The organism is Myxococcus sp. RHSTA-1-4 (assembly GCF_020037125.1).
In the GTDB taxonomy this organism is placed as follows: Bacteria; Myxococcota; Myxococcia; order Myxococcales; family Myxococcaceae; genus Myxococcus.
The window spans coordinates 57,141-114,811 of record NZ_JAIQDG010000020.1 but is presented as its reverse complement, the minus strand read 5'-3'; the positions used below and the strand labels follow the sequence as shown (position 1 = coordinate 114,811).

23 protein-coding genes and 1 pseudogene (2 of these 24 cut by a window edge) are annotated in these 57,671 nt (G+C 71.9%); 11 read left to right on the top strand and 13 right to left on the bottom strand.

The annotated features are described in order from the left end of the window. Positions 1 to 10,551, top strand: partial view of a non-ribosomal peptide synthetase/type I polyketide synthase gene (locus K8638_RS25975; protein ID WP_223757313.1) — the 3' portion only. The gene continues 945 nt to the left of window position 1, outside the view; the window shows 10,551 of its 11,496 coding nt (coding positions 946-11,496); its start codon lies off the left edge, out of view; its stop codon occupies positions 10,549 to 10,551. Then, positions 10,548 to 28,655, top strand: coding sequence for a non-ribosomal peptide synthase/polyketide synthase (locus K8638_RS25970; RefSeq protein ID WP_223757312.1), 18,108 nt, complete (start codon positions 10,548 to 10,550; stop codon positions 28,653 to 28,655). Before K8638_RS25975 ends, K8638_RS25970 begins: the two co-directional genes overlap by 4 nt. 102 nt (positions 28,656 to 28,757) lie before the next feature. On the opposite strand, the gene K8638_RS25965 is transcribed toward K8638_RS25970, so the two are convergent. Next, positions 28,758 to 29,597, bottom strand: a complete 840-nt coding sequence (locus K8638_RS25965; RefSeq protein WP_223757390.1) for an N-acetylmuramoyl-L-alanine amidase — start codon at positions 29,595 to 29,597, stop codon at positions 28,758 to 28,760. Positions 29,598 to 29,835: 238 nt separating this feature from the next. Next, positions 29,836 to 32,319, bottom strand: coding sequence for an endopeptidase La (gene lon, locus K8638_RS25960; protein WP_223757311.1), 2,484 nt, complete (start codon positions 32,317 to 32,319; stop codon positions 29,836 to 29,838). Positions 32,320 to 32,575: 256 nt separating this feature from the next. On the opposite strand from lon, the gene K8638_RS25955 reads away from it, so the two are divergent. The 3 genes from K8638_RS25955 (at position 32,576) to K8638_RS25945 (ending at position 36,415) form a co-directional block, all read left to right on the top strand. Next, entirely contained in the window at positions 32,576 to 33,790 is a 1,215-nt protein-coding gene (locus K8638_RS25955) for a vWA domain-containing protein (RefSeq protein WP_223757310.1), read from the top strand. 188 nt (positions 33,791 to 33,978) lie between these two features. Further along, on the top strand, positions 33,979 to 34,842 hold the full coding sequence (locus tag K8638_RS25950) for an ImuA family protein (RefSeq protein WP_223757309.1): 864 nt from the start codon (positions 33,979 to 33,981) through the stop codon (positions 34,840 to 34,842). A 7-nt stretch (positions 34,843 to 34,849) separates the two neighbouring features. After that, positions 34,850 to 36,415 carry a DNA polymerase Y family protein gene (locus K8638_RS25945; protein ID WP_223757308.1) on the top strand — a complete coding sequence of 522 codons (1,566 nt, stop codon included), beginning with the start codon at positions 34,850 to 34,852 and terminating at the stop codon, positions 36,413 to 36,415. Positions 36,416 to 36,423: 8 nt separating this feature from the next. Here K8638_RS25945 and K8638_RS25940 read toward each other — a convergent pair whose 3' ends face one another. Continuing rightward, positions 36,424 to 36,963 (bottom strand): FHA domain-containing protein, encoded by a 540-nt coding sequence (locus tag K8638_RS25940; RefSeq protein ID WP_223757307.1) that lies wholly within the window; start codon positions 36,961 to 36,963, stop codon positions 36,424 to 36,426. Positions 36,964 to 37,147: 184 nt separating this feature from the next. On the opposite strand from K8638_RS25940, the gene K8638_RS25935 reads away from it, so the two are divergent. Beyond that, on the top strand, positions 37,148 to 38,116 hold the full coding sequence (locus K8638_RS25935) for an NAD-dependent epimerase/dehydratase family protein (protein ID WP_223757306.1): 969 nt from the start codon (positions 37,148 to 37,150) through the stop codon (positions 38,114 to 38,116). Between the two features lie 115 nt (positions 38,117 to 38,231). Next, the gene (locus K8638_RS25930) at positions 38,232 to 39,668 is read left to right on the top strand and encodes a hypothetical protein (protein ID WP_223757305.1); all 1,437 of its coding nucleotides are present in this window, start codon (positions 38,232 to 38,234) and stop codon (positions 39,666 to 39,668) included. A gap of 86 nt (positions 39,669 to 39,754) precedes the next feature. Here the strand turns inward: K8638_RS25930 and K8638_RS25925 are convergent, their stop codons facing one another. From K8638_RS25925 to K8638_RS25900, 6 genes are all read right to left on the bottom strand, one after another. Continuing rightward, entirely contained in the window at positions 39,755 to 40,816 is a 1,062-nt protein-coding gene (locus K8638_RS25925) for a hypothetical protein (protein ID WP_223757304.1), read from the bottom strand. A gap of 26 nt (positions 40,817 to 40,842) precedes the next feature. After that, positions 40,843 to 41,181 carry a hypothetical protein gene (locus K8638_RS25920; RefSeq protein WP_223757303.1) on the bottom strand — a complete coding sequence of 113 codons (339 nt, stop codon included), beginning with the start codon at positions 41,179 to 41,181 and terminating at the stop codon, positions 40,843 to 40,845. A gap of 112 nt (positions 41,182 to 41,293) precedes the next feature. Further along, entirely contained in the window at positions 41,294 to 42,796 is a 1,503-nt protein-coding gene (locus K8638_RS25915; RefSeq protein WP_223757302.1) for an ATP-binding cassette domain-containing protein, read from the bottom strand. Between the two features lie 265 nt (positions 42,797 to 43,061). Further along, positions 43,062 to 43,439 (bottom strand): hypothetical protein, encoded by a 378-nt coding sequence (locus K8638_RS25910; RefSeq protein WP_223757301.1) that lies wholly within the window; start codon positions 43,437 to 43,439, stop codon positions 43,062 to 43,064. Between the two features lie 87 nt (positions 43,440 to 43,526). Next, complete coding sequence (locus K8638_RS25905) at positions 43,527 to 44,651, bottom strand: SPFH domain-containing protein (protein ID WP_223757300.1); 1,125 nt, start codon at positions 44,649 to 44,651, stop codon at positions 43,527 to 43,529. Next, positions 44,651 to 45,139, bottom strand: coding sequence for an NfeD family protein (locus K8638_RS25900; RefSeq protein ID WP_223757299.1), 489 nt, complete (start codon positions 45,137 to 45,139; stop codon positions 44,651 to 44,653). The genes K8638_RS25905 and K8638_RS25900 overlap by 1 nt, the downstream gene beginning before the upstream one ends. Positions 45,140 to 45,266: 127 nt before the next feature. Here K8638_RS25900 and K8638_RS25895 point away from each other — a divergent pair, with 127 nt between their 5' ends. Continuing rightward, on the top strand, positions 45,267 to 46,094 hold the full coding sequence (locus K8638_RS25895) for an alpha/beta fold hydrolase (RefSeq protein ID WP_223757298.1): 828 nt from the start codon (positions 45,267 to 45,269) through the stop codon (positions 46,092 to 46,094). A gap of 15 nt (positions 46,095 to 46,109) precedes the next feature. Here K8638_RS25895 and K8638_RS25890 read toward each other — a convergent pair whose 3' ends face one another. After that, positions 46,110 to 46,487 carry a DUF2019 domain-containing protein gene (locus K8638_RS25890; RefSeq protein ID WP_223757297.1) on the bottom strand — a complete coding sequence of 126 codons (378 nt, stop codon included), beginning with the start codon at positions 46,485 to 46,487 and terminating at the stop codon, positions 46,110 to 46,112. A 152-nt stretch (positions 46,488 to 46,639) separates the two neighbouring features. Here K8638_RS25890 and K8638_RS25885 point away from each other — a divergent pair. Next, positions 46,640 to 47,181: pseudogene (locus K8638_RS25885) on the top strand (error-prone DNA polymerase); the annotation flags it as partial. 18 nt (positions 47,182 to 47,199) lie between these two features. Here K8638_RS25885 and K8638_RS25880 read toward each other — a convergent pair. Then, the gene (locus K8638_RS25880; protein WP_223757296.1) at positions 47,200 to 48,399 is read right to left on the bottom strand and encodes an acyltransferase; all 1,200 of its coding nucleotides are present in this window, start codon (positions 48,397 to 48,399) and stop codon (positions 47,200 to 47,202) included. A gap of 179 nt (positions 48,400 to 48,578) precedes the next feature. On the opposite strand from K8638_RS25880, the gene K8638_RS25875 reads away from it, so the two are divergent. Further along, a complete protein-coding gene (locus K8638_RS25875; RefSeq protein ID WP_223757295.1) occupies positions 48,579 to 51,602 on the top strand; it encodes an error-prone DNA polymerase in 3,024 nt (1,007 codons plus the stop codon). 8 nt (positions 51,603 to 51,610) lie between these two features. Here the strand turns inward: K8638_RS25875 and K8638_RS25870 are convergent, their stop codons facing one another. Further along, complete coding sequence (locus tag K8638_RS25870) at positions 51,611 to 55,153, bottom strand: hypothetical protein (RefSeq protein ID WP_223757294.1); 3,543 nt, start codon at positions 55,151 to 55,153, stop codon at positions 51,611 to 51,613. A 45-nt stretch (positions 55,154 to 55,198) separates the two neighbouring features. Next, positions 55,199 to 57,085: a hypothetical protein gene (locus K8638_RS25865; RefSeq protein WP_223757293.1), complete on the bottom strand. Its 1,887-nt coding sequence runs from the start codon at positions 57,083 to 57,085 to the stop codon at positions 55,199 to 55,201. 277 nt (positions 57,086 to 57,362) lie between these two features. Between K8638_RS25865 and K8638_RS25860 the strand changes: the two genes are divergently transcribed. Continuing rightward, positions 57,363 to 57,671, top strand: partial view of a DUF6348 family protein gene (locus tag K8638_RS25860; protein WP_223757292.1) — the beginning only. Its footprint extends 519 nt past the window's final position; 309 of the gene's 828 nt are visible here — the first part of the coding sequence; the start codon lies at positions 57,363 to 57,365; the stop codon falls past the right edge of the window.

The window sequence follows — 57,671 nt, the reverse complement described above, 5'->3', positions numbered from 1 at the left end:
TACGTGGAGGCGCACGGCACGGGCACCGCGCTGGGTGACCCCATCGAGGTGGCGGCACTCACGCGCGCGTACCGGAAGCAGACGGACCGGAAGGGCTACTGCGGCCTGGGCTCGGTGAAGACGAACATCGGCCACCTGGACACGGCGGCGGGCCTGGCGGGGCTGATGAAGGCCGCCCTGGCGCTGCACCATGAAGAGCTGCCGCCCAGCCTGAACTTCGAGCGTCCCAACCCGGCCATCGACTTCGCGAACAGCCCGTTCTTCGTCGTGAGCGAGCGGCGGCCGTGGCCTCGGGGCGAGGTGCCCCGGCGCGCGGGCGTCAGCTCGTTCGGCATCGGTGGCACCAACGCGCACGCGGTGCTGGAGGAGGCGCCGCTGTCTCCGCCCCCCGCTCCGAGCGCCCGGCCCACGCAGGTGGTGACGCTGTCGGCCCGCACGGCGGGCGCGCTGGAGGCGACGGCGCGGCGGCTCGCGGACTGGCTGGAGCGCGCGCCCGCGGACGTGGCGCTGGCGGACGTGGCCTTCACGCGCAACGTGGGGCGCCGTGCCTTCGAGCACCGGCGCGCGGTGGTGGCGAAGGACCGGGCGGAGTTGCTGGCGCGGCTGCGGGCTCCCGGCAAGGCGCGGGTGCTGGAGGACGTCGCGGCGGCGAGGGAGCGGCGCGTGGCCTTCCTCCTGCCGGGGCAGGGCGCGCAGTCCGTGGGGATGGGGCGCGAGCTGTACGCCGCGGAGCCCGCCTTCCGTGAGGCGCTGGACGCGTGCCTGATGGGGTTGGGGCCGCAACTGGAGACGGCGCTGCGTGGGGTGCTGCTGCCGGCACCGGGCGCGGAGGAGGCGGCTCGCGAGACGCTGGCGGACCCGCGCTTCGCGCTGCCGGCGCTGTTCTGCGTGGAGTACGCGTTGGCCCGGCTGTGGGAGGCGTATGGCGTGAAGCCGTATGCCCTGCTGGGGCACAGCTTCGGTGAGTACGCGGCGGCGTGCCTCGCGGGGGTGATGCCGCTGGAGGACGCGCTGGCGCTGGTGGCGGCGCGCGGGCGGCTGATGGCGCGGATGCCTCCGGGAAGCATGACGGCGGTGGGCGGCGCGGAGGAGGTGGTGCGCCCGCTGCTTTCGGGCGGGCTGTCGCTGGCGGCGGTGAACGGGCCGGAGCGGTGCGTGGTGTCCGGGCCCACATCGGAGGTGGAGGCGCTGGAGCGCGAGCTGGAGTCGCGCGGCCTGGGCGTGTTGCGGCTGCCGGCGGGGCACGCGTTCCACTCGGCGGCGGTGGAGCCGCTGATGGAGGAGCTGAAGCGGGTGGTGTCGGGCCTGCGGCTGTCGGCGCCCCAGGTGCCCTACGTATCGAGCGTCACCGGCACGTGGATTCGAGCGGAGGAGGCGACCGACCCGGCGTACTGGGCGCGGCAGATGCGCGCGCCGGTGCGTTTCGGAGATGGGCTGGACGCGCTGAAGGCGGACGGGTGCACGGTGTTCCTGGAGGTGGGGCCGGACCAGGCGCTCACGGCGCTGGCCCGGCTGGGGCTGCGTGGGCATCCGGGACGGGCGGTGCCCTCGCTGCCGCGCGCGGGCGCGAAGCCGGGGGAGCATGCCGCGCTCAACGAAGCGCTGGGCGCGCTGTGGGAGCAGGGCCTGGAGGTGCGCTGGCGGGACGTCTACGCACACGAGCAGCGCCGCCGGCTGTCGCTGCCCACGTACCCCTTCGAGCGCCAGCCCTTCGGCCTCGACGTGCCCACGCGCATCCCGGTTCCAACAGCGGCCACCGCGGCCGCCGTGCTCCAGAGCGCGACGGTCCACCACGGAGAGCAGGCCCCCGTCGCCGCGCCCCAGGTGGAGACGCCGCCGGACAAGGCCGCGCCGCGTACGGACGTGGAGCGCAAGGTGCTGGAGATCTGGCGCGAGCGGCTGGGCCGCGCGGACTTCGGCATCCACGACGACTTCCTGGAGCTGGGGGGCAACTCGCTGATGGCCGCGCAGATGCTGACGCGGCTGCGAGAAGCCTTCCCGGTCCAGCTCCCGCTGAGTGACTTGTTCGAGGCGCCCACCGTGGCCGGCGTGGCGGCGCGCATCCAGGCGCGGCTGGGCACGGCGGGAGCGGAGGGCACGGAGGCCGCGCTGCCGCCCCTGGTGCGCATCCCGCGTGACGGGGTGCTGCCGCTGTCCGTGGTGCAGGAGCGCGTCATCGCCCTGGAGCAGGCGCTGCCGGGCAACCCCGCGCTGAACATGTCCATGGTGCTGCGGATGCGCGGCACGCTGGACATCGCGCTGCTGGAGCGGAGCCTGGAGGCCGTGACGCGCCGCCACGAGTCGCTGCGCACGTCGTACCCGCGCGTGGATGGGCGGACGGTGCTGCGCATTGCTCCCGAGCTGAAGCTGCCGCTGACGGCGGAGCCGGTGACGGGTGCCACCCCCGAGGAGTGTGAGGCGGAGTGGCGCAGGCGGGTGCACGAGGAGACGGCGCGGCCGTTCGACCTCGAACGTGGGCCGGTGGTGCGCGCGCGGCTGCTGCGGGTGGCGGCGGACGAGCACCTGCTCGTCGTCACGGTGCACCACGTGGTGAGTGACACGTGGTCCATGGTGGTGCTCGGGCGGGAGTTGGGGACGCTCTATGGTGCGCTCCAGCAGGGCCAGTCGTCGCCCCTGCCCGAGCTGGCGGTGCAGTACGCGGACTACGCGGCCTGGCAGCGGAAGGCGCTGGAGCTGGGCGCGTTCTCCTCGCAGGTGGCCGCCTGGCGCGAGCGCTTGGTGTCGCTGCCCGGAGCGCTGGACCTGCCGGTGGACCGTCCGCGCGGAGACGGGCCCGCGCTGAGTGCCCTCCGGCGGAACGTGGGCTTCTCCCGAGCGATGACGGACGCGGTCCACGCGCTGGCACAGCGCGAGGGCGTCACCGCGTTCATGGTGATGCTGGCCTCGTGGAAGGCGCTGCTGGCGCGCTGGGCGGGGCGCGACGACCTGGTGGTGGGGACTCCCATCGGGAACCGGAGCCGTCCGGAGCTGGAGCCGGTCATCGGCTACGTGGCACACGCGGTGCCGCTGCGCACGGACCTGTCCGGGGACCCGACGTTCCGCGAGCTGCTCGGGCGTGTGCGGGACGTGGTGCTGGAGGCATATGCGCATCCGGACGTGCCCTATGAGCACCTCGTGCGGGAAATCGAGCCCGCGAAGGACCCAGGCCGCGAGCGTGTATTCGACACGCTGTTCGTGCTGCACAGCCGCTTCGCGCCGCACCTGGAGCTGCCGGGGCTGAGCATGAGCCTGGTGGACGTCCAGGACGGGCCGGCGCAGTTCGGTGCCGTGCTGTCGTCCCTGTCCGTGTCCATGGGCGAGGACGAGGGGGGCTTCTCCGGCACGCTGGACTACGCGGAGGAGCGCTTCGCGCCGGAGACGATGGAGCGGCTGGTGGCGCACTGGAACGCGCTGCTCGCGGCGGCGGTGGCGGACCCGGAACAGCGCCTCTCCGCGTTGCCGCTGGAGTCCGGTTCGGAGCGCGTCGCCGCCCCGGCTGAGCGAAGCGCGGAGCCCGCGCCGGTGCCGGTGGCGTCATTGTTGGAGACGCAGGCCACGAGGGATGCCGGGGCCGTGGCCCTCACGGCGGGCGGCAGAGGTGTCGCCTGGGGCGAGCTGCACGGGAAGGCACGTCGGCTCGCTGCGGAGCTGGTGGACCGGGGCGTGGGCCCCGAGGTGCTGGTGGCCGTGTGCCTGGAGCCGTCCGTGGAACGCGTGGCGGCGCTGTGGGCGGTGCTGGAGGCGGGCGGTGCGTACGTGCTGCTGTCCGTGCCTCAGCTCCGCGAGTTGGCCACGCTGGCTCACGAGGGCGGACCACCGCCGCTGCTGCTGACCCATTCGCGTGTGCGGACGAGCGTGGCGCTCGACGCGTCGCGCGTCCTGCATGTGGACACGTTGCTCGCGGAGGATGGGAAGGGCGCTGACGCGCTCGGGCCGGCTCAGCCGGGCAATGCCGCTGTGGGGGGACTGTCGTCAGTGGGAGCCCTCGCGGAGCCGTTACGCCGTGTCGCGCGGAGCGTGGAGCCCCGCGAGCGGAACCGCCCGGTGAACGTGTCGGCGGAGACGATGGTGTGCCTGGAGCCGATGGCCGGCCCCTCGGGAGACCGGCTCCGCGCGGTGCACACGCACCGTACGGTGGCGGACCTGTTCCGCCGCCTGGATGCGAGTGGAGACCCGGCGGGCGGCGTGTGGCTCGCGGCGGAGGAGACGCACACGCCGGGCTCCGGCCTGGAGTTGCTGTGGGCCCTGACTCGCGGCCAGCGCGTGGTGCTGCCTGCCGAGCGGGCCCGCTTCCACCTGCTCTCGACGGGCGGCGGCGCCTCGCGTCGCGGCCCTGACTTCAGCCTGTCGTTCTTCGCCAACGACGAGGACTCGCTCGGTGGGCGCAAGTACCGCCTGCTGCTGGAGGCGGCGAAGTTCGCGGACGCGAATGGCTTCTCCGCGGTGTGGACGCCGGAGCGGCACTTCCATGCCTTCGGCGGCCTGTACCCGAGGCCGGCGGTGGTGGGTGCGGGCGTGGCCTCGGTGACGGAGCGAGTGGGCATCCGCGCGGGCAGCGTGGTGCTTCCGCTGCACGACCCCATCCTCGTGGCGGAGGAGTGGTCCGTGCTGGACAACCTCTCCGACGGCCGTGTGGGTGTGTCGTTCGCCTCGGGCTGGCACGCCAACGACTTCGTCTTCGCGCCGGACCGGTACGCGCGCCGCAAGGAGGTCATGCTCCGCGGCCTGGAGGAGGTGCGGTCGCTGTGGCGCGGAGGTTCGGTGCGCCGGCGCAACGGCGCGGGGGATGAGGTGGAGCTGTCCCTGCGGCCTCGCCCCGTGCAGAAGGTGCTGCCCATCTGGCTCACCGCGGCGGGCAATCCGGAGACCTTCCGTCTCGCGGGCGAGCTGGGCGCGTACGTGCTCACCAACCTGATGGGCCAGCACCTGGGAGAGCTGGCGGGGAAGGTGGCGCTGTACCGCGAGGCGTGGCGGCAGCACGGGCACGCGGGGCGGGGCCACGTGAGCCTCATGATGCACACGTACCTCGGCGCGGACCCCGCCGAGGTGCGCCAGCGCGTGCGCCAGCCGCTGCTCAACTACTTCCGCAGCTCGGTGGACATCCTCGCGGGCTTCGTGGCGAGCCAGGGCCTGAAGATGGACCCGCGCTCGCTGACGCCCGCCGATGTGGACGCACTGCTGGAGCATGGGATTGAGCGCTACCTGGAGGACGGCGGCCTCTTCGGCACGCCGGACTCCTGTGGCCCCGTGGTGGAGCGGGTGCGCGGGCTCGACGTGGACGAGGTCGCCTGCCTCGTGGACTTCGGCGTGGAGGTGGAGGCGACGCTGGAAGGCCTGAGCCACCTGGACGCGCTGCGCGGCCGGTATTCGCCGGAGCCCGCGGCACCCGTGCCCGTGACAACGCTCGAGGAAGGCCCCGGCGCGGCGGAGTCGTTGCTGGCGCTGGTCCGGGACTCGGGCGCCACGCAACTGCACTGCACCGCGACGCTTGCCCGTGCGCTGGCGGAGTTGCCCGGCGCGGCCGAGGCCCTGCGCTCCGTACGGCGCGTGCTGCTGGAGGGCGCGACGGCGGAGGCCGCGGCCTCGCTGGCTCGCTCGCTGCCGGCCGAGGTCGTGCATCGCGACGCGGGGCTCGGGGCGTGGATGCCTTCCGATGCAACCGCGTGGCCGCGGGAGGTCTCCTGGGATGTGGTGGATGCTCGGGGCCGGCCGGTGCCTCCGGGGGTGGTCGGCGAGCTGGCCGTGGCGGGCGCGGGTGTCCCGCGTGGCTTCTGGAACTCGACGGGCTCCACTTCGCTCCGGGTGCTGCAGGCCGCGGAGGAGGGGGAGCGCAGGCTCGTGACGGGACGCCGTGCCCGGCGTCGCCTGGACGGCTCATTGGAGTTGTTGGCTCCGCTGCCCGTGCCGGCGCGCCGCCCCCGGCCGCCGAAGGCCGCGGCGACTCCAGGGGCCTCGGCGAAGAAGGCCGAGGGCCCGCCGCCCATTCCCCGAGTACCGCGCGACAAGCCGCTGCCGCTGTCCTTCGCGCAGCAGCGGCTCTGGTACCTGGACCACCTGGAGCCGGGGAACGTCGCCTACAACAACGCGGTCACGCTCATCCTCACCGGCGCGCTCGACGCGGCCGCGCTGGAGCGGGCCCTCAACGAGGTGGTGCGCCGGCACGAGATTCTCCGGACCACCTTCGCCATGTCCGACTCGGGCGCGGTGCAGCTCATCGCGCCGTCGCTGGAGGTGCCCATCGTCCTGGCCGTGTCGGAGGGCGCCAGTGAGGACGACGTCGCCCGCTGGGCCCGTGAAGAGGCTCGCCGTCCCTTTGATTTGAAGGCGGGCCCGCTGCTGCGCGCGGCGCTGCTGCGTGTCAGCGGCACCGAACACGTCCTGCTGCTCGCGCTGCACCACATCATCTCCGACGGCTGGTCCGCCGGAGTGATGATGCACGAGCTGGCGCGGCTGTACGGCGCCTTCATGGAAGGCCAGCCGTCGCCGTTGCCCGCGCTGCCCGTGCAGTACGCGGACTATTCGGTCTGGCAGCAGGAGTGGATGCGCGGCCCCGAGCTGAAGGCCGAGCAGGGCTGGTGGCGCGACGTGCTGGCGGACGTGCCCGTGCTGCGGCTGCCCACGGACCGGCCCCGGCCTCCGGTGCAGACGTACCCGGGAGCGCGGCTGCCCTTCGTCGTCCCGAGGGAGCTGGCGGAGGCCCTGGCCACGGTGGGACGGCGCGAGGGCGCCACGCCCTTCATGGTGCTGATGGCGGCGTGGCAGTCGCTGCTGCACGTGTACTCCGGGCAGGAGGACTTCGCGGTGGGCACGCCGGTGGCGGGCCGCAACCGGCCGGAGATCGAACCGCTCATCGGCTGCTTCATCAACTCCATCGCCCTGCGCGCGGACCTGTCGGGTGACCCGACCTTCACGGAGTTGCTCGGCCGCGTGCGCCGCTCGGCGCTGGGGGGCTTCGCGCACCAGGAGGTGCCGTTCGAGAAGCTGGTGGACGCGCTGCACGTGGCCCGTGACCTGAGCCACACGCCCATCTTTCAGACGATGCTGGTGCTGCACAACACGCCCGCGCCCGAGCTGGCCCTGGCCGGTGTGCACATCCGCAGCCGGCTGGTGCACACGGGCGCCACCAAGCTGGACCTCACGCTGGACCTCGTTGAAACGCGCGAGGGCCTGACGGGCGGCATCGAGTACAACACCGACCTCTTCGACGCGGACACCATCTCCCGCTTGTCGGGGCACCTGCTGCGCCTGCTGGAGGAGGTGGCCGCGGCTCCAGAGCGCCGGCTGTCGCGGCTCTCCCTGCTGTCCGACGACGAGCGCCAGCGGCTCCTGCTGGAATGGAATCCGCCCCCCGCGCCCGAGTTGCTCGCCGTCGACACGGTGCCCATGCGCTTCGCGGCGCAGGTGGCACGGACTCCGGATGCGGTGGCGGTGGAGGACGGCACCCGGAAGCTCACCTATCGCGAGGTGGACGCGCTGTCGGCGCGGCTGGCCCGGCACCTGGCGGGCCTGGGTGTGGGACGGGACACGGTGGTGGCGCTCGCGCTGGTGCAGCCCGCGGACGTGGTGGCGGGAATGCTCGGCGTCATGCGCGCGGGAGCGGCGGCGGTGGTGCTGGACGTGGAGCACCCGGCGGAGCGGCTCTCCGGCATCCTGGAGGACACGCGGGCGCTCGCGGTCGTCACGTCGGAAGCGTGGCGTGCGCGCGTGCCTTCGCGCCAGGGCACGGCGGTGGTGCCGCTGGAGTCGCTGTCCGGCGTGGAGGGCGAAGCTCCACGAGGACCCGAGGCACACCACGCGGCGTGCATCGTCTACACCTCCGGGTCCACCGGCCGGCCCCGGGGTGTGGTGCTGGAACACCGGCAGCTCGTCTCCGCGACGCGGGCCCGGCGTGAGGTGTACGGCGCGCCCGGCGTCGTGCTCTCGCTGGCGCCGTTCACCTTCGACGCCTCGCTGGCGGGCCTGCTCTGGTCGCTCTTCGAGGGCGGCACGCTGCGCTACCCGGACGTGGAGGAGCGCGAGGACCCGCGGAAGCTCGCGGAGTTGATGGCGAGGGCGGGCGTCACGCACGTCATCTCCGTGCCGGCGCTCTACGGGCAGGTGCTCGCGGCGGCGCCGGTGGGCGGCCTGTCCGGTCTGCGCGCCGTGAGCGTGGGCGGCGAGGCGTGCCCGCTGGAGCTGGCCCGAGCGCACCACGAGGCGCTGCCCTCGGTGCCGCTGTTCAACGAGTACGGCCCCACGGAGGCCACCATCTGGAGCACGGTGCACCGCGTGCGGCCGGACGAGCAGGGCAGTGTGCCCATCGGCCGCGCGGTGCCCGGGGCCCGGGTGTACCTGCTGGACGCACGACGGAGGCTGGCGCCCCCCGGTGCTCCGGGCGAGGCGTACGTGGGTGGCGCGGGCGTGGCGCGCGGCTACCTGGGACAGCCGGTGCTCACCGCCGAGCGCTTCGTGGCGGACCCGTTCGACGGCCGGCTCGGCGCGAGGATGTACCGCACGGGAGACCTGGCCCGCTGGCGCGCGGATGGGACGCTGGAGTTCCTGGGCCGCGCGGACGCGCAGGTGAAGGTGCGCGGCTTCCGCATCGAGCCGGGAGAGGTGGAGGTGGCGCTGCTCGCGAACCCCGCGGTGAAGGAGGCCGCGGTGGTGGCGAGGGAGGACGGAAAGGGTCCGAAGCGGCTCGTCGCCTACGTGGTGCAGGCGCGGGAAGGTGCCCTGGCCGCCACGGAGCTGAAGGCGTGGCTGCTGTCCCGCCTCCCGCCGTACATGGTGCCCGCGGCGTTCGTGACGCTGGACGCGCTGCCTCGCACCCGGCACGGCAAGGTGGACACTCGCGCGCTCCCCGCGCCGGAGCGGCAGGCGGCGGAAGCCCAGGGCGCTCCGGCCGTGGCTCCGCGCACGGAGGTGGAGGAGACGCTCGCCGCCATCTGGCGCGAGGTGCTCAACGTGGAGCGCGTGGGCGTCCACGATGACTTCTTCGAGCTGGGCGGCGACTCCATCCTGGGCCTGCAGATCATCACCCGGGCCCGGGCGGCGGGCATCGAGCTGTCACCGAAGCAGCTCTTCCAGAACCCCACGGTTGCCCGGCTGGCGACGGTGGCGGGGACGCGGCTCGCCGTGCAGGCCGAGCAGGGCCCCGTGGTGGGGCCGGTGGCGCTCACGCCCATCCAGCGCTGGTTCTTCGAGCTGGGGCTGGAGGAGCCGCACCACTGGAACATGTCGCTGCTGCTCGAGGCCCGGGCCGCGTTGGAACCGGCGCTGCTGGAGCGGGCGCTGGCGCACGTGGTGGAGCACCATGACGCGCTCCGCCTGCGCTTCGCCCGGGCGGAGGACGGTTGGCATCAGGCGTCCGAGGCACCTGGCGCGCCGGTGATGCTGGAGCGCGTGGACCTGTCCACCGTGTCCGGGGATGCGAAGGGGGAGGAACTGGAGCGGCGGGCCGCGGCCATGCAGCAGTCGCTGCGGCTGGAGGGCCCGCTCGTCCGGGCGGCGCTGCTGGAGCTGGGGGCGGGGCAGCCGGCGCGGCTGATGCTGGCGGTGCACCACCTCGCGGTGGACGCGGTGTCGTGGCGCATCCTGCTGGAGGACCTGGCGGCGGCGTACGCGCGGCTCGCGGCGGGTGAGGCCGTGCGGCTGCCGCCCAAGACGACGTCCTTCCAGGCGTGGGCGCGCGGACTGGAGTCGCTGGCGCGCTCGGAGAAGCTGGCCACGGAGCGGGCGTGGTGGCTGGAGCGGCCGTGGACCGAGGCCTCGCGGCTGCCGGTGGACTTCTCCGGCGGCGTCAACACCGAGGCCACCGCGCGCACGCTGCGCGTGGCGCTGGACGCGGAGGAGACGAAGGCCCTGCTGCACGACGTGCCGAAGGCGTGGCACACGCAGCCGCAGGACCCGCTGCTCACCGCGCTGGCGCAGGCGCTGGCGGCCTGGACGGGCCGGAGCGCGGCCCTGGTGGACGTGGAGGGTCATGGCCGCGAGGAGGTGCTCCCGGGCGTGGACGTCTCCCGCACGGTGGGCTGGTTCACGCGCTTCTTCCCGGCGCTGCTGGACCTTCGAGGCACGCACGGCCCCGGCGAGGCGCTGCGCGCGGTGAAGGAAGGACTGCGCGCGGTGCCGTCGCAGGGCATGGGCTGGGGCCTGCTGCGGTACGTGGCGCGAGACACGGCGCTGGCGGCGCTGCCCGCCGCGGAGGTCGGCTTCAACCACCTGGGGCAGGTGGACGGGGCCGTGGGGGCGGGGGCGCCCTTCGTGCTCGCGCCGGAAGGCGAGGGGCTGCGGCAGCGGGCCGCCAGCTCGCGCCGGCCGTACCTCCTGGACGTGACGAGCGCCGTGCGTGACGGGCGGCTGGAGGTGACGTGGACCTTCAGCGAGGCCGTGCACCGGCGCGAGACGGTGGCGCGCGTGGCGGAGGACTTCCTCGCGCGGCTCAAGGCACTGGTGGAGGCGTCGCGGTCGCCGGAGGCGGGCGGGCACTCTCCGTCCGACTTCCCGCTCGCGAAGGTGAAGCAGGCGCAGCTCGACAAGCTGGCCGCCCGGTTCGGAAAGAAGACGCGATGAGCGACAACATCGAGGATCTGTACCCGCTGTCGCCCTTGCAGGGCGGCATGCTCTTCCACGCCATTGCCGAGCCGGGACAGGGGCTGTACTTCAACCAGCTTGTCTGCGAGCTGCGCGGGCGGCTGGACCTGGGCGCCTTCACGCGCGCGTGGCAGGGCACGGTGGCGGCGCACCCCGTGCTGCGGACGGCGCTCGTCTGGGACGACGTGGACGAGCCCGTGCAGGTCGTGCTGCACGAGGTGGACCTGCCCCTGCGCACCGAGGACTGGCGCGACCTGTCCCCCGAGGCGCGCGACGCGCGGCTGGCCGCGTTCCTGGAGCAGGACCGGCGCGATGGCTTCGACCTGTCCCGCGCGCCGCTGGTGCGGCTGACGCTGCTGCGCACCGCGGATGAGGCGCACCGCCTCGTCTTCAGTCACTCGCACCTGGTGCTGGACGGCTGGTCCGTGCCGCTGGTGCTGCGCGACGTCTTCGCGCTGTACGAGGGCACGCTCGCGGGCCGCCCTCCGAGGCTCGCCTCGCCGCGTCCGTTCCGGGACTACATCGGCTGGTTGGCGGAGCGCGACCTCGCGGTGACGGAGGCCTTCTGGCGCCGCGAGCTGGCGGGCTTCCACGAGCCCACCCCGACCGGAGCAGGGCAGGGAGAGGGGCAGGGCCGAGCCACGCGCGTGCTGCACCTGCCCTCGGACACCACCGCGGCGCTCAACGCCTTCGCGCGGCGGCACGGGCTCACCGCGAGCACGCTGGTGCAGGGCGCGTGGGCCATGGTGCTCGGCCACGTGTCGGGCTCCGAGGACGTCGTCTTCGGCACCACCGTCTCCGGACGTCCGCCGGACCTGGCGGGCGTGGAGGACATGGTGGGCCTGTTCATCAATACCCAGCCCGTGCGTGTGCGCCTGTCTCCGGACGAGCCCTGGCTGGAGTGGCTGCGCCGCATCCAGGAGGTGCAGGTGGAGGCGCGGCAGCACGAGCACGCGCCGCTGGTGAAGGTGCAGCGCTGGAGCGGCGTGCCCGCGGGCACACCACTCTTCGACACGCTGGTCGTCTTCGAGAACTACCCGCTGGACGCCGCGCTCACCTCCGCCTCGCGGGCGCTGGAGGTGCGCGACGTCAGCGCGGTGGAGACGGACCACTTCGCCCTCACGCTCATCGCCTCCAACGGCACGCGGCTCCCGCTGCACCTGCGCTACGACCGCACGCGCTTCACCGAGGCCTTCGCGGACGCTCAGCTGGAGCGCCTGCGCCGCGTGCTGGAGGCCCTGGTGGCGCGGCCGGAGGGCCGCCTGGGCGAGCTGCCCCTGCTGTCCGAGGCCGAGCGCCACCAGTTGCTCGTGGCGTGGAACGACACGCGCACGGACTTCCCGGACAGGGCCACCGTGCACGGGCTCTTCCAGGAGCAGGTGGCGCGCACTCCGGACGCGGTGGCCGTGTCGATGGGGGATACGCGGCTCACGTTCCGTGAGCTGGACGCGCGCTCCAACCAGCTCGCGCATTACCTTCGCGGCCGGGACGTGCGGCCGGGGACGCTGGTGGGCCTGTGCTTCCGCCGCTCTCCGGACATGGTGGTGGCGCTGTGGGCCGTGCTGAAGGCGGGGGGCGCGTACGTGCCCATCGATCCGGCGTGGCCCGCGTCGCGGCTGTCCTTCCTGATGGAGGACACGGGCGTGCCGGTGCTGCTCACGGAGAAGGCCCTGGCGAGCACGCTGCCCGTGTCTTCACGGGTCCTCCTGTGTGTGGACTCCGAGTGGGAGCGCACCGCGGAGCGCGAGCCCGTGACGCCGCCCGAGCCCCTCGCTACCGCCGGCGACCTCGCGTACCTCATCTACACGTCCGGCAGCACCGGCCGCCCCAAGGGCGTCATGGTGGAGCACCGGGGCGTGGTGAACTACCTGTGCTGGGCGCTGCGCGCTTATGGCATCACCGAGGGCAGTGGCTCTCCGGTGCACTCGCCGCTGTCGTTCGACCTGACCGTCACCAGCCTCATTGCCCCTCTGGTGGCGGGCCGGCCCGTGGTGCTGGTGCCGGAGGAGGCGGGCGTGGAGGGCCTGGGCGAGGCCCTGCGCGCGGGCAGCCACTTCAGCCTGGTGAAGCTGACGCCCACGCACCTGCGCATGCTGGCGCAGCAGCTCCGTCCCGACGAGGCCGCCGGCCGCGCGAGGGCCTTCGTCATCGGCGGCGAGGCGCTGACGGCCGAGGGTGTGGCCTTCTGGCGCGAGCATGCGCCGGACACACGGCTCATCAACGAGTACGGCCCCACGGAGACGGTGGTGGGCTGCTGCGTGTACACGGTGAGCGCGGCGGACCCGGCGAGCGGCCCGGTGGCCATCGGCCGCCCCATCGCCAACACGCGCCTGTACGTGCTGGACGCGCACCTGCGGCCGGTGCCAGTGGGGGTGCCCGGCGAGCTGTTCATCGGCGGCACGGGCGTGGCGCGCGGCTACTGGCGGCGGCCGGAGCTGACGGCGGAGCGCTTCATCCCGGATGCCTTCGGCACGGAGCCCGGAGCCCGCCTGTACCGCACGGGAGACCGCGTGCGCTGGCGCGCGGATGGCCGGCTCGAATACCTGGGCCGCACGGACTTCCAGGTGAAGGTGCGCGGCTATCGCATCGAGCTGGGCGAAATCGAGTCCGCGCTGCGGACGCACCCCTCGGTGGGGGATGCGGTGGCGGTGGTGCGCGACGACAGCCCTTCGGGGGCGCGGCTCGTGGCGTACGTGGTGCCTCCCGGCGCGGAGGGCTCCACCGCGAAGCCGGACGCCGCGGTGCTGCGCGCGTTCCTGGGCGAGCGGCTGCCCGAGTACATGGTGCCCTCGGCCATCGTCGCGCTGGAAGCGTTCCCGCTGTCGGCCAATGGCAAGGTGGAGCGGCGCGCGCTGCCGGCACCGGGGTACGCGATGGAGGTGACGGAGGCGTACGTGGGGCCGCGCGACGCGAAGGAGGACGCGCTCGCGGCCGTCTGGGCGCAGGTGCTGGGCCGGCCGCGCGTGGGCATCCACGAGGACTTCTTTGAGCTGGGCGGCGACTCCATCCTCGGCATCCAGGTCATCTCCCGCGCCGCGCAGGCCGGACTGCACCTCACCGCGAAACAGCTCTTCGAACACCGCACGGTGGCGCGGCTCGCGGCGGTGGCCGCGGAGGCGTCGAGCGTCAAGGTGGAGCAGGGGCCGGTGACGGGGCCGGTGGAGCTGACGCCCATCCAGCGCTGGTTCTTCGAGCGTGAGCTGCCGGAGCCGCACCACTTCAACCAGGCCCTGCGCTTCATCCTGCGCGAGCGCGTGAGGGTGGAGCACCTGGAGCGAGCCCTCCAGCACCTGCGCGAGCACCACGACACCCTGCGCCTGCGCTTCAGGCGGGACGGGCAGGGCGGCTGGTACCAGGAGCTCGGCGGGCTGGAGGGGACGCTGCCCCTCGAGACGGTGGACCTCTCCGGTCTGACTCCGGACGCGCGCCGTGCCGCCGTGGTGTCCCACGCTACCAGCGCACAGGCGGGGCTGGACCTGACGACGGGAGACCTCGCGCGGGCCGTGCTGTTCGACTCCGGGCCCGAAGCACCGCAGGAGTTGCTGCTCGTCGTCCACCACCTCGCGGTGGATGCGGTCTCGTGGCGCGTGCTGCTGGAGGACCTCCTGACCGCGTACCGGCAGCTCCGCGCGGACGAGCCCGTGCGGTTGCCCCCGAAGACGCTGTCCTTCCAGGCGTGGGCTTCGCGACTGGTGGAGCACGCCCGCTCGCACGCCGCGCGCGAGGAGGCGGACTTCTGGCTCGGGCTCCCGTGGGAGCGCGTGGCCCGGCTGCCCGTGGACGTGGAGGCTGGCGCCGCCAACACGGAAGGCGCGTCCCGCATGGTGGAGGTGGCCCTGGAGGCCGCGGAGACGCAGGCGCTGCTCCATGACGTGGCGAAGGCCTGTCGCGCGAGGCCGGATGAGCTGCTGCTGGGCGCTCTTGCCCACGTGCTGCGCCGGTGGACGGGAGCGCCGTGCGTGCGCGTGGAGATGGAGGGGCACGGGCGGGAGGACCTGTTCGAGGGCGTGGACCTGTCGCGCACCGTGGGCTGGTTCACCAGCATCTACCCGGTGCTGGTGGATCCGGACGGGGTGGGGCCGGGCGCGTGGCTGCGCTCGGCGAAGGAGGCGCTGCGGCGCATTCCGGGCAGGGGCGTGGGCTACGGCGTGCTGCGCTACCTGTCGCCGGACCCCGTGCTGCGTGAGCGGCTGAGCGCGCTGCCTCCCCCGGAGGTGGGCTTCAACTACCTGGGGCAGCTCGACCACGTGCTCCCCGCGACGGCGCCGCTGGCCCTGTCGGACGGCTCGGTGGGGCCCACGCGTGCACCGGGAGGAAAGCGGGCGCACCTGCTCGACGTGGACTGCGCCGTCACCGGCGGCCGGATGCGGCTGATGCTCACCTATGGCACGGGCGTCCACCGGGCCGAGACGGTGGAGCGGTTGGCCCATGAGCTGTTGGGCGCGCTGCGCGAGCTCATCGCTCAGGGTACCTCGGAGGATCCGCGCGGGCTGGCGCCTTCCGATTTCCCCCTGGCGAAGCTGGGGCAGGGGGAACTGGACGCGCTCGCGGACAGGCTGGCCGCGAAGGGCGGACGCCTGCGCGACGTGGAGGACCTCTACCCGCTGGCGCCCTTGCAGCAGGGCATCCTGTTCCACCACCTCCAGGAGGATGAGACCCAGCCGTACTTCAACCAGCTCGCCTTCGAGGTGGACGGCGGACTGGACGTGAAGGCCTTCACGGAGGCGTGGCGGCAGACGGCCATGCAGTTCTCCATCCTCCGGACGGCGTTCTTCTGGGAGGGACTGGACGCGCCGCTCCAGGCGGTGATGCGCGAGGTGGAGCCCTCCGTCACGGTGGAGGACTGGCGCTCCGTGGCTCCCGCGGACCTGGAGGCCCGGGTGGCCGCGTTCTTCGCGGAGGACCGCCGGCGAGGCGTGGTGCTCACCCGCGCGCCGCTGTTCCGGCTGACGCTGCTGCGCACCGGCGAGCGGGTGTGGCGCGTGGTGTTCAGCGTCACGCACCTGCTGCTGGATGGGTGGTCGACGCAACTGGTGACCCGGGACGTCTTCACCCGCTACGAGGCGCTCCGGCGTGGGCTGACACCGCCTCGGCGGGACGTGCGCCCGTACCGGGACTACATCGCCTGGCTGGGGCGGCAGGACCTGGGCGCCGCGCGCAAGTTCTGGCGGAAGGCCCTGGCGGACTTCACGGAGCCCACGCGGGTGGACGTCGGCGGCGCGTCTCGCGCTCCCGCCGGAAGAGGTGAGCAGGAACTCCGTCTGGCCACCGAGGAGACGGCGGCGCTGGTGGCCTTCGCCCGGCAGCAGGGCGTCACGCCCGGCACGCTCTTGCAGGCCGCGTGGGCGCTGCTGCTGGGACGCTACAGCGGCAGGGATGACGTGCTCTTCGGCCTGACGGTCTCCGGAAGGCCCCCGGAGCTGCCCGGCATCGAGGGCATGGTGGGCATGTTCATCAACGCCATCCCCGTGCGGGTGCGGCTGCCCCCCTCGCAAGCCGTGGGGCCCTGGCTGAAGGCACTGCAAGGGTGGTTGCAGGAGGCTCGCCAGTACGAGGTGGCGCCGCTGGTGGAGGTGCGCCGCTGGAGCGAAGTGCCTCCGGGCCCGCCACTGTTCGAGAGCCTCTTCATCTACGAGAACTACCCGATGGAGGCCGCGCTCTCCACGCCCTCGGACGAGCTGGTGGTGCGCAATCCCTCCTCGGTGGAGGTGGACCACCACCCGCTGACGCTGATGGCGGTGCCGGGCCGCGAGCTGCTGCTCAAGCTCACCTACGACTCCGCGCGGTTCGACGCGGCGGCGGTGCGGGGAATGCTGGGGCACGTGCGCCAGCTCCTGGGCGAGCTGCGTGGCAAGGCCGGCCAGCCGCTGTCGGAGCTCTCGCTGCTGGGCGCGGAAGAGCGGCGCCGGGTGCTGGTGGAGTGGAACGACACCGCGCGCGAGCCTCCTCCGCGCGTGCCGGTGCACCGCCCGGTGGAGGCACAGGCCACGCGCACGCCGGACGCGGTGGCTGTCACCGACGGGACGCACTCACTCACCTACGCGGAGCTGGACTCGCGCGCGAACCGGCTGGCGCATCACCTGGTGTCCCTGGGCGTGCCCGGGGGCGGCACCGTGGGCCTGTGCCTGGACAAGAGCCTGGACATGGCCGTCGCCGTGCTGGCGGCGCTCAAGGCCGGTGCCGCGTGCCTGCCGCTGGATCCGAACTACCCCTCCGAGCGGCTGGCGTTCATGCTGGAGGACTCGGGCGCGCCGGTCGTCCTCACGCAGTCGCACCTCGCCTCCTCGCTGTACGTGGACCTGGGCGCCCATCGCGTCTGCGTGGACACCGAGGCGAGCGCCATCGCTCGTCACCCCGCCCACGCCGTTGCACGGGAGCTGCCGCCGGAGGCCACCTGCTATCTCATCTACACCTCCGGCAGCACGGGGCAGCCCAAGGGTGTCGCGCTGCCGCACCGTGCGCTGTCCAACCTGCTGGCGTGGCAGTTGAGGCAATCCGTCAATCCGGCGGCCACCACGCTGCAGTTCGCCGCGCTCAGCTTCGACGTGTCCTTCCAGGAGATGTTCTCCACCTGGTGGGCGGGCGGCACGCTGGTGCTCCCCACCGGGGGCCTGCGGCAGGACATGCCCGCGCTGCTGGACTTCATGGACCGCACCGGCGTGGAACGAATGTTCCTTCCGTTCGTCGCCTTGCAGGCCATGGCGGACGCCGCGACCCATGGCGCCACGGTGCCGCGCGCGCTGCGGGAGGTGGTGACGGCGGGTGAGCAGCTCCAGGTGACTTCGGCGCTGGTGGCCTTCTTCGAGAAGCTGCCCGGGTGCGTGCTGGAGAACCAGTACGGCCCGTCCGAGACGCACGTCGTCTCCGCGCACCGGCTGCAAGGCGCTCCGTCCACGTGGCCGCGCCTGCCATCCATTGGCGGACCGCTGCCGCACTGCCAGCTCCATGTGCTGGACCCGTACGGTCAGCCGTGCCCGGTGGGCGTGCCCGGAGAGCTGTTCCTCGGTGGAACGCACCTGGCGCACGGGTACGCCGGACGTCCGGGGCTGACGGCGGAGAAGTTCGTCCCGCATCCGTTCAGCGGCGTGCCCGGTGCGCGGCTGTACCGCACGGGAGACCTGGCGCGGTGGAAGTCCGATGGCACGGTGGAGTTCCTCGGCCGCCTGGACGGGCAGGTGAAGCTGCGCGGCTTCCGCGTGGAGACGGGCGAGGTGGAGGCCGCCCTGCGCGCGTACGAGGACGTGCGGGACGCGGCCGCCGTGGTGCGAGAGGACGTGCCCGGTGACAGGCGCCTCGTGGGCTACCTCGTCCTGGCGGTGCCGCCTGACGCCCTCGACCTCGAGTCCCTGCGCGCCTTCCTCCAGCAGCGGCTGCCCGAGTACATGGTGCCCTCCGCGTTCGTCACGCTGGAGGCCCTGCCGCTGACGCCCAGCGGCAAGGTGAACCGCAAGGCCCTGCCCAGGCCGGACCTCGGGGCCGGGGGACGCGAGGACTTCGAGCCCCCGCGGACCGCCACCGAGGAGGTCCTCGCGGGCCTCTTCGCCGAGGTGCTGGGCCTGGAGAAGGTGGGCCGGAACGGCCACTTCTTCGAGCTGGGCGGGCACTCGCTGATGGCCACGCGCGCCGTCTCCCGGCTGCGCGGTGCGTTCGGCATCGAGCTCCCGCTGCGCGAGCTCTTCGAGGCTCCCACGGTGGCGGCGCTCGCCAGCCGCATCGAGCGCCTGACGCATGCGGGGACCTCCCTCACCGCCCCGCCGCTGGTGCCTCGCGCGGACCGGACCTCCGCTCCGCCGCTCTCGTTCGCGCAGCAGCGGCTGTGGTTCCTGGACCAGTTCGAGCCTGGGAGTGCCGCGTACAACATGCCAGCGGCGGTACGGCTGCGTGGACCGCTGGAGACCCAGGCACTGGAGCGGAGCTTCCGGGAGCTGGTCCGGCGCCATGAGTCGTTGCGCACCACGTTCCGCGCCGAGGATGGCGTGGCCGTGCAGGTCATCTCCCCGGAGCCGGTCGTGTCCTTCCGCCCGGTGGAGCCAGGCTCGCGGGAGGAGGCGTGGCGTCAGGTGGAACAGGAGGTGGCACGCCCCTTCGACCTCTCACGAGGCCCGCTGCTGAGGACGACCCTGCTGAAGCTGGCGCCCGAGGACCACATCCTCGTGCTGGTGATGCATCACATCGTCTCGGACGGCTGGTCCACGGGCGTGCTCGTGCGGGAGGTCGCGGCGCTCTACGACGCCTTCTCTCAGGGCCTGCCGTCGCCGTTGCCGGAACTTCCGGTGCAATACGCGGACTACGCGGTGTGGCAGCGTGGCTGGTTGCAGGGCGAGGTGCTGGAGGCGCAGCTCGACTACTGGCGCAAGCAGCTGGAGGGTGCAGCGCGCGCGCTCGAGCTCCCCACGGACCGGCCACGCCCGGCGGCGCAAACGTTCCGGGGAGGATTCCGGAAGCAGACGTGGCCGAAGGCGCTGTGGCGGCAGGTGGAGGCGCTGAGCCGGCGGGAGGGCGCCACGCCCTTCATGGTGCTGCTGGCGGCGTACCAGGCGGTGCTGTCGCGGTACTCGGGCCAGGAGGACCTCTGCGTGGGCTCGCCCATCGCGGGCCGTACACACGCGGAGACCGAGGGCCTCATCGGCTTCTTCGCCAACACGCTGGTGCTGAGGTCCCGGGTGCGGCCCGAGGCCTCCTTCCTGGAGTTGCTGGCGCAGGTCCGGGATGTGACGCTCGGCGCGTACGCGCACCAGGACGTGCCCTTCGAGAAGCTGGTGGAGGCGCTGCTGCCGGAGCGCGACCTGAGCCACGGCCCGTTGTTCCAGGTGTCGCTGGCCCTGCAGAACACGCCCCTGCCGGAGATGAAGCTGCGGAAGGGGCTGTCGCTGACTGGAATGGAGCCGGACACCCGCACGTCGAAGTTCGACTTCTCACTGGCGGTGGAGGAGGTGCCGGAAGGCGTCCTGGCGGAGCTCAACTACAACAGCGACCTGTTCGAGCCGGAGACGGCGGACCGGCTGCTGGGGCACGTGAGGGTGCTGCTGGAGGCCGCGGCCGCCGAGCCGCGGCGGCCACTGTCGCTGTTGCCGCTGATGGGCGCGGAGGAGCAGCGGCGGCTGGTGGAGGAGTGGAGCGGGCGCACGGCGGCGTACCCGCGCGAGCAGTCGCTGGCGGAGCTGTTCGAAGCGCAGGCGCTCGAAACACCGCAGGCGGTGGCGGTGGAGTACGAGGGGCTGCGGCTGACGTACGCGGAGCTGAATGGCCGGGCCAACCAGCTCGCGCACCATCTGATGCGCATGGGCGTGGGGGCCGAGGAGAGGGTGGGGCTGTGCCTGGAGCGCTCGCTGGAGCTGGTGGTGGGCGTGCTGGGCATCCTCAAGGCGGGTGCCGCGTACGTGCCACTGGACGCCAGCTACCCGAGGGAGCGGCTGGGGTGGATGAAGCGCGAGGCGGGCGTCGCGGTGCTGGTGGCGCGGGAGAAGCTGGCGGAGGTGGTGGGTGGGGGCGGCGAGCGGGTGGTGTGCGTGGACACGGAGTGGGACGCCATCGCCCGGCAGCCGGAGAGCAACCCGCCTTCGCGGGTGGGCGGGGGCAACCTGGCGTATGTGATGTTCACCTCGGGCAGCACGGGGCGGCCGAAGGGAGTCGGGGTGCCGCACCGGGCGGTGACCCGGTTGGTGGTGGGCACCGACTGCGCGCGCTTCGGGCCGGAGGAGGTGTGGCTGCAGCTGGCGCCCATCTCCTTCGACGCGTCGACGTTGGAGCTGTGGGGCGCGCTGCTGCACGGAGCGAAGCTCGTGGTGTACCCGGCGGGCACGCCTTCGCTCGAGGAGCTGGGCCGCAAGCTGGAAGAGGCGGGCGTCACGTCGCTCTGGCTGACGGCGGCGCTCTTCGAGCAGGTGCAGGCGCACCAGCCGAGCGCGCTGAGCCGGGTGAAGCAGGTGCTCGCGGGAGGAGACGTGCTGCCACCGGCGCGAGTGCGGGAGCGGCTCGCGGCCGGCGGTGTGCTCATCAACGGCTATGGCCCCACGGAGAACACGACGTTCTCCACCACACACCGCATGGACACGCCGGATGCGGGGGGCACCCGTTCGGTGCCCATTGGCCGGCCCATCGTCAACACGACGGCGTACGTGCTGGACGCCGCCATGCAGCCGGTGCCGGTGGGAGTGCCGGGCGAGCTGTACGTGGGAGGAGACGGGCTCGCGGTGGGGTACGTGGGAAGGCCGGAGCTGACGGCGGAGCGCTTCGTGCCCAACCCGTTCGGGAGGGGAGAGCGGCTGTACCGGACGGGAGACCGGGTGCGGTGGCGAGGCGACGGCACGCTGGAGTTCCTGGGCCGCGCGGACAACCAGGTGAAGGTGAGGGGCTTCCGAATCGAGCCAGGCGAGGTGGAAGCGGCGCTGAGGCGGCAGGGGCGGGAAGCCGTGGTGGTGGTGAGGGAGGACACGCCAGGAGACAAGCGGCTGGTGGCCTACGTCGTGGCACCGGAAGCGGGCGCGGCGGCCATCCAGGAGGCACTGCGCCAGACGCTGCCGGAGTACATGGTGCCGTCGGCGGTGGTGCCGCTGGAGGTGCTGCCCCTGACTCCCAACGGCAAGGTGGACCGGCGCGCGCTTCCGGCTCCAGACTCCCGTCCGTCAGCGCAACGTGAGTACCTGGCTCCCCGGGCCGGCACGGAGCAGGCGCTGGCGGCCCTCTGGAGCGAGGTGCTCGGCGGTGAACAGCCGGGCCGTGACGAGGACTTCTTCGCGCTGGGGGGGCACTCGCTGCTCGCCACGCGGCTCATCTCGCGCATCCGTGCCTCGCTGGGCGTGGAGCTTCCGCTTCGCACCCTGTTCGAGTCGCCCACGCTCGAGGCCCTCGCGACGCGCATCGATGCCGCGCGCCGGGACGGCTCCGCATCCGAGGCGCCACCGCTGGTCCCGGTGCCCCGGACGGAGTCACTGCCGCTGTCCTTCGCCCAGCACCGGCTGTGGTTCTTCGACCAGCTCACGCCGGGCAGCGCCGCCTACAACATCCCCATCAGTATGCTCGTGGAAGGCACGCCGCGGCTGGACGCCCTGAGGCAGGCGTTCTCCGTCCTGGTGGCGCGGCACGAGTCCCTGCGCACCACCTTCGCCGTGCACGAGGGCCAGCCCGTCCAGGTCATCCACGCGCCCGCGGACTTCCCGCTCTCCGTCGAGGACCTGAGCGCGCTGCCCGAGGCCGGGCGCCGCGATGCGGCCCGGCGCCGCGCCGTGCAGGAGGCCCTTCGCCCGTTCGACCTGGGACGCGGTCCGCTCCTGCGCGCCTGCCTGCTACGGCTGGCCCCCGAAGAGCATGTGCTGGTGCTGGTGATGCACCACATCATCTCGGACGGCTGGTCCATGGGCGTGCTGGTGCGGGAGCTGGGCGCGCTCTACGCCGTCTTCTCCGAGGGCCTCCCGTCACCGCTCCCCGCGCTGACGGTGCAGTACGCGGACTACGCGGTCTGGCAGCGGCAGTGGCTGAGCGGCGGCCCGATGGAGGCGCAGCTTGGCTGGTGGAAGCAGAGGCTGGCCGGAGCGCCGCCGCACCTGGAGCTGCCCACGGACAAGCCCAGGCCCGCGGTGCTGTCACACCAGGGCGCCACGGTGCCGGTGCGGCTGCCACGGGCGCTCAGCGACGCGCTCACGGCACTGGCACAACGGGAGGGCGCCACGCCTTTCATGGTGCTGCTGGCGGGCTTCCAGGTGCTGCTGGCGCGCTACTCGGGACAGGAGGACATCAGCGTGGGCTCGCCCATCGCGGGCCGCACGCGGGCGGAGACGGAGGGCCTCATCGGCTTCTTCGTCAACACGCTGGTGATGAGAGCGCAGGTGCGGCCCCGGGCCACGTTCCGCGAGCTGCTCGCGCAGGTGCGGGAGTCCACGCTGGGCGCGTACGAGCACCAGGACCTGCCCTTCGAGAAGCTGGTCGAGGCGCTCCAGCCCGCGCGAGACCTGAGCCGGAGCGCGCTGTTCCAGGTCCTCTTCGTCCTGCAGAACGCGCCGGTGGAGGCACTGGCGCTGCCTTCGCTGTCGCTGAAGCCCCTGGAGGTGGAGGGCACCGAGTCGGCCCGATTCGAGCTCACGCTGAACCTGGGGGAGACGCCGGACGGCTTCGCGGGCATCCTGCTGTTCAACACGGACCTGTTCACCCGGGGCACGGCGGCGCGCATGGTGGACCATCTCCAGGTGTTGCTGGAGTCCGTCACTACGAACCCGGACCCGCGTCTCTCCGAGCTGCCGCTGATGACGCCGGCCGAGCGCCAGCAGGTGCTGCGAGCGTGGAACGACACGGCCGCGGACTTCCCGCGCGACGTGTCCATCCACCGCCTCTTCGAGCAGCAGGCCCTGAGGACGCCGGATGCACCCGCGGTGCGCTTCGAGGACTCGGTTCTTACCTTTGCCAGGCTCGACGCTCGCGCGAACCGGCTCGCTCATTGGCTGCGCTCGCGGGGTGTCGGTCCCGAGGCCTGTGTCGCGCTCTGTCTGGAGCGCGGCGTGGACATGGTGGTGGCCGTCCTTGGCATCCTCAAGGCCGGCGGCGCCTACGTCCCCATGGACCCGGCTTCCCCCCGCGAGCGCCTGGTCTTCATGCTCCAGGACTGCGGCGCCCGGCTGGTCCTGACCTGGCGCGACCTCGCTTCGCGGTTCGAGGGCTCCTCCGCGGAGGCCGTGTGCCTGGACGACCCGCGAATCACCGAGTCGCTCGCTCGCGAGTCCGAGGGCCCCCCGCCCCACGTCACCTCACCCGAGCACCTCGCCTACGTCATCTACACGTCCGGCTCCACCGGTACGCCCAAGGGCGTCATGGTGCGGCACCGCTCCGTGCTCAACCTGCGCCATGCCCTGGCGCGCACCGTCTACGCCGGCCAGCCCTCCGGTCTGCGGGTGAGCGTCAACGCCCCGCTGGCCTTCGATGCTTCCGTCAAGCAGCTCGTCCAGCTCCTCGATGGCCACTGCCTGTGCATCGTCCCTGACGCCACCCGCCAGGACCCCGACGCCATGCTGGCGTGGTTGCACCGTCACCGCGTGGACGTGCTCGACTGCACGCCCTCGCTGCTGCGGTTGCTGGTGCGCTCCGGAATGCTGCTGGCCGGCTCCGCGCCCCGGCTGCTGGTCCCCGGCGGTGAGGCCATCGACGACGCCCTCTGGCAGCAGCTCGCCGCAGCGCCCCGAACGCGCACCTTCAACGTCTACGGCCCCACCGAGTGCACCGTCGACTCCACCGCCTCCGTGGTACGGCCCGAGACCCGTCCCACCATTGGCGGCCCGCTCGCCAACGTGCAGGTGTACGTGCTGGATGCCTGGCTGCGGCCCGTGCCCGTCGGTGTCCCCGGGGAGCTGTTCATCTCCGGCGAGGGGCTCGCTCGCGGCTACCTGCGCCGCCCGGAGCTCACCGCCGAGCGCTTCCTCCCCGACGCCTTCAGCACCACCCCGGGCGCGCGCATGTACCGCACCGGTGACAAGGTGCGCTGGCTGGCGGACGGCACGCTCGACTACCTGGGCCGCACCGACTTCCAGGTGAAGCTGCGCGGCTTCCGCATCGAGCTGGGCGAAATCGAAGCCGCGCTCACCCTTCACCCGGCCGTGCGGCAGGCACTCGTCCTGAGCCGCGAGGACGTACCGGGCATCCCGCGCCTGGTGGCCTATGTCGTCGTCGCTCCGGGGGCGGCGGTGGAGGCCGAAGCGCTCCGCGCCAGCCTCAAGCAGCGGCTGCCCGAATACATGGTGCCCACGGCCTTCGTGCCGATGGAGGCCTTCCCCCTCACGTCCAACGGCAAGGTGGACCGCGAGGCCCTGCCCGCGCCGGACGCATCGGCCCTCGCCACGGCGCACGTCTACGAGCCGCCCGGCACGGCGATGGAGGAGACCCTGGCCGCACTCTGGGCCGAGGTGCTGCGAGTCGAGAGGGTGGGGCGGCGCGACGACTTCTTCGCGCTCGGTGGCCACTCGCTGCTGGCCACTCAGGTGGTGGCGCGGCTCCGCGCGGTCCTGGGTGTGGAGGTCCCCCTGCGGACCCTCTTCGAGGCGCCCACGCTGGGGGCTCTTGCCCTGCGTGTGGAGCAGGCCTCGCGGAGCCTCGTCCTGCCTCCGCTGCGCCCGGTGCCTCGCGAGGGGGCGCTGCCGCTGTCCTTCGCGCAGCAGCGCCTGTGGTTCCTCGACCAGCTCCAGCCCGGCGGCACGGCCTACAACATGCCGGCCGTGTTCCGGTTGGAAGGCACGCTGGATGTGGCCGCGCTGGAGCGCGCCTTCACGGAGTTGGTGCGCCGCCACGAGTCCCTGCGCACCACCTTCCGTGATGACGGCGGCACCCCCGTCCAGGTCATCCACCCGGCGGCGCCATTCCCGCTGCCCGTGGTGGACCTCACCGGACGCGAGGACCGCGAGGCAGAGGCGCTCCGGCTGGCCACCGAGGCCGTGCGCCCCTTCGACCTGTCCACCGGTCCGTTGCTGCGCGCCTCGCTGCTGCGGCTGGCCGGCGACGCGCATGTGCTGCTGCTCGACATGCACCACATCGTCTCGGATGGCTGGTCCATCGGCGTGCTGGTGCGGGAGCTGGCCGCGCTCTACCACGCGTTCTCCACGGGCCAGTCTTCTCCGCTGCCTCCGCTGCCGCTGCAGTACGCGGACGTCGCCGTGTGGCAGCGCTCCTGGATGCGGGGCGAGGCGCTCGACGCGCAGCTCACCTGGTGGCGCGAGCACCTGGAGGGAGCTCCGCACGCACTGGAGCTGCCCACGGACTTCGCTCGGCCCCCGGTGCGCTCCTTCCGGGGGGCTTCCGTTCCCGTCCGGCTCTCGCGGCCGCTGTCCGATGCACTGCGCGCCTTCTGCCGCGAGCAGGCCGTCACCCCGTTCATGGCTCTGCTGGGTGCCTTCCAGGCCCTGCTGTCCCGCTACTCGGGGCAGGACGACTTCGTCGTGGGCTCGCCCATCGCGGGCCGCCGCTTCGCCGAGCTGGAGGGCCTCATCGGCTTCTTCGTCAACACGCTGGCCCTGCGCGCGCGCCTGGGGGGCAGGCCCTCCTTCCAGGAGCTGGTGGCCCGGGTCCGCGAGGCGACGCTGGGCGCCCAGGCCCACCAGGACATCCCGTTCGAGAAGCTGGTCGAGTCGCTCGCCTCGGGCCGCTCCCTGGAGCGCTCGCCGCTGTTCCAGGTGTTCTTCACGCTCCACAACGCGCCACGCTCCGCGCTGGCGGGCGAGGGACTGTCCATCCGCCCCGTCGAGGTGAAGAACCCCACCGCGAAGTTCGACCTGGAGCTCGCCCTGTCCGAGCTCCCGGAGGGCTTCTCCGGCCAGCTCATCTACAACGCGGACCTGTTCCTGCCCGCCACGGCGCAGCGGCTCGCCCAGGGCTTCACGCACTTCCTGGAGACCCTGCTGGGCCGGCCCCGGCAGCCCGTGCACACGCTGCCGCTGCTGTCCGGGGATGCGCTGCGCTCCGTCCTCGCCGGCTTCAACCGCGCCCCCGAGGACTTCCCCGCCGATGAGACGATGACGGGCGTCTTCGCCCGTGTCGCCGCCGCGCGTGCCGATGCCGTCGCCGTGGAGTTCGGCTCGCGGCGCCTCACCTATGCACAGCTCGACGCGGCCTCCAGCCAGCTCGCGCATCTGCTCGTGGCGAGGGGCGTGCGGCCGGATGCGCCCGTGGCGCTCGCGCTGGAGCGCTCCATGGAGCTCATCGTCTCGCTGCTGGCCATCCTCAAGGCCGGTGGCGCCTACCTCCCGCTGGACACCTCGTACCCGCGGGAGCGGCTGGACGCCATGCTCGAGGACGCCCGGCCCGTGCTCCTGCTCACGTCCTCCGCGCACCTGGGTTCCGTTCCCGCTCCGGAGTCGCTACCCGTGCTCCTCATGGACGGAGTCCAGGAGGCGCTGCGTGCCCAACCGGCGCACGCTCCCACGGTGGCGCTGTCGCCCCAGCACCTCGCCTATATCGACTTCACCTCCGGCTCCACCGGCAGGCCCCGGGGCGTGGCCATCACCCACCGCGCCGTGCTGCGCACCGTGTGCAACGCGCCCTACGCGGACCTCTCGGCGGACGAGTCCTTCCTGCTCATCGCTCCCATCTCCTTCGATGCGTCGACGCTCGAGGTCTGGGGGCCGCTGCTCAACGGAGGCCGGCTCGTCGTCTTCCCGCCGACGTCGCCGGGCGACCTGGACCAGCTCTCCACCGTGCTCCAGGAGCACTCCGTCACCACGCTCCACCTCACGGCGGGCCTCTTCTCGCAGATGGTGGACTCACACCTGCGCGGGTTGCGGGGCGTGCGCCAGCTGCTCACGGGGGGCGACGTCATCTCCGCGCCTCACGTGCGCCGCGTCCTCGACACGCTGCGCATCCCGGTGACGGCCTGCTACGGCCCTACCGAGAGCACGCTCTTCACCTCCTGCTTCCGCATGACGTCCTCGGCGCAGGTGCCCGGCGCCGTGCCCATCGGCACGCCCATCACCGCCACGAGGGTGTATCTGCTGGATGCGTCCATGCAGCCGGTGCCCGTGGGCGTGCCCGGCGAGCTCTTCATCGCCGGCGAGGGTCTGGCGCGAGGCTACGTGCGAAGCCCGGCGCCCACCGCCGAGCGCTTCGTTCCCAACCCCTTCGCCTCGGAGCCGGGCGCGCGCATGTACCGCACGGGTGACCTGGCACGCTGGAGGCCCGACGGGGTGCTGGAGTTCCTTGGCCGCAAGGACTTCCAGGTGAAGGTGCGCGGCTTCCGTGTCGAGCTGGCCGAAGTGGAAGCGGCGCTGCTCGCCTTCCCGGGCGTGCGCGAGGCCGTGGCCCTGGCGCGTGAGGACGTTCCCGGTGACAAGCGCCTGGTGGGCTACGCCGCCGCGGAGCCCTCCCTGGACCTGGGCGCGCTGCGCGCTCACCTCCAGCGGCGGTTGCCCGAGTACATGGTGCCCTCCGCCCTGGTTCGCCTGGACGCGCTACCGCTCACGGCCAACGCGAAGGTGGACCGGAAGGCACTGCCCGCGCCCGACGCGCGTGTGGCCTCGCGCCCCTTCGTTCCTCCGAGGACGCTCACCGAGCAGCGGCTGGCGGCCCTCTGGGCCCAGGTGCTGCGCGTGGAGAAGGTGGGCGTGCACGACGACTTCTTCGAGCTGGGCGGACACTCGCTCCTGGCCACGCAGGTGGTGGCGCGGGTGCGCGCGGAGCTGGGGGTGGACCTCCCGCTGCGGGCCCTCTTCGAGGCGCCCACGGTGGAGCGGCTCGCCTCGTGGCTGGAGGGCGCGAGGCACGACGGCCCCGAGCGGCACTGCGTGACGCTGCAGCCGGAGGGCACGAACACGCCGGTGTTCTTCGTGCACGCGGTGGGGGGCGCGGTGGGGCCCTACCGCGAGCTGGCGCGGAGGCTGGGCCCGGGGCGGCCCTTCCACGGGTTCCAGGCCGCCGGGATGGATGGGCGCGAACCTCCGCTGGAGTCGGTGGAAGCGCTGGCCCGCAGGTACGTGGAGGCGGTGCGAGCGGTGCGCCCCGAGGGGCCATACGTGCTCGGCGGCTGGTCCATGGGCGGCGTGGTGGCCTTCGAGATGGCGCGCGAGCTGGAGCGGCAGGGCCAGCGGGTGGAATTGCTCGTGCTGCTGGACAGCTTCGCTCCGGCGGACGAGGTGCCGGTGCGGGAGCCGGAGGGGGCGCTGCTGCTCGCTGGCATGGCCATGGACCTGGCGCGCACGGCGGGCATGGAGCCGACGCTGCGGCCGGAGCTGCTCGCGGACCTGTCCGAGGACGAGCAGCTCGCCCGGGTGGCCCGGCATGCGCGCGAGGCAGGCTGGCTTCCTCCGGAGGTGGAGGAGGCGGACCTCCGGGCGTGGCGCGACGTGATGCGGGCCAACATGCGCGCCTTCGCGGCGTACCAGCCCGGGGACTACGGCGGGCCGGTGCTGCTGCTGCGTGCGAAGGACACGAAGCGAGCGCACGCGGTGGATGCCACCCACGGCTGGTCGCGCTGGGTGAAGTCACGGCTCACGGTGCGGGACGTGCCCGGGGACCACTACAGCGTGCTGCGAGCGCCGCACGTGGACACGCTGGCGGCGCGGCTCGCGGAGTACCTCGAGGGGGCCGCGGAGGACGGCGACAGGCGGGAGGAGGGCTGAACCGAAGGCGCAGCCGGAATGGTGGTGCCCGGGGTCGTTGAGGAAGAAGGGGCGATGAATGGCGGCCCCCGGCGGCGTGGGCCGCTCGGAATCAGGAGCCGCTCAGGGCCGCGCCGTCGCGTTGGCCGCCGAGGCCGCGGCCGGCGCGAGCGCGTCCACCAGCCCCTGGGCCACGGCGGCGGCGAACGCCTCCAGCGTGCGCTCCTCGCGCCAGCGCGCGGCCTCCTCGAAGTCGAGCGCGTGGTGCGTCTCGATGATGACGGAGGGGAAGGTCGGCCGGCGCAGCACGAAGATGCGCCGGTGCGTGGGCTCGCTCACGCGCGAGACGAACACCCCGGCCTGGGCGGAGTCGGCGGCGTAGAGGCCCGTGTAGTCCATGCCGTCATAGTGACGGAAGCCGGCCTGCCCCAGATGACGGGCAATCGCGCGAGCCAGCCCCGCGCGCCGATTCTGGAGCGGCACTTCGGCCTCCTCGGACCAGAGCACGCTGAATCCCGGGGACGTGTCCTGCCGGTAGCACTGCTGTCCCGGCGCGGGCTCCCAGGGCATCGCCATGCCGCGCGCGTCCGAGTGCAGGCTCAGCAGCACATGCGCGTTCCACTTCCGCGCGGCGTTGATGCGGGACGGGTAGGGGACGCGCTCTCCCGGCTTGCGGCTGATGCGCACCTGGAAGTGGCCCGTGGCTTCCAGCCTCCGCGCCAGGTCCTCCGCGATGCGAAGGGTGAACGCCTCTTCGTCCTCGCAGGTGACGGACTTGTTGCCCGTGTTCCCCTGGGCGCCATGCCCCGCGTCCAGGTAGATGCGCCGCTTCCCGAACCCCTCGGGAAAGCGCACCCGGGCCACCGAGAGCGGAGCGCCTGGGGCGGGCCACGCCGGTGTGGGCGCCACCGTGAGAGGAACGGTGGATTCAGCCAGCGCTCGCGCGGCGCCGAGCCCGAGCATCAAGGCGAGTCCCACTCCCAGCAGTCGGGCGTTTCCTGGCATGGCGGCAGGTGTGACGCCCACGGCCGGGGCGCCGTTCCGCAGTGTCGCGCGAAGGCGGGGCGGCGCGGAAGGCCGGCCTCGGGTGATTCCTCCCATGCCAGCCAGGGCACCGTGCCGCCCGCAAAGACAACGGGCAGGCTCCCCGGAGGGAACCTGCCCGTGTCACTGCCTGGTGGCCGTGAGGCCGGGCCTCATGTCAGGCCCGGATCTCGGGCTCGGCCGGCTTCGGAGGCAGCGGGGCCTCCTTGCCCGCATCGCCGCCCGGGCCACCCGACGTCGTCGGAACGGGCTGGGACTCCAGCGCGGCCTTGAGCACCTCGTCCATGTGCGTGACGAAGATGAACTCCAGCTCGTTGCGCGCCTGATCCGGCACGTCGATGAGGTCCTTGCGGCACCGCTCGGGCAGGATGACCCGCTTGATGCCCGCCCGGTGCGCCGCCAGCACCTTCTCCTTGATGCCACCCACCGGCAGGACCAGGCCACGCAGCGTGGCCTCGCCCGTCATCGCCGTGTCGTGCCGCACCCGGATGCCCGTCAGCAGGCTGGTGAGCGCGGTGAGGATGGTGACACCCGCGGAAGGCCCGTCCTTCGGAATGGAGCCCGCCGGGAAGTGCAGGTGCAGGTCCGTCTTCTCCAGGAAGTTCGGGTTGATGCCGAGCTGCTCCGCCTTGCTGCGCAGGTAGCTCAGCGCCGCCGTGGCGCTCTCCTTCATCACGTCGCCAAGCTGGCCGGTGAGCGTCATGCCGCCCTTGCCCGCCATCTTCGTCGCCTCGATGAAGAGCAGGTCGCCACCCGCCGCCGTCCAGGCCAGGCCCGTGGCCACACCCGGCACCTCGGTCCGCTCGGCCACTTCCGAGTAGAACGTCTCGGGCCCGAGGATCTCCTTCACCCGCGCGGCGTCGATGTTCTGCTTCTCCGTCTTCCCTCCGGCCACCTCCACCGCCACCGCGCGGCAGATGTCCGCGATGCGCCGCTCGAGGTTACGCACACCGGCCTCGCGCGTGTACGAGGTGGTCAGCGTCAGCAGCGCCTCGTCGGTGATGTCGATGTGGTCCGGGTTCAGCCCGTGCTCCTTGAGCTGCTTGGGCACCAGGTGGATGCGGGCGATGCTCTGCTTCTCCTCGAAGGTGTAGCCCGTCAGCTCGATGATCTCCATGCGGTCCCGGAGCGGCCCGGGGATGGGGTCGAGCTGGTTCGCCGTGGCAACGAACATCACCTTGGACAGGTCGAACGGCACGTCCAGGTAGTGGTCGCTGAAGGAGTTGTTCTGCTCCGGGTCCAGCACCTCGAGGAGCGCCGCGCTCGGGTCGCCGCGGAAGTCCGCGCCGAGCTTGTCGATCTCGTCGAGCATCATCACCGGGTTCTTCGTGCCGGCCTTCTTCATGCTCTGGATGAAGCGGCCGGGCAGCGCGCCGACGTACGTGCGCCGGTGGCCGCGGATCTCCGCCTCGTCACGCACGCCGCCCAGCGACAGGCGCACGAACTTGCGGCCGGTGGCCTTGGCCACGCTCTGACCCAGCGACGTCTTGCCGACGCCCGGAGGACCCACGAGGCACAGGATGGGGCCCCGCATGTCGTTCTTCAGCTTGCGCACCGCCAGGTACTCCAGGATGCGCTTCTTCACCTTCTTGATGCCGAAGTGGTCCTTGTCGAGCTGCTGGCGCGCGTTCTCGATGTCGAGGTTGTCCTCGGACACCTTCGCCCACGGCAGGTCGGCAATCCAATCCAGGTAGGTGCGCGAGACGGTGTACTCGCTGGAGGCCGCCGGAATGGTCTTCAGGCGGTTGAGCTCCTTGGTGGCGACCTTCTCCACGTCGGGCGGCAGGCCCGCCTTCTTCAGGCGCTCCTGCAGCTCGTCGAGCTCCTCCTCCTCTTCACCCATCTCGCCGAGCTCTTCCTTGATGGCCTTGAGCTGCTGGCGCAGGTAGTACTCGCGCTGGGTCTTCGACATCTCGCCCTTCACGGCGGAGTCGATCTTGTTGGAGAGCTTGAGGATCTCCCGCTTGCGGTTGAGCAGCTCGAGCACGAGCTTCATCCGCGCCTTGAGGTCCACCGTCTCCAGGACGGCCTGCTTCTCTTCAATCGGCACGTCCACGTTGGCGGCGATGAGGTCCGCCAGGTGGCCCGGGTGGGTGATGCTCTCCACCAGCTCGGTGGCGGCGGCCGGCAGCTCGGGCATCAGCTCGATGACCTCGCGCGCCAGCTTCTTCAGGTTGATGCCCAGGGCCTCCACCTCGACGTTCTCCGAGGAGGTCTTGTCCTCCACGGCGTCGACGCGGGCCTTGAGGTAGGGCGCCTCCTGCACCAGCTCCACCACGCGGAAGCGGGCGAGTCCCTGCACGACGAGCGAGTAGTTGTCCTCGCCCATCTTCAGGAGCTTCACGATGCGGGCCACGGTGCCCATGGTGTAGAGGTCGGACGCGCCGGGGTCCTCCTCCTCGGCGCGGCGCTGCGTGACGACGCCAATCACCTGGTCGTCGCGCACCGCGTCCTTGATGAGGGCAATGGTCTTCTGACGGCCGACGGCCAGCGGAAGGACCCCGCCCGGGAAGAAGACGCTGTTCCGCAGCGGCAGGATGGGCAGCACCTGCGGAATGTCTTCCTTGTTGATGAGCCCCGGCGGTGCCATCGCCGTCGGCATGGCGCTCGCGGAGGAGCCCTTCTTCTTCTCGTCGGACATGAAGTTCGGCCTCTTCTCTTGCTCAAGCCCGGTCAGCAGGCAGCCGGGCTGGTGAACATCTGTCGGTTTTCTGCGGCAGATGAACCAACGTAACAACCAGAACGCACATGGCAAACGCGGTGTGCGTTTTTCCTCACCCCCGTCGTATGCCGGACGCTGCTCCGAAGTCTCGCGTCTTGAGCCGGGGTGGGGCATGCTCGCCCCCCCCTGCTTGATGCGGCGCGCCCGGGGCGCGCCGTCCCCCCGGGAGGCTCACATGAAGCTCCGTACCTGTGCCCACCTGTTGCTGATTTCCACTCTTTTGGGGGTGGCATGCAGGTCGCCCGTCGACGACCCGGGCTCCACCCTGCCAGGGAAGTGCGAGAGCGAGTCCCCGGTCGTCGCCCCCCAGAAGACGGACATCCTCTTCGTCATCGACAACTCCTCCTCCATGGAAGAGGAGCAGGAGGGCATCGCCCGGGAGCTGCCCGCCTTCGTGGAGGCGCTCACGCAGGGCAGCGGGGTGGTGCAGGACTTCCGTGTGGGCGTCATCACCACGTCCGTGTACCGGCGCGTGCTCTTCCAGGGGCAGGTACTGGACCGGGAATATCCGGATCAGTCCGGCCGGCTGCAGCCGGTGCCGGACACGGGGGGCCAGCCGACCGACGAGCGCTTCATCGAGGGCTCGGATCCATTCCTGGTGGAGAAGTTCCGCCGGCTGGTGGCGCAGGGCACGGAGGGCAGCGGGCAGGAGACCCCCTTCGAGGCGGTGCGCCTGGCGGTGACGGAGCCGCTGGCGGCGACAGCCATCTCCGAGGGAGGAAACGCCGGCTTCCTCCGGGACGGCGCGCGGCTCCTGGTGGTGGTGGTGACGGACGAGGAGGACTGCAGCTCCACCCAGCGCCCGCCGCCGGTGACGCTCACCGATAACACGTCGGTGGACATCTGCAGCGAGCAGGCGCACCTCCTGACGTCGGTGGACGAGTACTTCTCCATCTTCCAGGGCCTGCATGACTCGACGGGCGCCTCCCGGGAGGTGCTCTGGGCTACGATTGGGCCGGTGGGGCTGGCCGACAAGAGTGTGGGCACGGTCCTGGACGTCACTCCCGGCGGCACCTTCGTGCGCAACGTCGATTGCCCGACGTCCTATGGCCCGGGCTTCCGGCAGCGGGCCATGGCGGAGAAGTTCGACCAGGACCTCAACAACCTCGACTCCATCTGCAAGGAGGCCTACCAGCAGACGCTGGTGAACATCGCCGCGCTGGCCACGGTGGCGCAGAGCATCGACGTGGTGAACCTGCCGGATCCGCGGCTGGCCCAGGTGGAGCTGACGCGCGCGGATGGCCAGGTGGAGCGCTGCTCGGTGGCCGCGGGAGACCTGCGCTACGAGCCCTCCGGCGAGGACCGCTCCGCGCGCCTGTACTTCCTGGGCTCCTGCCTGCGCCGCGCGGACGACCAGAAGGTGGAAGTGAAGGTGCTGTGCGCGGGCTGAGGCCCTTCTCCCGCGCGCAGGGCCCCGGGATTCCTCACGTCGTCTCCGCGGATCCGAGCTGACAGGTCTGCTCCGCCGCCCCATCGCCATGCGTCCTGGGCGGCGCATGTCAGACCTCCGAGCATACTGAACGAGCGTCCAGGCGAGCGTTCGGGGTTCGGCCCACGGGGTCCTGGCGAGGAGGCGAGATGAGCGCGGCGGAGCAGCGGGTGGGGGCGGTGGGCTCGGTGGTCGAGCAGCTCCGGGAGAAGATTCGCGCGTTGCAGGCGGCGCCCCGGCGCTACCTGGCGGTGCTGCGCACGGGCATGGAGGCGGTGGACGCGCTGCTGCCCTCCGGGGGCTTTCCGCTGGGGCAGGCGGTGGAGCTGTGCGGAGAGGCGGCCTCGGGGCGCACCAGCCTGGCGCTGCGCGCGGTGGCGGCGGCGCACCGGGAAGAGCGGCTGTGCGCGTGGGTGGATGGCCCGAGGGAGCTGTACCCGCCGGCGGCCGCGGCGCTGGGCGTGGACCTGGAGCGGCTGCTGATTGTGCGGCCCAAGGCGCCCGAGCAGCGGGTGTGGGCGGCGGTGCAGCTCGCCCGCAGCGGGGCCTTCGCGTGCGTGGTGCTGGATTTGACGCGAGGGGTGGGCTCCACGGGGAGGATGTCCCGGGTCGCCCTGGCGGAGGCGCGGAAGCTGGCGGACGCGGCGGAGCGCGGGGGAGGGCTGCTGCTGGTGCTGACCTCGCCGGAGTCGCCGGCGGACGGGGTGATGCGGCTGCGCACGGAGGCGCGGGACGGGGAGGGCTGGTCGGTGGAGGTGGTGCGCAGCCGGCAGGGGGGCACGGGCGCGCGGGCGGAGCTGCCGTGGAGCGTGTTGTACCCGGAGCTGGGCCTGGAGGACGGCGGGCGGGTGCTGGACGTGGTGGAGGCGGCGGAGGACGCCACGCCGGACTTCCTGCGCGAGCAGGCCGGGGCGCTGCGCAATGGCTGCGGCATCCTCGGCCAGCGGCCCGGCCGCGACGCGTCCATGCCGTCGCTGCGCGAGGGCCTGGACGCCGCCGGCGTGGCGCACTGAGGGGGCCATGCGCAGGGCGTATCTGCACTTCACGCGCTTCCCGGTGCAGCGCAAGGTGGTGGAGCTCCCGGAGCTGACGGGCCGGCCCTTCGCGCTGGTGGAGGAGGTGCGCGGCCAGCGGCGGGTGGCCTTCGCGTCCACCACCGCGCTGAAGGCGGGGGTGCGGCCGGGGATGACGCTGACGGCGGCCACCGCGCTGGAGCCGGTGCTGCGCCACTTCCCCTACCGTCCCGAGGACGAGGCGCGCGCGCTGACGGCGCTGGGGGAGGCGCTGATGGGACTGGCGCCGGGCTTCCAGCTCTCCGCGCCGGACGGGCTCTGGCTGGACGCGGGGGCGGCGCACCTGGTGGGGGGCGAGGAGCAGCTGGGGGCGCGGGCGCTGGAGTCGTGCGCGGAGCTGGGCTACCGGGCGCACGCGGTGGTGGCCTCGGAGGCGTTCACCTCGCGGGCGCTGGCGCGGTACGGCGCGCGCCGGGTGGAGGTGGTGCCGCCGGGAGAGGGCGCGCGGGCGCTGGCGCCGCTCCCGCTGGCGGCGCTGGAGGGCCCGGAAGGGGCGGCCTTCTCCGCGCTGGGGCTCAGCACGTTGGGGGAGGTGGCGGCGCTGCCCGCGGCGGCGGTGACGGCGCGCGGCGGGGCGGCCGGGGCCCGGGCCCATGCGCGCTGCCGGGGGGAGGACGACACGCCCTTCGTCGCGGCGGTGCTGGAGGAGGTGCTGGAGGAGCGGGTGGTGCTGGACTGGCCCGCGGAGTCCTTCGAGCCGCTGCGCTTCGCGCTGAAGACGCTGACGGACCGGCTGGGGGCACGGCTGTCGGGGCGGCGGCGGGCGGCGGTGCGGCTCACCTTCACCTTGAAGCTGGACCCGGCGGGACAGGTCCGGGTGCCGCTGACGCTGGCGCGGCCCACCGCCCAGGCGAAGCTGCTGCTGGACCTCGCGCGGCACCGGTTGGAGGAGCAGCGGCTGGAGAACCCGGTGGCGGAGGTGTCCGCGCGGGTGGACGAGCACTCCGAGGACCGGGGCCAGCAGCTCGCGCTGGGGGACGCGCCGGAGGGAGACGCCGCGCTGGAGGTGGTGCTGTCGCGGCTGGTGACGACGCTGGGCGAGGAGTCGCTCTTCGCGGCGGGGCTGGAGACCGTCCACCGGCCCGAGGCGGCGCATGGGACGCGGGCCTTCCGGCCTCCGGAGCGGAAGCGGGGGCTCGCGGTGGACGGGCTCGAGGCGGGCCGGCGGAATGACGTGGGCGGCTGGAACGACGCGGACAGCCCGCTCGACGCGGGCAGCCGGAACGACGTGGTGCCCAGGGTGGGGCGGGAGCGGCCGTCGCGGCTGCTGGCGGCGCCGGCGTGGCTGGACGCGGAGGTGGCCGAGTCGGGGCGGCTGCTGGCGGCTCGGCTGGGCGGGAAGCGGCACCGGGTGACGGCGCTGGCGGGGCCGGAGCGGCTGGGCGGGGAGTGGTGGTCGGACGCGCCCTACCAGCGGGACTACTACCGGGTGCACTTCGAGGGACTGGGCCCCGCGTGGGTGTTCCGGGACGCGCGGGACGGCCGCTTCTACCTGCAAGGGTTGTTCGACTGACGCCCGGCTCAGGGCGCAGGCTTGGGCGCGGCCAGGCGCAGGTGCTCGTAGAGCGTCTCCGCGCGCACGTAGAGGAACTGGGCGTCGCCGAAGGCCAGGGTGTCGCCGTCGTGGAGCATCACCTGGGCGCGGTAGCCCAGCGGCGCGCCGTTGATGAACGTGCCGTTCATGGACTCCACGTCGCGAACGGAGAAGGCCCCCTTGTCGGCGTACCAGCGCAGGGTGGCATGGTGCTGCGAGACGGACGGGTCCGGCACCACCAGGTCACACGTGTCGGCGCGGCCCACGGTGTACTCCTCGCCGTCCACCCGGGGCTGGAGGAAGCGGACCTCCAGGTTGTTGAAGTCGCGCAGCATGGCGAGCAGCCGCTCCTCCATGCGCGAGCGGTACGCCATGCCGACGGTGCGAAGTCCTCCCGCTGCCCTCTGGGCGGCGTCCTGGAGGAGGAGTTCCAGGGGCTGCTGGATGAGCGCCACCGGCCCGGACGCGGCCCGGAACGCCTCCAGCGGGGCCCCGGCGAAGGGGCGGAGCTGATTCACGGACACCATGAGGCCCCCCACCCTACGTGCAAGCGGCGGCGACGGAAAGTCCCGCGCCCCGCCAGGCCCCGGCGGTGTCCACCGCCCGGCCAGGCCGGCCGCCCGCCTGGTGTGCGGGGGCCCTCCTCGCCGGGGGTTCCGGTGGCGATGGAGAATGGCCCCGGGCCGGAGTCCGTGGGAGCGTGAGGGCCGCATGCGGGTCCTCGTCACCGGAGCGGCGGGCTTCATCGGCCACCACGTCAGCGCGCGGCTGCTGGCACGGGGAGACACCGTCATCGGGGTGGACAACCTGGACCCGGCCGGGGACGTGGCGCTGAAGCGGGCGCGGCTGGAGCGGCTCAGGCGTCCGCCGGGAGCGGAGTCGTTCACCTTCCACGCGGTGGACGTCACGGACGGCCCGGCGCTGAGGGCCCTCTTCGAGCGCGAGCGTCCGGAGCGGGTGGTGCACCTGGCGGCGCGCGTGGGCGTGCGGGCCGCGGGGGACGTCGCGCGCGGTTACCTGGATGTGAATGTCACGGGGTTTCTTCAGCTACTGGAGTGCGCCCGGGGCCTGGAGCACCTGGTGTATGCGTCCTCCAGCTCCGTGTACGGCGCGGGCACGCCGCCGCCCTTCCGCGAGGACGCGGCGGCGGATCATCCGCTGAACGTCTACGCGGCCACCAAGCGGGCGGACGAACTGCTGGCCCACGTGTACGGCCACCTGCACGGGTTGCCCACCAGTGGCCTGCGCTTCTTCACGGTGTACGGGCCCTGGGGCCGCCCGGACATGGCGCCCCTGCGCTTCCTGCGGGCCCTGCGCGAGGGACGCCCCATCGACCTGTACGGAGAGGGCCGGATGCGGCGCGACTTCACGCACGTGGACGACGTGGCCGAGGCCGTGCTCCGCGTGCTGGACCGGCCGCCCACGGGCGCACCGCCGTACCGGCTCCTCAACGTGGGCCGGGGCGAGCCGGTGGCGCTGCGCGACTTCCTGGCCGTGCTGGAGCGGCACCTGGGCACGCGGGCGCGGCTGAACCTCCTGCCGGCCCAGCCGGGGGAGATGGAGTCCACCTGGGCGGACCCGTCGGCGCTGGAGTGCGAGACGGGCTTCCGGGCCCGGGTGTCGGTGGAGGAGGGCCTGGCGCGGCTGGTGGAGTGGGACGCCCGACACTCGGTCCGCTGAGCGGGCCCGTTCCGCCTATAGTGGCGCCGCCGGGACGCACGTCCCGGACACCCGGGCCGGCGGGTGTCGTGCTCCTCGGAAGTCTGTCGTGGAACGCTCTTGCTGGAGTGATGTCATGGCCCGGTATCGCCCCTCATGTCCGAGGCTCCGCCGCCTCGCGCTCACAGCCCTCATTGCCCTGCCTGGCGCGTGCTCGGAATCGGGCGGAGACGGGTGCGAGCGGGACGGGCAGGCCGGCTTCGAGGCGCGCGCGCCCTTCGACGAGCGGGCCCGGGTGCGGCGCGTGGACTGCGCCTTCATGAGCGGGGTGCACGGGTTGGTCAGCGCGCCGGACGGCTCCCTGTGGCTCCGGCGCACCGAATTCAAGGACCGGGGCGACGACACCTTCTTCCACCCGCCGGACAAGCTGCTGACCCACGTGGGCGCGGGGGGCGAGCTCCTCGGTGAGCTGTCCCTGCCGGACTTCGTCCGGGCGCATGTCGTGCACCCCAGCGGGGAGCTCACGGTGGTGGGCTGGGAGCGGCCCGAGGACGCGAAGACCGTCCAGGTGCGCCGCCTCCGGCCGGACGGCTCGCTCATCTCCGAGCGCGTGCTCGGCCTTCCCCTGGCACCCGAGGAACGCATGTATTACCTCGCGTCTCCGGACGGCACGGTGGAGAAGGTGGAGCTCCCCGAGGAGGAGCGCGCCCTGGGCGTCGTCGCCGCCAGGGCCCATGGCGAGGACCTGTTCCTCCTGGTGGCGCTGGACGGGCTTCGCCTCATGCGGCTCGACAGCGCCTTGCAGGTGCGCTGGGTGAGCGCCGTGGCGCCCAGTGTCGGGCTCACGGGCGCGAACGCGGAGCAGATGCGCGCGCTGGGTGTCCCGTTCCTGGGCTGGATGCTCGAGGTCGACGAGGCGGGCCGGGCGCAGGTCGCGACGCCGTTCCTGGTCTTCCACCGGCGGCCATACGCGGAGAACTTCCCTCAGCCACCGGAAGGCCCCGAAGGCAGGGCCATCCTGCTGACGCGCTTCGAGCCCACGGGCGAGCGGAGCGCGGTGAGGACGGTGCCGACCGAACACGCGGACGAGCTGGTCGGGCTCGCCGTGAGCGGTGAGTCCTACGTCCTCGGCGCGCGGGCGGCCACGCCGGTGGAGCAGCCCGACAAGCGCACCGAGGCGGACGTGTTCTTCGTGGCCGGCCGGTGGGATGCTCCCGCGGATGCACTCATCACCCGCGCGCACACGCTCGACCAGGACGATGCGCCCGTGGCGATGCTCCCCTGTGGCGCCGGGCGCTACTGCTTCGCGGGGCACACCAGCTACCTGATGACGGACCGGGGGCGTACGCAGGAGCCCGGCGAGGGCTTCATCCTCACGGTGGATGCACGGGGCGAGCGGCAGGACCTCCTCCGGCTCCAGGGCGAGCGCGACACGGAAGTCCTCCAGGCGGTGCCGGGGCCGGGAGGCTCCGTCGTGTTCGCCCTCTCCACCAACCAGCCGGCCAACATCGCCAGGGTGGGGAACGCGTTCAAGAACAACGAGACGTGGCTGGGGGTGTTCAGCCCGCCCTGAGCGGGCGGCACGGCGGCTCCGGTGGTGCGAGCCGCCGCGCGCGGGAAGGCCGCCTCACGGTGGAGGCCGCCCCCCGCGTCCGCGCCTCACAGCAGGAGCGTCCGCGCGGCCACGGGCGTGACGATCTGCTTCGCGTAGTCCGCGGGCGAGAGCACCTTCACGGTTCCGGAGTACGAGTACGTCCGGCCCAGGAAGTCCGAGTGGGAGAACTGCAGCGGGTACGTCCCAGCGCCCAGCCACGTGGAGAAACCGCTGGAGGCGCTGTAGGTGATGCCCGACAGCTTCCAGGAGAAGCCGGAGGCGACGACGGAGAGCGTGGCGCCCCGCGCGCCCCATGCGGACGTGAGGTTCAGCGGCTCGGTGGTGCGGATGACCGTCCTGCCCACCATCTCCGCGACGCGCACGGGCTCAGGATAGAGGATGTGCAGCCCGAGCTGGTCCCAGGTGGACAGCCCCGCGTGGCCGTAGTTGCCGTGGATGCCGCAGGACAGGAACTCGTAGTGCATCACCGAGTACCGGTCATACGGCGTCATGTGGCCGCTGCTCGCCCCGCCGCCGTAGCCGGAGGCGGTGCACAGGCCGTAGTCCACGTCGTCGCGCGCATGCTCATGGGACAGGCCGAGCGCGTGGCCGAACTCGTGCAGCGTGTGGTCACGCCAGGGCACGCCGGAGGCATCGGCGTCGTCCCCGAGCTTCAGGTTGTAGCGGCACGCCCGGTTCTGGGTGAGCTCGTCCGGTGGGTTGGACCAGCTTCCCCAGCCGTTGTTCTCTCCGGTGTACACGCCGTTTCCGTCGAGGAACATGGGGCAGCCGTTGCCGGGCACCATGCCGGTGAAGGGCACGCTGGTGCCGGGGATGACGACGCGGATGTCGCCGCCGTGCCAGTCGTCTCCGTTGGAGAGGACGATGGGGGCCGGGCAGGTGCCCAGGTAGTTGAAGCGGATGTTGGCGGCCCGCTCGAAGTCGTGGATGTAGTCGAGCACCTGCTGCACGCGGGCCGGGCGCGCGGTGAGCGCGTTGCCCACGAAGCAGACGCTGGGCGTGCTGCCACGCACACCGTGATTCCAGTAGAGGGAGGCCTGGGCGGTGAGCGCGCCCAGCGTGGAGGCCAGGAGGACGAGCCCCGCCCAGAGACGTTGGGTTCCCATGGGAGACCTCGCGAGTGCGGAGCGGGTCACCACATCGCGACCCAGTTGATGAGCCGGCAGTCCGTGGACAGACAGCCGATGCCGGTGCCGGCGGTGGAGGACGGGTTGTAGTCGATGGACAGCGTGCGGCCGCCGGCGAGCGCGGTGGTGAGGAGGGTGAGCGTCCGATTCACGTGCGCGGTGTCGGAGGTGGAGAGCGCGAAGTACCAGATGCCGCCGGCGACGGAGGCGGCGCACTTCACGTGGATGCGGTTGGAGTACACCGCGACGTTGGCGGGCGTGCACGACGCGCTGTCCGCGAGCGCGGGGACGCTGGTGAGGAACAGTCCCACGGCGAGGGCGGGCACGAGGCGGGTCATCTTCATCTTCGTTCTCCAGGGTGCGGGACGCGGGATGCGCCGGTTGCACCGGGAGAACGGCGCCCTCCGGATATCTTCCCGCGCTCCTGTACCGGCCCCGTGCCCCGGAGCTCGCTGCCTACCCGGACGTCACCTCCACCCGCCCGTGCTCCACGCGCCAGCACTCGGTGGTGCACGCGCGGGCGAACGGGGCGTCGTGGGTGACGAGTAGCAGCGCACCCGGGTACTCGCGCAGGGCCGCTTCCAGCCGCTCGATGGAGGGCAGGTCCAGGTGGTTGGTGGGCTCGTCCAGCACCAGGGCCCACGCGTGCTGTCCCAGTCCCCGCGCGATGAGCAGCTTGCGCGCCTCGCCGGGAGACGGCTGCTCCGAGGCGAGCAGCCGCTCCGGGTCCACGCCGAGCGCCGCCACCAGGGACAGCACGCGGCCGCGCTCCTCGGGAGGCAGCGCCCGCACCGCGTCCAGCGTGGCCCGGGCCTCCGCGGCGCTGACGTCCTGGGGCAGGTACAGCACGCGCTCCAGGGGCACGCGCGCGTGCTCCAGCAGCGCGCGCACGAGGGTGCTCTTCCCGGCGCCGTTGGGGCCTTCGATTCGCACGCGCGCCTCGCGGCCCACGGCCAGGTTCACCGGCCCGAGCACCTCCACGTCCCCCGCGCGCAGGGCCGGCACGTCGAGCGTGAAAAGCCACGGGTTGGGCGAGCGCACGTAGCCCACGAAGACGGAGCGGCCCACCGTCTTGTCCACGGTGAACTCGCCCACGGACTCGCTGACGCGCTCCAATTCCCGGCGCAGCACGCCCACGCGCTGACCGGCGCGGTCCTCGGCCCAGCCGGCCACGACCTTCGCCCCCATGGAGCGGCTGTCGTTGTCGTGCTTGTCCTTCAGGCGCTTGCGGGTGCTGCGCGCGGCGTTGGCGGCCTGCTGCTCGCGGCGGGCCTGGTCCAGCAGGTGCGCGGCACGGCGCTGCTCGGCGCGGGCGCCCTGGTATGCGGCCACCTCCGCCTCGCGCTCGGCCTGCCAGTGCTGCTGCGCGGCGGAGTACGCGCCGGGCCACAGCCGCGCGCTCCCTCCGTGGACGCGGAGCGTGGAGGTGGTGAGGGACTCCAGCAGCGAGCGGTCATGCGACACGACGACGCCGATGCCCCGGAAGCGCTTCAGCGCGGAGACGAGCCACGCGCGGGCCTCCGCGTCCAGGTGGTTGGTGGGCTCGTCGAGCAGCAGCACGTGCGGCTCCGCGGCGAGCGCCGCGCCCACCTGCCACCGCTTGCGCTCGCCCGGAGACAGCGTGGGCCAGCGCTCCAGCGCGGTGACGTCCAGCCCCAGCTGCCCGTGCAGCCGCCGCGCGAGCGAGTCCCAGGACTCGGCGAAGGCGGTGATGTCGGCCGTCAGCGTCTCCACCTCCTGGTGGCACAGGCGCAGGGTGGGGGAGGGCGGGTCGAACTGGAGGTGGCCCTCGGTGGGCACCAGCTCGCCGGACAGCAGGCGCAGGAGGGTGGACTTGCCGGCGCCATTGGCACCGACGAGCCCTGTCCAGCCGGCGGGCAGGTGGAAGTCGACTTCGGAGAGGACGGGGACGGCGTCGGAAAAGGCGAACGACACGCGGTGCGCGCGGACGGAAGGCATGAAGCGAGCTCCTGAATCCAGGGCGCGAGCCCGCCGGAAGGCGGCTCAGCGCGGGAGAGGCCAAGGGACCTGGGGATTCAGCGGCTCAGCTTCAAGGGTGCGCGGACCTCGCGTGGGGAGGGGGTGTCAGGCCCTCCGGTGGAACGAACAGCGCAATCTATGTCCAGGGCCGGTCCGGAATGCAACCCGGACCCGCCTGGTGGCTCGGCTGGACGGGGCGCGCGCGGACTTCCTGACAGTGGGAAGCCCCCGCCCGCCCGGGCGCTCAGGCCGCGGCGCCGCGCGCGGAAGCGGCCACGGCGCGGCGAGACAGGCGCCACGCGCCGACGGAGGCCAGCAGCGCGCCCAGCGTGGAGAGCAGCAGTGCCAGCACCACGTTGTGCAGCGACTCGTAGAAACCCACGAAGAGGACGGTGGTGCCCTGCTCGCTGGCCGAGCCCGTGTAGTACCGCAGCAGGGAGACGATACCCGTGGCGAAGCCGAGCGCGCCCGCCATCAGCGTGAAGACGCCGAGTGACAGCATCAGCGGCACGTAGCGTGACTCGGGGCGGCGCGCGTACTGGAGGCACGTGGCGATGAGGGCGAGCCCGGCCAGCAACGTGGGGTACATGCCCCAACCTCCCGCGATGAAAGCGTCCTGCATGGTGTCTCCTGGGGTCTGCGATGTCCGGCCATCCAGGACACCCCGGCGCGGAAAAGGTTCCCGCGCCGGTTCAGGAACCGGGAGCCGTCAGTCCTCCTGCGGCTCGACGGGCGGCCGCGGGCGGCGCGCGGGGACGGCGGGCACGCCGGTGAGGGTGGCGGGCTCCGGGACGGCGGTGGCGCGGGCCATGGCCTGGGCGCTCAGCGCGGCGGCGGAGGGGGCCTGGGGCCGGGCGGGCGGGGCGGCGGGGCGCTGCTTGGAGGCGGTGAGCTCGCCGTTGAAGACGTCCTTGATGGCGGACACGGCGCCCAGGGCGGCGGTGGCCTCGTAGGGGATGAACATCTTGTTGTCGCCCTTGCCCAGCTCCTGGAGCGTCTCCATGTAGCGCAGCGCGAGCACCTCGGGGGTGGCGCGGCCCTCGTGGACGGCCTCGAAGAGGAGGCGGGTGGCCTCGGCCTTGCCTTCGGCCTCCAGCATGGCGGCGCGCTTGCGGCCCTCGGCGCGGGCAATCTCCGCGTCGCGCTCGGCCTCGGCGCGGAGGATGCGGGAGATCTTCTCGCCCTCGGCCTGGAGGATGGCGGCGGCCTTGTCGCCCTCGGCCTTCGTCACCTCGGCGCGGCGCTCGCGCTCGGCGGTCATCTGCTTGGCCATGGCGGCCTTGATGGCCTGGGGCGGCTCGATTTCACGCAGCTCCACGCGCGTCACCTTCACGCCCCACTTCTCGGTGGCCTCGTCCAGCACCATGCGCAGCTTGCCGTTGACCGTCTCGCGGCTGGTGAGCGTCTGGTCCAGCGTCAGCCCGCCCATGATGTTGCGCAGGTTCGTCATCGTGAGCTGTTCAATCGCCAGCGCCAGGTTCTCCACCTGGTACAGCGCCTTCGCGGGGTCGACGATCTGGTAGTAGATGACCGAGCCGACCTCCATGTTGACGTTGTCATGGGTGATGACCTGCACGGTCTCGAAGCCCATGACCTGCTCGCGCAGGTCCACCAGGTTGCTGCGCATGACGCGGTTGCCCGTGCGCATCTCGATGGGGCGCGGGCTGTCGAGGAACGGGATGAGGATGTTGAGGCCGCTGGTGGCCACGCTGTGGAACTTGCCCAGCCGTTCCACCACCATGACCTTGGCCTGCGGGACGATACGGATGCCGGTGATGAGGGCGAAGCCCACCACCACCGCGGCGATGATGAAAAGCACGGTCAGGAAGTCCACTAGGCCCTCTCCTTCTTCAGCTCCCGGGTGGGAACCGACATCGACGCCGAAGGGCGGCGTACCCAAAGCTTGAGACCTTCCACCTGCTCCACGGTGACGCGCTCGCCCTCCGGCACCGTGCCGGACAGGGAGCGGGCCGTCCACAGCTCGCCGTTGATGCGCACGGTCCCCCCGTGAGGCTCGCCGAGCGCCTCCACCACCACCGCCTCCTGGCCGAGCATGGCCTCGACGCCTGTCTTCAAATGCGAGGCGGTCCGCATGAAAACGCTTTTGAAGAGGGTGCGGGAGGCGCCGAACAGGAGGGCGGAGACGGCGGTGAACAGGAGGAGCTGGAAGTTGACGCCCAGCCCCAGGGCGGCGGCGAGCGAGGAGGCCAGCGCTCCCACGGCGAACCAGAGCGTGACGAAGCCGGAGAGCTTCATCTCCAGGCCCCCGAAGACGAGCGCCGCGACCATCCAGAGCTGCCAGGCTGTGGGGGTGAGGTCCATGGGTCTCCTGTTTGGCAGCCGCCTCGCCGTCCTGTCAAACCGGGAAGGCGGGCCGGGAGCGGGGCGGGAAACAATCGCCCTGGAGCCGGGGTTCCGGCTCCGTACCACCTGCCTATCCTGGATATGCATGCCGTTCCTGTCCATTCGTGGCGCGCAGCTCTACTACGAGGACTCTGGAGGCTCGGGGGAACCCGTGGTTTTCAGCCACGGGCTCCTGTGGGACTCGCACCTGTTCTCGCGGCAGGTGGAGGCGCTGAAGGGCCGCTACCGGTGCATCCGCTATGACCACCGGGGACAGGGCCGCAGCGAGGCCCCCGAGGATGGCAGGCCGATTGACTTGCGCACGGTGTACGAGGACGCGGTGGCGTTCATCCAGGCGCTGAAGCTGGCGCCGTGCCACTTCGTGGGCCTGTCGATGGGAGGCTTCGTGGGGCTGCGCGTGGCGGCGCGTCACCCGGAGTTGTTGCGCTCGCTGGTGCTGCTGGACACGTCCGCGAGCGCGGAGCTGCCGGGCAACCTGACGCGCTATCGCCTGCTCGCGGCGGTGACGCACTGGCTGGGGCTGTGGCCGGTGGTGGACCGCATCATGCGCATCTACTTCGGGCCCACGTTCATGAACGACCCGGCCCGGCGGGCGGAGCGGGAGGCGCTGCGCCGGCAGCTCGCGAGCAACCCGAGGGCGGTGTGGCGGGCGATGGACGGCGTCATCAACCGGCGGAGCGTGGAGGGTGAGCTGCACCGCATCCTCACGCCGACGCTCATCCTGGTGGGCGAGGAGGACGCGGTAACGCTGCCGGAGATGGCGGACCGGCTGCACGAGCGGATTGCCGGCTCGCGGCTGGTGCGGCTGCCCCACGGCGGGCACATGAGCAACCTGGAGCAGCCGGAGGCGGTGAACGCGGCCATCTCCGCGTTCCTGGACGAGGTGCCCGAGGAGCAGTTGCAGGCGGTGTGAGGCGGCTGCCTGGCCTCAATCCGTCGGAAACGAGAGGGTGCCGGCCCGCCACTCCCTGAGCACCATCGCGGCATCGAGTCGCGCGACGCCTGGGGGGCCGCTGGCGAGTCGCTCCAGTTCGGCTTCGGCGGCTCGCGGGTCGAACTCCAGGACGTGTGAGGCCGCCCAGCCTCGCACATGAGGGTTGGCGCTGCCCATCAACCGCACCAGTGCGCTCCGTCCCTCCTCGCCTCGGCTTCGGAGTTCCATCCACGTCGCAGTGACCCGCTTGTACTGTGCGTTGGCCAGCCGGTGGTTTCCATCCTGGGAGGCCTGCCCATGCAGGCCCGCGGCCTCCTCGTATCTGGCCATGAGGTCGGGAATCGAAGCACCCTTCATGGACTCACGCTTCAAGGGATGGCTCCAAAGTCACGAAGGGTCGACAACCCGAATTCCCGTTGCGCATCAAAGGACTGAGTACTCAGCCACTGTCGTACCGTCTTGCCTCCCGTGAAGCGCCGAATCGATGAATGATAGCCGCTAACCATTCGATGGATGCCCTCATCGCGGGGGAGGCGGACGGGCTGCGGCGGGTGCTGAGCCACAAGCGGGCGGAGTCGATGCTGCTCCAGTACCGGGGCCGCTTCGTGGAGGGCTGCATTTCCCGGGGGTATGCGCGGGGGCAGGCGGAGGAGTGGTTCGACAACTTCCGCGGCTTCGCGCACTACGGGTTCCCGGAGAGCCACTCGGCGAGCTTCGCGCTGATTGCGTACGCGTCGAGCTGGCTGAAGTGCCACTACCCGGCGGCCTTCACGGCGGCGCTGCTGAACTCGCAGCCGATGGGCTTCTACGCGCCGCACACGCTGGTGGCGGACGTGCAGCGGCACGGGGTGGAGGTGCGGCCGGTGGACGTGCGGCACTCGGCGTGGGACTGCACGCTGGAGGACGGCGGCAAGGCGCTGCGGCTGGGGTTGCGGATGGTGAAGGGGCTGGGCGCGTCCGCGGGGCGCCGGGTGGAGTCGGCGAAGGGGAGGGCTTCCGGGACGTGGGGGACCTGGCGAGGCGGTCTCGGATTCCCATGCACGAGCTGCCCCCCGCGTTTCTAGCCGCTCCGAGGCCAGGCCCATCAACCGCGCGGTGGGGACGCGGTGGCCGGTGCTCCCGGCATCGCCGTGGGGCGCTCGAACCACCGCCGGAGCAGGCGCCGCGCCGGTTCCTCCACGTACCTGAACACGGCCATGCTCACCCCGATCGCCACCAGCAGGAACAGCGGCACGAAGACGGGGGCGGGGAGAACGATGCCGGCCCGGGTGGCCACCCGCTCCAGCAGGTCCATCACGGGCATGTGGAGGATGTAGAGCGCGTAGCTGGCCTCGCCCAGCACGATGAGCGGCCGAGACGCCAGCACGCGGGACAGCGGCCCGGATGACGTGGTGAGTCCATGGAGCAGGGCCGCGAACAGCACCGCGAACATCGAGGGCGTCAGCGGGAAGGGCAGCCTGTCGTGCACGCAGAACAGGGCGAGGGTGGCGGCGGCGAGGGCGCTCGTCATCCCCCGGGGCAGGGCGGGACGTCCGTGAGGGTGACTCATGAGCAGCCGCGCCACGCAGATGCCCAGGAGGAACTCGGGGAGGCGTTGGATGGGCAGGAAGCGGAGCGCCACGAGCCAGGGGCCGGTGGTGAAGGCATCCACCCTGTCCAGCCCGTCCGGCTTCGTCGCCAGGTAGAGCAGGGGAAGGACGCAACTGGCCGCCACCGCGCCCGCCGCCACCTGGAGGGCCTTTCGCCACTCCAGCCGGGCCACCCACGCGCCGAGGAACGGAAAGCACGCGTAGAAGAACGCCTCGACCGACAGGGACCAGCCCACCGCGTTCCATCCGAGCGCGGACAGCGGCACCCAGGACTGGAGCAATACCGGGCTCAGCACCAGCCCGAACAGGTTCATCCAGGGGCGCTGTCCTGCCTGGAGGTCGTTGAGGATCCACCGCAAGAAGAAGGGCGCGGTGACGAGCAGCCCCAGCAGGTAGACGGGGTAGACGCGCGCGAATCGGGCACCGAGGAAGGCCCGGCGCTGCGCCGCCGTGTGGGGGATGCGCTCCAGGTAGTTGTAGCCAAGGATGAAGCCGGACAGGACGAAGAAGAGCGCCACTCCCAGGTGCCCGGCCTTGAGCAGGTCGTGCAGGCCGGGCGGCGCGCCCTCCGAGAGGCAGAAGTGGTGGTAGAGGTGGAAGGCGATGACGTGCAGCGCCGCGACGAAGCGCACGCCCGTCAGCGCGTCGAGGCGGGGTTTCGCCGCGGGGATTCCGGTAGCCCGTTGTCCGTCCATGACGCCCGTACCGTAAAGTTGGAATTGTCCTGTTCGGCTATCACGGCCGCATGGGCTGAACAAGCCCGCCTCCCGCGAGAGCGGATCGTCCTCACGCGCATCAACCCATGAAGTCTCCTCGCTCGCGGAGCGCGGATCCAACCTAGCGCCTGAACGCCCGCTCAGTATCCTGGGCGGTCGTGGATTACGCCGAGCTGGTCTGTCGCTCCAACTTCTCCTTCCTGCGCGGGGCCTCCCATCCGGAGGAGCTGGTGGCCACGGCCGCGAGGCTCGGGCTGCGCGCGCTGGCGCTGACGGACGCGGACGGGCTGTACGGGGTGGTGAAGGCGCACCTGGCGGCGAAGGAGCACGGCCTGAAGCTCATCCTCGGGGCCGAGCTGACGCTGGAGGACGCCCCTCCGGTGGTGGTCTACGCGGCGGACGCGGTCGGCTACGCGAACCTGTGCGGCCTGGTATCGCGGAGCCGGATGACGCACCCGAAGGGGGAGGCGGGGCTGCCGTGGCGGGCGCTGGCGGACCGGTCCGCGGGGCTGCTCGCGCTGCTACCCGAGCCGGCGCCGGTGGAGCGGGTGGCCTCGCTGGCGGAGGCCTTCCCGGAGCGCTTCCACGTGGGGCTGTGCCGGACGCTGTCGGCGGGGGACGCGGCGCGCGAGGCGCAGGCGGACCGGCTGGCGCGGGAGCTGGGCGTGCCGCTGGTGGCGCACAACGACGTGCACACGCACCACCGCCGGCGGCAGCCCTTGCAGGACGTGCTGGTGTCCATCCGCCACGGGACGACGGTGGACAAGGCGGGGACGCGGCTGCTGCCCAACGCGGAGCGGACATTGAAGGGGCCGCACGAGATGGGGCGGCTGTTCGCGGACCGGCCGGAGGCGCTGGAGCGGGCGGTGGAGCTGGCCTCGCGCTGCCGTGCCTCGCTGGATGACCTGCACTACCGCTTCCCGGAGGAGGACCTGCCCGAGGGCCGCACGGCCAACCAGCACCTGCGGGCACTCACGTACGAGGGGCTCGCGTTCCGCTATCCGGGAGGTGTGCCGCCGGAGGTGGTGCGGCAGATCGAGCACGAGCTGAAGCTGATCGCCGCGCTGGACTTCGCGGGGTACTTCCTGTCGCTGTGGGACATCGTGAAGTTCGCGAGGGAGCGGGGGATTCTCTGCCAGGGGCGGGGGAGCGCGGCGAACTCGGCGGTCTGCTACGCGCTGCGCATCACCGCCATCGACCCGGTGCGGATGGGACTCCTGTTCGAGCGCTTCCTGAGCATGGAGCGCAAGGAGCCGCCGGACATCGACGTGGACTTCGAGCACGAGCGGCGCGAGGAGGTGCTCCAGTACGTCTACGAGAAGCACGGCCGGCACCGGGCGGGCATGGTGTGCGAGGTCATCTGCTACCGGGGCCGGCTGGCGCTGCGCGAGACGGGCAAGGCGCTGGGTCTGTCATTGGACCAGGTGGACAAGCTGTCGAAGGTGTCGGCGGCCAATGGCTTCCAGGTGACGCCGGAGGTGCTGCTGGAGGCGGGGCTGTCTGCCTTTGACGGCCGGGTCCAGAAGACGCTGTCCCTGGCGATGGAGCTGGAGGGCTTTCCCAGACACCTGTCCATCCACGTGGGCGGCTTCGTGATTACGCGCGAGCCGCTGACGGAGCTGGTGCCGGTGGAGAACGCGGCGATGCCGGGCCGCACGGTCATCCAGTGGGAGAAGGATGACATCAACTCGATTGGTCTCTTGAAGGTGGACCTGCTGGCGCTGGGGATGCTGACGGCGCTGTCGAAGTGCTTCGCGTTGATTCGAGAGCACCACGGGCGGGAGCTGTGCCTGGCGACGATTCCGCCGGAGGACCCGAAGGTCTACGACATGCTGTGCGAGGCGGACTCGGTGGGGGTGTTTCAAATCGAGAGCCGGGCGCAGATGAACATGCTGCCGAGGCTGCGGCCGAGGACGTTCTACGACCTGGTGGTGGAGATTGCGCTCATCCGCCCGGGGCCGATTGTGGGCAACATGGTGCACCCGTTCCTCAGGAGGAGGCACGGGCTGGAGAAGGTGGAGTACCCGAGCGAGGCGGTGAAGGAGATTCTCGGGAAGACGCTGGGGGTGCCGCTCTTCCAGGAGCAGGCGATGAAGCTGGCCATGGTGGCGGCGGGCTTCACTGCGGGGGAGGCGGACGGGCTCAGGCGGGTGTTGAGCCATAAGCGGGCGGAGTCGATGCTGCTCCAGTACCGGGGCCGCTTCGTGGAGGGCTGCGTTTCCCGGGGGTACGCGCGGGGGCAGGCGGAGGAGTGGTTCGACAACTTTCGTGGCTTCGCGCACTACGGGTTCCCGGAGAGCCACTCGGCGAGCTTCGCGCTGATTGCGTATGCGTCGAGCTGGCTGAAGTGCCACTACCCGGCGGCCTTCACGGCGGCGCTGCTGAACTCGCAGCCGATGGGCTTCTACGCGCCGCACACGCTGGTGGCGGACGTGCAGCGGCACGGGGTGGAGGTGCGGCCGGTGGACGTGCGGTACTCGGCGTGGGACTGCACGCTGGAGGACGGCGGGAAGGCGCTGCGGCTGGGGCTGCGGATGGTGAAGGGGCTGGGCGCGTCCGCGGGGCGCCGGGTGGAGTCGGCGAAGGGGGAGGGCTTCCGGGACGTGGGAGACCTGGCGAGGCGGTCGCGGATTCCCAGGCACGAGCTGACGCGGCTGGCGCTGGCGGGAGCGCTGGCGGGGCTGTGTGGCTCGCGGCGCAAGGCGCTGTGGGAGATTCAAGCGCTGGGGCCGCTGGACTCGGATGACCTGTTCTTCGGGATGTCGATGGACGGCACGGAGGTGGAGTTGCCACCGATGGGCATCTTCGAGCGGGTGGTGGCGGACTACGACACGGTGGGGCTGTCGCTGGAGAAGCACCCGCTGGAGCTGCTGCGGCCGACGCTGAAGAAGCTGGGCGCGGTGACGGCGGAGGGGCTGAAGCAGGTGCGCTCGGGGCGGCCGGTGACGGTGGGAGGGATGCTCATCTGCCGGCAGAGGCCCCCGACGGCGAAGGGCCTCTGCTTCATCTCCCTGGAGGACGAGACGGGAATCGCGAACCTCGTGGTGCCGCCGGACGTGTACGAGCAGTGCCGGAAGGACATCCATGGCGCCCTGTTCATCGTGGGACAGGGCGTGCTGGAGCGCTCGGGAAAGGTGACGAACGTGAAGACACGGCGCGTTCAGTCCCTTTCCCAGGCGTGAGTGGCGCGTCAGGTGGGCTGGAAGAGCTTCCCCTCCACGTCCTTCACGGTGGTGGCCAGGACGGACGCGGCCCACCGCAGGCCGTCGAGTCCGAAGGCCGTCAGCTCGAAGACCACCGCGACGGCGAGCGCCTCCACCTGCTCGGAGAAGCCGGCGAAGGACTCCAGCCCCACGCCCGTGTTGCGGGAGAGGTTGGCGAAGAGCTTCTCCGTGTCGCTGAGGACGGTGTGGTAGGGCACCGACGCACTGCCATCCGCGGTTATCTCCTTCACGTAGCTCCACACGGCGACGACGAAGCCCACCAGGGAGACCAGGCCCAGCAGCAGCGTGTCGAGCCCGCCCATCAGCTTGCCCACGACCTCTATCGCCTTCGTCGGCCCACGCCCCGAGTACGCGGCCCAGCCCAGCAGGGCCGCGCAGCTCGTGGTCACCGCCTCCGCCAGGCTGACGCCCCAGAGGGCCCGGTCCAGCTTCTGCTGGGACGGGTCGTCATCGAAGGGGAAGGTCCCCGCCACGCCGATGGCCGTCATCGACGCCTGCATCGTCGAGATGAGGCACTCCAGCTTTGTGTCCCTCATGCGGAACTTCTTGAAGTCCGCCATGGCGGCGAGGAACAAGGGGTAGAAGAACGAGGCCATGACCCCGGCGAGTCCGCCCACGTGTGAGTAGCGGACGGCCGCCTCGCTCTGGGCCACGCTGTCCGTGTCCTGCGCGTCCAGCGCCAGGAATGACGTCGGGCGCGCCCGCCAGGGCATCAGCTTCGCCCTCGAGTCCGCCTGCTTCAGCTGCGCCACCTCCTGCTCCTGGACCGGCGCCTCGCCCGTGAGCAGCTTGTAGACGATGGTTACCGGGATGGCCGCGAGCAGGCAGAGCGCGCCCAGCATCGTCAGCGAGTCCTCGCCGGTGAGCTCCTTGTAGAGCCAGGAGATGAGCGGGATGTTCACCGGGCGCAGGAGCAGGTCCTGCACCATGGCCTGGGCGATGTCCGTCACCACGGCGCACAGGCCCACCAGCAGGTCCCTGGCCGCCAGCAGCAGCGCCTGCACGGCCTCGCCGGCCAGCAGCTCCACGAAGCCCTTCAGCGTGAAGGTGCCCTGCTGGAGCATCTTCTGGAGGTTGCCAAGCACCTCCTTCACCGTGCCGGCGACGTCTCCGAGGATGGCCACCGCCGTCTGGGCGAAGTCGAGCACCGCCTGGACAAGCGGGTTCTCGGACGGACTGAGCTCGGTGTCCGCGAGCCCGCCATGGGTGACCTGGTACGTGGAGAACGTGCCGCCCGGGCTGGTGTTCAGGCACGAGAGGGCGGACTGCTGCCCGGACGACGCCGAGCTCTGCGCCTGCATCGTCACCTGGCCCAGGCTCACGTCCTGCAGGCCCATGGCCTGGGTGACGACGTCGTCCCACCCGGCGATGAGCGAGTCGAAGAACGCGCCGATGGCGGGCCCCGCCTCCTTCAGCGTGCCGCCCGCCCAGAGGATGACGTCCTGGGTCATGGTCTCCAGCAGCCTCTGGGTGTTGAGGATGTCGCCCCAGGAGAAGAGGAACCCGAGCAGGCTGATGAGGTCGCCGATGAGCACCGTGAGCTGCTGGAACAGCCAGCTGATGAGCTGGAGCGCCTCGGAGAGGGTGCGGATGACGAAGGTGAGGACCTGCTCGCCAATCTTCACGAAGAACTGGAGCAGGTTGCTGGCCGCGCTGGCCACGGGCTGGATGACGTACTCGTAGACGGCGCCCGCGGCGCTCTCCAGCGCCTGGAGCACGTCGCCGGCCGCCGTCTCAATGGCGTTGCCCACGTCGCCCAGAACGCTGAAGGACATGGGCCGCACCACGAGCGCCTGGGCCTTGGGCGCGGGGGCGGAGGGGGCCGTGGAGGACGGAGCGGGCGCGGCGGAGCCGTCCGCCGGCAGGCTGTCCATGTTGGCCATGAGCTGCTTGAGCGAGTCCTGGATCTGCGAGACGAGGGCGGGGTCCGTGCCGGGGGGCACCACGGGCGTGCCGTCCTGCTTCTTCCAGTCCGACAGGTCGCTGGCCTGGAGCTTCTGGGCCAGGTTCGCGCGCAGCTCCGCGCTGGGGTCGGCCGTCACGGGCTCGGCGAGGAAGGACGCGCTGATGCGGTACATGGGGGTGCCCACGTCGGACACCTTGTTGATGAGCGTCACCGTGCCCGAGCTGTCCGTCTTCACCTCCACCGGCGTGGAGGTGTCCAGGTCCGTCCAGTACCCGTTCACCAGGACGTGGGCCCACTCGGAGGCGTTGAGCTGCACCGTCTGCCCGATGAGGGGAGCGCCCTGCGTGTCGGTGAAGCGCACCACGGTGGTGTAGCAGGCGAACTGCTGGCCATTGCCCGGGGAGGGCAGCACCATGTCGGTGTTCTGCCAGCTCGTGCTGGTGGGGTCCTGCCACAGGTAGGTGATGGTGCTGTTGTCCGTGGAGGAGAGGAACAGCTCGCTGGCGGAGCGCTTCTGGTTGCGGCGCGCGGCCAGGTGGGCCACGTGCTCGGCTTGCTGGAGGGGGGCGGACCAGCCCTCGGTGGCGCCCACCGCGTTGCTGACGCAGAACAGCCGCTGGCTGCTGTCCACGGCCCAGACGGAGACGCGCGAGGCGTCCTGGTGGGCCAGCACCGCGGAGACGCCGGGGAGCAGGTCGGACGAGGCGATGGCCAGCGCGGCGCTCTTGGCGTTCTTCAGGCCGGTGGACGGGAACCACCACAGGCCGTCTCCGCCGACATAGAGGGCGCTGAGCCCGCTGTTGCGCGGGTCCGGCAGCGCCCAGAGGCAGCGCGCTCCGGAGGGGGCCTGTACCGACAGCGTGTGGCTGGTGGAGTGCGAGTCGAGCAGGCTGGTGAAGGTGAGGCACCGCTTGCCGGAGTTGTCATCGTAGAGCGTCCAGGTGCCGCGGTACGTATCGCCGGTGATGGAGGCGCTGCCGATGACGACGTCGTGCAGCGTCTTCACGTCCTGCGGCGGTGACCAGTTGGACCAGGCGTTGCTGACGGAGGAGGTGGACGCGTCGACGAAGTAGCGGCCCACGCTTCCCGTTGAAGTCTTCACTTCGGCGATGAGCAGCGGGACCTGCTGGGCGTTCGTGAAGTCGCCCAGCAGCAGCCGCAGGACGGGTGCGCCGGCGGGGCTACCCTGTCGCTGGACCCACGCGGAGGCGAGCGTGCTCCAGGGGCTTCCGTCGGTGGTGGGGACCAGCGCGGGAGAGACGAAGACGCGGCTGCCGCCCGCGCCGTCGTCCATGGCCACGGCCAGGATGATTTCTCCCGACCGCGCCTGGATGACCGCGTAGCACTGGACGTCCCGGGTGGTGTCCGGGCTCAGCTCCAGCTGGCGCCACCCGGTCTGCACCGTGGTGTCGCGCAACATCACCCACAGCGTCTTGCGGCTGCTGTCCGCGCTGGACGCGCCCACGCTGAAGAGGAGCGGGGCGCCGCCCGCGTCCTCCGCCGTGGCCAGCGGGTACGACGCGTCCACGGAGGTGGCGGCCAGGTAGTTGTACATCAGGCTGGAAGAGACGGACGCCGAGCCAGTCAGGTTGCCCTGTGACATGAGAGCTCCAAGAGGGGTTGAAGAGGGGGAGGAGGAGGGCGGTGCTCAGCCCGGGAAGGAGACGTCCACCTGGATGGCGCCGTCCTGATTGAACACGAGCTGGCTGTAGAGGTACGGCGCGCCGGTGGGCAGCACCACGCAGTCCGAGGCGTCCAGGCACATGGAGGCGTTGTCCCGGAAGGTGCTCGCGAGCGTGTTGGCGAACTCCTGGACCTTCTGGGTGATGCCGGCCTGGGGCGTGGTGGTGGTCCAGTTGAACAGCGCGTCCAGCGCGTTGAAGACCCAGCCGTCCAGCGTCTTGTCGACGTCGGGGGCGGGGGCCTGGCCCAGGGTGATGCTGACGTCGGTGACGAGCGTGCCCTTGTCGCCTGCGGAGAGGGTGATGGTGCCCGTCCACGGCTGCACGTACGTGGCGGTGCCCAGGCGGTCCTTCAGGCCGATGCCGAAGGTGTCCAGCGGATACTGGCTGACCTCGGCGACCACCTGGAACTGGCCCGTGAGGGAGATGACGACGCTCTGGTTCGGTTGGACGCTGGGGAGGGTCTGGAAGAGGATGCTCTCGGCGCCGTAGACGTACTGGTCGAAGCCGTTGTTGACCTGGACGAACTCGCCTCGTCCGTCATTCAGGTTGCCGTTGTTCCGGGAGCCGCCGCACCGGTACACGAGCGGCGCCATGCGGCTGATGGTCCCCCCGATGCCCGAGGCCTCCAGGATGGCGGGCAGCACGGTGGGCACGAAGTAGCCCTCGCCCAGGGTGTCCTGGCTCAGGTACATGCGCGCCTTGGCCTCCGCGGGGCTGCCGTCCGGGTTGGTGGTGGCGGCCATGGGGGCCTTGAACGTGTAGCGCGAGTTCCACGTCGGCTCCGCGCGGCCGCGGGTCATCATGCAGACGTTCAGGGTGCTGAAGTCCCCGTCCGAGGCGTAGCGGGTGGTGCGCGCCACCGCGAGCGTGGGCTCGATGCTGGCGGGCTTGCCCGGGGCCTTCACGGTGTACGCCACGTCCATCTGCCTCAGCCCGGCGAGGGTGGACTGGAGCGTGCTCTGGGCGGCGGAGGAGAGCGGCACGGCGGCGTTGGTGGCCGTGTTCACGACGCGCAGTGAGCGGAACAGCGCGGGCTGGGTCAGGTCCAGGAGGAGGCGGTAGACGCCGTAGTTGAGGGACATGAGTCCCTGGAGGTGCTGCTTCGCCTCGGTCGTGGCGGCCAGGGTGCTGGGGGCCGTCACCTGGGCCTGGGAGAGGTCCAGCGACACGATGACGGTGGTGCCCGACAGCGAGAGCGTCTGCTGCTGGCCGCCGTCCACGTACTGGAGGGTCGCGGTGGTCAGGGGCAGGTACAGGTCCAGGTGGGTGGTCGCGTCATCGGGGACCTGCACGGTGGGCGCGGCCATGGCCGTCACGATGAGCTGGGACCAGGCGTCCGCGCTGCCCGCCGGGGCGGAGGGGTTCTGCGGCTGGGTGAATCGGGAGGGGATGAGGCCGTAGTACTGGAGGTCGTGGAGCTGCTTGTCGATGAGGCCCACGGAGAGGGCCCAGACCATGTCCCACTCATTGGGGGCGCGGGGGGCGAGCTTCACGGAGTAGGTGACGGCGTGGTGGTCACCCGAGCCGTCCGTGGTCTGGGTGCTCACGCTCACGAAGGACTGGCTCGACGTGCCGGAATAGGACTCGGGGTGGTTCGGGCCGCTGGAGTACATCCAGTTGAAGGTGAGGGAGACCTGCTCGTTGCCCGTCTCGAGCTTGTAGGTGACGGAGCCCTCGGGGCCAGGGGACAGGGAGTTGTTCTGCTGGACGTCGAAGGAGGTGCTGCCGCCCGAGGGGATGCTCGTGGCGGGCGCGCTGCCCTCGATGTGTCCGTCCTTGTTGTTCGGCGTCCCCCGGTTGTCCATGGGACAGCCCGAGTCATTCTTGATGGTGAGCGTGGTGGAGATCATGCGGGGTTGCAGTAGCAACCCCGGGGCCAACAGCGTTCACCGCGTAACACTCTGGAGTCCTGTTCCCACCGAGGTTCTGGAGGTGGGGCTGCGTTCACCGTGGACGCACGTGCGTCGCGGCGCATGCGGGGACGTCAGAGCAGCGAGGGATGTGAGGTGTCGCTCCAGCTGAGGGCGCGCCAGAGGGCTCCCAGGCCGCGAAGACCTGCGCGCCCATTTCATGCACCGGTGCCGGGGGATGGTGAATGCCGCGGAGTCGAAGCTAGAGTTTGAACCCATGCGCACGTCGCGGAAGCTCCTTTGGCTGATTGCCTCCCTGGCGGCTGGAAGCATCATCATTGTCATCCTCAAATCCATGGACTCGAACATGCCGGTCCGGTCGGGCCAGTCCCAACCCGCCTCGTCCACATCGGAGCAGCTCACGGATGAGGAGCTCGCGCGGCTGGCCGCGAAGCAGCTCGCGGCGTTGCTTTCGCGCAACGAGATCGCGGCCTCAGCGGAGGCGGACAGGGTCCGGCTGGGGACTCGCTCACTCTCACTGAGAACGCTGGCCACCAAGGTCATTCAGATGAATGGCCGTTTCGTT

Coding starts and splice junctions, on each gene's coding strand:
- K8638_RS25970 (WP_223757312.1), top strand. CDS start 10,548: ATGAGCGACAACATCGAGGATCTGTACCCGCTGTCGCCCTTGCAGGGC.
- K8638_RS25965 (WP_223757390.1), bottom strand. CDS start 29,597: ATGCTCGGGCTCGGCGCCGCGCGAGCGCTGGCTGAATCCACCGTTCCT.
- lon (WP_223757311.1), bottom strand. CDS start 32,319: ATGTCCGACGAGAAGAAGAAGGGCTCCTCCGCGAGCGCCATGCCGACG.
- K8638_RS25955 (WP_223757310.1), top strand. CDS start 32,576: ATGAAGCTCCGTACCTGTGCCCACCTGTTGCTGATTTCCACTCTTTTG.
- K8638_RS25950 (WP_223757309.1), top strand. CDS start 33,979: ATGAGCGCGGCGGAGCAGCGGGTGGGGGCGGTGGGCTCGGTGGTCGAG.
- K8638_RS25945 (WP_223757308.1), top strand. CDS start 34,850: ATGCGCAGGGCGTATCTGCACTTCACGCGCTTCCCGGTGCAGCGCAAG.
- K8638_RS25940 (WP_223757307.1), bottom strand. CDS start 36,963: ATGGTGTCCGTGAATCAGCTCCGCCCCTTCGCCGGGGCCCCGCTGGAG.
- K8638_RS25935 (WP_223757306.1), top strand. CDS start 37,148: ATGCGGGTCCTCGTCACCGGAGCGGCGGGCTTCATCGGCCACCACGTC.
- K8638_RS25930 (WP_223757305.1), top strand. CDS start 38,232: ATGGCCCGGTATCGCCCCTCATGTCCGAGGCTCCGCCGCCTCGCGCTC.
- K8638_RS25925 (WP_223757304.1), bottom strand. CDS start 40,816: ATGGGAACCCAACGTCTCTGGGCGGGGCTCGTCCTCCTGGCCTCCACG.
- K8638_RS25920 (WP_223757303.1), bottom strand. CDS start 41,181: ATGAAGATGACCCGCCTCGTGCCCGCCCTCGCCGTGGGACTGTTCCTC.
- K8638_RS25915 (WP_223757302.1), bottom strand. CDS start 42,796: ATGCCTTCCGTCCGCGCGCACCGCGTGTCGTTCGCCTTTTCCGACGCC.
- K8638_RS25910 (WP_223757301.1), bottom strand. CDS start 43,439: ATGCAGGACGCTTTCATCGCGGGAGGTTGGGGCATGTACCCCACGTTG.
- K8638_RS25900 (WP_223757299.1), bottom strand. CDS start 45,139: ATGGACCTCACCCCCACAGCCTGGCAGCTCTGGATGGTCGCGGCGCTC.
- K8638_RS25895 (WP_223757298.1), top strand. CDS start 45,267: ATGCCGTTCCTGTCCATTCGTGGCGCGCAGCTCTACTACGAGGACTCT.
- K8638_RS25880 (WP_223757296.1), bottom strand. CDS start 48,399: ATGGACGGACAACGGGCTACCGGAATCCCCGCGGCGAAACCCCGCCTC.
- K8638_RS25870 (WP_223757294.1), bottom strand. CDS start 55,153: ATGTCACAGGGCAACCTGACTGGCTCGGCGTCCGTCTCTTCCAGCCTG.
- K8638_RS25865 (WP_223757293.1), bottom strand. CDS start 57,085: ATGATCTCCACCACGCTCACCATCAAGAATGACTCGGGCTGTCCCATG.